Genomic DNA, 57671 nt, shown 5'->3' with positions numbered 1-57671 from the left:
TCTGGCCGGACGAGATCCGCCGGCCGGAGGGCGTCGCGCCGGAGGGCGACGTCAGGATCCGGGACCAGGAGCTGGACCTGGCGGACGCGCTGATGGACACGCTGGGCGAGGTCGACCTCGACGACCTGCACGACGAGTACCGGGAGGCCGTCGAGGAGATGGTCGCGGCCAAGGCGGCGGGCCAGGAGGCGCCGGCGATGCCGGAGGCGCCGGCCGGGGGCGGGAAGGTGCTGGACCTGATGGCGGCGCTGGAGAACAGCGTGCGGGCGGCGCAGCAGTCGCGAGGAGAGGGGGAGGGGGCGGGGGAGGGGGACGAGGGCGAGGGGTCCGGCGAGGTCCGTCCCATGGGCCGCTCCCGCACGAACCCGAAGGACACCTCCGGCAAGAAGTCCACCTCCACGGCGAAGAAGACCGCCGGGAAGAAGACGGCGTCCTCCGGCGGCGGCTCGGGCTCCCGCGGAGGCTCCGGATCGGGGTCCGGCTCGGGCTCCGGTTCCGGCTCGGGCTCCGCGAAGAAGTCCACGACGGCGAAGAAGACCGCCGCGAAGAAGTCCCCCGCCAAGAAGACCACCTCGCGCAAACGCTCCGCCTGAGGCGCCTTCCGCCGGGCGTCGTGCGCCGGCCGCCGGGTCAGAGCTCCTGGGCGGGCCAGTTGAGGAGCCGGGCCCCGATGGCGGCGGTCTGGAGCATGTACCGCTGCGCGGGGTCGGCCGGGTCCGCGCCGGTCAGCTTCCGTATCCGCTCCAGCCGGTACGTCAGCGCCCGCACGCTCAGCGAGAGCCGCCGCGCCGCCTCGGCCGCCACGCACCCGGAGTCGAAGTACGCCGTCAGCGTGTCCAGCAGCGGCCGGGCCCCGCCCCGCGCGCCCCGCAGCGGCCCCAGCGCGCTCACCACCAGGTCCGCCAGCGCCTGCCGGTCGCGTGCCAGCACCGGGTAGACCAGCAGGTCCGCCGCCTTCAGCACCGGCCCGGCGAAGCCCAGCCGCTCCGCCATCTCCAGCGTGCTCAGCGCCTCCTCGTAGGACTGGACGACGCCGCCCGGACCCGGATGGGCCCGCCCCACCGCGACCCGCCCGCCGTCCGTCGCCGCGTACGCCTGCTTGGCGAACCAGGTGAGGACCTCCTCCTGGTCCCCGGGCGCGACGCACAGCAGGCGTCCGTCCTTGGTGGTGACCAGGATCCGCCGGCTGTCGAACCGCGCGGTCACCGCCCGCGCCACCTGCCGCGGCACCGGTTCGCCCTCGTCGTAGGCGACGGGCCCCTCGGCCACCGCCACCTGGTGCGCCCGGGCCAGTCGCAGCCCGAACCGTCCGGCGCGCTCGGCCAGCCGGCCCAGGTCGCTGCGGCCCAGCAGCAGGTCGTCGATGAACTCCCGCCGCGCCGCCTCCTCCTGGCGGATGGCCTGACGCTGCGCCCGCTCGTACCCCTCGGCGAACGCGTCGACCGCCTGCTGCACCGCCGAAAGCGCGCAGTCCGCCGAACTCCTGCCGCGAGCACCGGCGTTGGGGCCGGCGGGCCAGGCGTCGCGGGCCGCGGCGAGGTGCGCGCTGATCATCCGGCGCAGCCCCAGCCCGGCCTCCGCCGCCCGCTCGCCCAGATCACGGCGGGACTCCAACTCCTGGCGCGTCAGGCGGCGTCCGGTGGCGGCCACCTCGGTGAGGATGCCGTCGAAGCCGTCCAGGAAACCCGCGGGCTCCGCGCTCGCTGACGACATCTGCGACCCCCGCATCTTGACGTGTTCTTGACGCCGCTCCGGCAGGCAGACCCTAACCAACACTGCCGGAAACCGGCAATGCGCCGCCAAGGGCGGGGAGTTCATGATGGGGCCGGAGGGAGCCCGGCGGACGGCTCCGGTTCCGGACACCGGCAGTGCGTCCCGCGTCCGGGCCGGAGCCCACGGGCGCCGCCCCGGAGCCGCCGGACTGTCGGAGGCGCGTGCCAGGCTGCACCCCGAGCGTCTCCGCCCCGCGTGGTGAGCCGCGGGACACACCTGTCGTCCGCGGGTCCCGCACCCCGCCCGCGTACGACCGCGACCGAAAGGAGCACCGGATGGCCCCCTACCTGATCCCCGTCGCCCCCGCCCTGCTGCTGATCGCCGTCTCCACGGCCTACCAGGTCCGCCGGGACCGCCGGGTCCTCGAGGCGTTCCTGCCGTGCGAGGAGAGCGAACCGACGGGCTGACGGGCGCGCCCGGCCCGGTGGCGGGGGCGCACCGGGGGTTCCCGCGGTGGCGGTCCCCCGGTCAGTAGTCCGGGAACTGGATCAGCCGGTCCCTCGCCCCGGCGATGTCCGGCCGGTACACCTCCGCGTCCCACTCCTCCCGTTCCACCGGCTCCAGCCCGATGGACACGGCCCCCTCCCGCACCCCGAACGCCTCCCGCACGGCCTCCGAGACCCGGGCCGCGAGCCGCGCCCGGGCCTCCTCGTCGAGGTCCTTGGGGAAGTGCTTGATGATCACGTGCGGCATCGGCCGGCCCTCCGTCCACGTCGGCCGGGCACGCGACCCCCGCGCGCCCACCCCCCGATGGTGTCAGCGGCGCCCCACCCGGACGACGGCGGCCCCACCCGGGCGGCGCCGGCCCGGCCCGGGTGGGGGCGGCCCCACCGCGGCGGCCGTCGGCCCGCCCGGGCGCCGTCAGTCGTCCAGGTAGTCCTCGTCGATGTCCTCCTCGTCCAGGTCGTGGGCGGTCATGACCTTCGCGGCTTCCTCGGCGGCGCCCCGGGAGCGCAGGAGGAGGACCAGGGCCACGGCCACCTCCCAGTCGTCCTCGGAGCCGAGGGAGAGCGACGTGCGGGCGGCCTCCTCCGCGGCCGCGCGCTCGCCGAGCCGGTACCGCGCCTTGGCGAGGAGTGCCAGGGCGCGGGCGTGGCGGACCCGGTCCTCCGGGTCGGCGTCGGCGTACGCCTCGGGCACCGCCTCGGCGTACGCCGCGGCCTGCTCGTACCTCCCGGTGCGGTAGAGGACGTGGGCGATCCGGAGGCGCGCGACGGCGGCCCGCGCGGCGTCGACGCCGGGCTCGGCGAGGGCCGTCGTGACCTCCGCGGTCAGGGCGGCCAGCGCCTCCGGGCCGTCGGCGGCGTGCGCGGCCATGACCAGGGTCCGGAGCCGCTGGTCGGTGTCGCCCTCGGCGGCGTACCGGCGGGAGGCGGACAGGAACCAGCGGTGGCGCGCGGCGGGGGTCGTCTCCTCGCGGGCCAGCTCCTCCTCCAGCCGGGGCCGGGGCGGCAGGCCGGGGAACCCGCCGTCGGTGCCCTCCAGCAGGCCGCGCAGGGCGGCGGCCGCGCGGGCGGGGTCGCCGTCCGCCCGGTGGGCGCGGAACAGCAGCCAGGCGGCGCGCGGGGCGTGGCCGGCCAGACCGAGCCGGCCGACCTCGCGGGCCGCCTCCTCGGCGGCCTCCGCCGCCTCGGTGTACCGGTCGGCCTCCAGCAGCTCCTCGGTGGCCTCCAGGCGGGCCACGGCCGCGGCCGGGCCGTCGCCGGCGGCGGTCAGCGCGGCGACGTCCTCCACCAGCTTCCTGATCCGCCGTGCCCGCGGATCGGTGGCCCGGTGCGTGGCGGTGTGGAACACGTCGAGCGGCAGCGGCTCGCCGAGCGGCCCCGCCGCCATCCGCTCCCGGAGGCGTTCGCCCTGGTAGCCGTTGCCGTTGCGGGCGTCGAAGCGGTCGGCCAGCCGCAGCACCCGCTCCCGCAGCCCGGCGGCGAGCGAGGCCACCGTGACCGGCCCATGGCCCTGGCCTCGGCCCTGGTCCTGGCCCTGCGCCCAGGCGGTGCGCGAGCGCACCGGACGGTCGCCCTCGCCGCGCTCCTCCAGCGTGCGCAGCACCGCCACCGAGGCCGCCGCGAAGTCGGCCTCGGCGAGCGGCGTGCGCGGCCGGTCCAGCCAGTGCAGGTGGCGTTCGACCAGGTCGAAGCCGCGCTCGGGGTTCCCGGTGTGCACGCAGAACATCAGGTGCAGCCCCAGCTCGGCCAGGTGGTACGGCTTCTCCCGCAGCAGCCGGTAGGCGGTGCGGTGCGCCTCCAGCGCCTTGTGGGGCTGCCCGGTCCGCAGGTACGGCAGCAGCAGCTCGGAGTTGATCCACTGCGGCTGGTCGGTGCACCAGGAGGTACGGGCCGGCTCCCCGACCGCGATGGCCTCCTCGTCGCGGCCCAGCGCCACCAGGGTGCGGGTCTGGCTGCTCGGCACGCAGCCCGAGCAGTCGGAGAGGTGGTCGCGCGGGGTCCGGGCCATCCGCTCGTAGTGCGCCCGGGCCGCCTCCAGTTCGCCCACGCTCTCGGCGATCAGCCCCCGGTGCTGGAGGACGGCGTGCAGGCTGTGCCCGCCGAGCCGGTAGCGGCGCTCCATGTCCTCCAGCAGGTCGTGGGCCCGCTCCAGGGGGATCTCCGGGAACTGGTGGACGTTGTAGATCATCCACTTCATGTTCCAGAGGAGGCTCCGCTCGTGCCCGCCGCCGAAGCGCTGTGGCTCGCGGTCGTAGGCCGCCCGGCACCAGGAGAAGGCCACCAGTGCCTTCTGCGCCGCCCCGTTGTTGTGGAACACGGAGGTCGAGTGCATCCGGACGTCGAAGGCGAACTCGACCAGCCCCAGGGCGTCTGCGTGCCGCGCCACCTGCTCCAGCGCCGCGAACTTCGCGGGACCGGCGGGCATCCGGTGCGTGTCGGCGTAGAGCTGCCGGACCTCCTGCTCGGTACGGCTCATCGGTCCTCCCCGGAAGACGTGGCGGACGCGGACACGGCACGGCCGATCAGACCGAGGAAGGACTGGTTGAGCACGGCGGTGTCGGCCGGCCGCAGCGGGTGGTGGCCGAGCAGCAGGGCCTGCACGTACAGCCCCTCCAGGCAGGTGGCCCGCAGTTCGGGGTCGACGAGGGTGAGCACCTGCCGGGCCAGCGGGTTGCGGTGGTTGAGCACCAGCCGCGGCCGGGGCTCGGCGGCGTCCTCCAGGCTGCCCAGGATCGACGCCCACACGTCGTCGACCTGGCTCTTCGTCTCCCGCAGGTCCATCTGGAACGCGGTGTCGTCGTCCAGGAGGTAGAGGGCGGGCAGGCCGGCGGGCTGGAACGACCGGACCAGCAGGTCGCAGCCGAGCTTCGCCAGGACCTGTTCGGACGCCGCCAGCGCGGGCGCCAGCGCCTTCTCCTCCGCGGCCTCCAGCCGCTCCAGGTGCGTGGTGAGGTCGCCGGCCCGCAGCACCTCGGTCTCCAGCGCGGGCTCCAGGGCGGCGAGCCGCTCGAGGATCTGCGCGTCGTACACGTAGCCCGCGTTGACGACGGCCAGCCCCTGGGCCGCGGCGACCGGGGCGAGCTGGCGGAACTCGTCCACCAGCGGCGTCCAGCGGACCAGTCCGTACCGCTCGCGGAACTCGGTGAGGGTGTGCGGGCCGACGTTGGTCTCCATCGGCCAGAAGTCGGCGACCAGGCGCAGCATGTCGTCGTCGTGCAGCGCCAGTGCCTTCACCCCGAGGTGGTGCACCCGCAGGAACTCCCGCAGCCGCGCCGGGTCCTGGCGGCCGAGCCGCACCAGCCAGGCGCGCAGCACGTCGCCCAGGGCGTCGCGGGTGGACTCCAGCAGGGCGTCCTCGTACAGGGCCTCCCGGCTGGCGGTGGGCCGCAGTTCGGCGGTGTCCACCACGCAGCGCACGAAGAACGCCCACTCCGGCAGCAGCCGTTCCGCGCGCTCGGACAGCAGCATCTGCTTCAGGTACACCCGGTGCGCGGCCGGCACCGAGGGGTTGGCCGGCATCGGCAGCACGAACGCCACGCCGCGCAGGCCGGCCTCCGCGGTCTCCAGGTCCACCACGTCGAACGGGGTGAACCCGAAGACCTCCTGGCAGTACGCCTCCAGCCGGGCCCGGCGCCGCGCGGGCGGCTCGTCGGCGGGGCGGTCCCAGGGCGCGGGGCCGCCGGTGACCTCCTCGCCGTCCACGGTGACCGCGTGCGGCAGCCGCCCGCCGAAGCGGGTCACCAGCTCGGTCACCGAGGCCCGGGTCAGCAGGTGCTCGCTGCCGCGCCGGGGGCGCAGGGTGACCGTGGTGCCGGTCTCCGCGCGCTCCTCGCCGGGGCCGGCGGTGCGGACGGTGTAGCTGCCGTCGGACCTGCCGTGCCAGAGCACGGTCGGCTCGCCCTCGCGGCGGGTGGTGACCTCGATGGCGTCCGACACCATGAAGCAGGACAGCAGCCCGATGCCGAACTGGCCGAGGAACTCGTGGCGGGCGAAACCGAGTTCGTCCCGCTTGGAGCTGCGGCCGATGGTCGCCAGCAGCTCGTGCACCTGCGTCTCGGACAGGCCGACGCCGTTGTCCGTGACGGTCAGCGAACCGTCCCCCGCGCTGTCCGCCGACTCCAGCGCGATCCGGCCGACGCCCCGCTCCCCGGCGTCGGCGCCGTGCGCGGCCGTGATGGCGTCCACGGCGTTCTGCAGCAGCTCCCGCACGTACACCTGCGGGCTGGTGTACAGGTGGTGGCTCAGCAGATCGACGATCCCCCGCAGATCCACGCGGAAACTCTGACTCACCTGGTCTTCCCCCCATCCGCCCTTCCGGGCTCCCGAACTGGGGGAACACTAGACCGAGTCGCCGACAGCCGCGTCCGAATTCCGTCCGCCGGGTCACCAGTACACGGCGTTCTCCATACAGCCGAAGACCTCGTGCCACTCGCTGTGCTCGTCCGTGAAGGGCAGTGGGTCGACGTCCCGGACGCGGGCCCTTCCGGCCTCGACGAGGGAGGTGAGCTGTTCCTCCTCGTCGGGTTGCCCGACGACCGGTTCGCAGGCGCGGGCGGTCTCGACGGCGACGACGATGGTCCGGACGAAGGACGACAGGTCGGCGTGGAGGAGCAGGGGCCGCAGCGGGCCCTCGGTGAACTGGTAGACCTTGCCGGAACGCGGGTCGGCCCACACCGTGTTGACGGAGAAGTGCCCCAACGGCACCCAGTCGTCGACCTCGGGCCCGACCTCCCAGCCGGCCGCCGCCAGTTCTTCGTAGCCGCCGACGAGTTCCGGATCGTAGGCGTCGGGGACCCGGAACTCCAGGCCGTACTCCTCGACCCCGGGCACTCCCACGGTGGCGAGGAACTCCGCGGCCTGACCCCGGAACCCGTACCGCTCGGCCACCCCCGGCGGGCATCCGGTGCACCGTCCCGTCGACCCCGGCCGCCCACTCGACCTCCGCCCGGGTCACGGTGAACAACACGGTGGTTTCGCCTCCGGCGACGACGGTCTCACCAGTAAACGACGTTCTCCATGTTGCCGAAGACCTCGTGCCACTCGCTGTGCTCGTCGGCGAAGGGCAGCGGGTCGACATCGCGGATGCGGGCCTTTCCGGCTTCGACGAGGGCGGTGAGCTGTTCCTCCTCGTCGGGCTGCCCGATGACGGGTTCGCAGGCGCGGGCGGTCTCGACGGCGACCACGATGGTTTTGACGAAGGACGACAGGTCCGCGTGGATCAGCAGAGGCAGTCCCGGATCTTCGGTGAACTGGTACACCTTGCCGGAGCGCGGGTCGACCATCACCGTGTTGATGAAGAAGTTGCCGAGCGAGACCCATCCGTCGATCTCTGGACCGACCTTCCAGCCGAACTCGACCAGTTTCTTGTGGTCGGCCAGCCAGTACGGGTCGTACGTCTCGGGCGGACGGAATTCGAGGCCGTATCTGGCGACCTCCGGAACGCCCACTGAGGAGAGCATCTCGGCGTTCTCGCTGTGGAAGCCGTATCGTTCGGCCACTTCTGAGGGCATCCGGTGTACTGTTCCGTCGATCTCGGTCGCCCGCTCGACCTCTTCGCGGGTCACGGTGAACAGCATGGTGGGGTCATACCTCCGACGGGACGCCTGGTCGTTCGGCTCTTCGGACGTGGATCACCGCCTGGTCATCTGCTGCCCAGGGCCGTGCTCCTTGTGGAAGTTTTCGAGCGCGGTCCGATACTCGCGGTGCTCCTTGTCCTGGTTCTTCTGCTGCTGATCGTAGTCCGCGGTGTGGGTGACCTGGAGGTCGGAAGGGAAGTGCTGGTAGAGCCACTGGTCACATTTCGGCATCTTCTGGCATGGCTCGCGCTCGGTGTACAACTCACTCACCCGCCCCCCTTGCTCGTGTCTCAGTAGGGGGTAGCCCAGTACGCGTTCCGAGTGTCGGCCTTCGCTGTGACCGACAATGATCACCGAGCTCTTGCCGTCCTCGCTGAGGTATCGCGCCGCCGCGTAGTTGCGGCCCTTGTAGTAGGACTGCGCGTGCCGAGCGAGCTGGGTGGCGTGTGCGAGGTCGTTCTTCTCGCCGGGCGCCAGCTTGCGGGACCGCACCCGGCCGGGTTCCGGCCCCGCGTCGGCCACGCGGTACCGCTGGCGCTCCTGCGCGTTCGGGCGCCAGTAGGTGCCGTCCGGCTCCAGGAGATCACCGACGATCGCTTCGTTCCTCGACACCGGCGTCTTCGAGACCGTGCCGTCACGGTAGATCTCCACGACCGTGCCGTCCGAATTGAGGAGGTACATCCTCTCCTCGTCCGGAGTGTCGACGTCGTCCATCTTCTTCTTGGCGTCGAGGTCGCGTTCCTTCTGGTCCTTCTTGGCGCGCTTGATGTCGCTCTGGTGCCGGTCGACCACCTCGATCACGTCGTCGATCTTCTTGTCGACGACGTCCTCGCACTTGTCGATCACCGTGGCCAGCTTGTGGAAGCGGCTGTCCTTCTTGACCGAGGATCGCCGCTTGCCGCCGCTGGTGCGGTGCGTCTTCTTCTTGTCGTCGAAATTCTTGCGGGCCTTGTCCAGGTCGCTCGCCGTCTGCTCGAACTCTTCCTCGACGACGACGAGTTCGTCGTCGGAGTCGGCTCCGGAGCTCGGCCCGGCCCCCGGTTCGAGGCCGTTGACCCGCATGCCGCCGCCGTCCTGGTGGCCGCCTCCGCCGACGTGCTCGGTCAGGATGCGTTCCAGCTCGGCCAGGACCATCGCCTCGATCTTCTCTGTGACGATGTCAGTGATCATGCCGACCGCGTAGCTGATCGCCTCTTTCACGGCCAGCCGGCAGGCCGCAACGGCGGCGGCACTGAGGGCGGTGCTGGCGCCCAGGGTGAAGATGGCGCCGACGATGCCGGCGGTGGCAGTGGCGGCGGTCGCGGTCAGTTCGGCGATGCATATGTACTTGCAGCCTTCGATCAGCCCCGCGCACTCGTCGAGGGCACCGGCCAGCGTGTCCAGGGCGTCCGCGAAGGGGCCCAGATCCTTCTGGGCGAGCTTGGTCCACCGGGCGTCGACCGCAGCGACGGTCTTGCCTTTGCTGCGGCCGCCCACCAGGTGGGAGTGCGCGGTGTTGCCGTCCTTGACGGCGTCCCGCAGCCCTGAGGCGAGAGCGCGGTAGTCGTCGGCGGAGGAGCGGATCTCGTCCTCGTCGATGTCCGGCCAGGCGACACCGATGATGTCCAGGACCTTCACCAGTTCGTCGGGCAGCATGATCCCCACGTGGCGCGCCCTCCCCCGTACGGCGGCGTGTCAACTCTCCCCTTCACGCTGCGCCATCGCGTGAGTGTTCGTCAACTGAATGAGCAGAGCTGACGCGTGTGTGACGAACCTGATGAAGTCCCCGCGCTGTGAACGGTGTTCGCGGTACGGGCCACCACTGCCGCCTCGGTGCCGGGCCGACGGACTATGGTCGTCTGCGAAACACCGCCGACCCGTGTGAGGTTCCTCCATGTCCCGCGCCGAACCGGACCCGGTCATCGCCCACTTCGGACCGGAAGGACTGCGCCGCTACCGGACGACCGGGGCGTACGGGCTGCGGCTTCCGGAACCAGCACGGCAGGCGCTGGAAGAGACCGGGCTGCCGCGCCAGGTGTCCCGTTACTTCACCGCGTCCGGCGAGGAGGACGCACTCCTGCTGGGCGCCTGGCTCGCCCATCACGGCATCCCCCGGCCGGGGGACGACCGTGAGAACTGGCTCCGTCTCGGCGGCGACGGCTTGGGGCATCTCTGTGTCCGTCCCGACGGGGTGGTGCAGGCGGTCTTCCCGGGCGGGGAGCAGGGGGACCTGATGATCGCCTCCGACGTGACGGCATTCGCTGCCGCCCTCACCGCCCTGGACCGGCGCCTCCCGGTGATCGCCGTGTCCGGGAATCTCTCCGTCGCGGCCGCTGCCTTCCGAGAACTCAATGCCGAGCTGCGGAAGATCGACGGCGAGGCGTTCGCCGAAAGGGAGCATTGGTGGCCGCGCGTCCTGGACGACGTGCGCCACACCCTGAACTTCCCGTTCTCGGCGGCCTTCGAGTACGTGGACGCGCAGGGCGCCAAGCAGGTGGTGACCGAGGCCACCGGTCCCGCCAAGGCGCACCCCGAGGAACTGATCTGGCAGCGGTTGTCCGCCGCGGGAGTCGCCCCCGGCAGCGTCCGCCGGGTCTACTGCGAGCTCGAGCCCTGCATGATGCCTGGCCACTACTGCGCCGTCTGGATGCAACAGCTCTTCCCCGAAGCCGAGTTCACGCACAGCTACGACTACGGCGAGGACGCGGAATCCCGGGAGGCCGGCATGAAGGAGATGATCACCGAGGCGGCACGTCGGGCGGGCGGGCGGTGACCGCCGAGGTGAGGTGGCCGCGCCCGGCAGCGGGGCTCGAACCGGCCGCCACCGCACTGCTGAGCTGGCTGACCGACCCTGCCGCGCCCCGCCTCTGCGTGGTGACGGGCGGCCCTGACAGCGGGAAGTCGCTGCTGCTCGCCTGGCTGGCCGCCAACGGTACCCGGCCCGAGGCTCCGCCCGACCGGGCCGTTCACGCTTTCGTCCCGCTCCAGGGACTTGGTACGCACGCCACGGTGTGGACCCTCGCCGAGCAGTTGCACACCGCGGCCCGCACCCCCGCGCAGCTCACTGCCGCCGTCACCGCGGACGGGCGTCGCACGGTTGTGGTCCTTCCCTCCCTCCACGAGGCTCAGGACCCGGCCGAGGTGGCCGCGCTGGTTCTCGCCCTGGCCGAGTCGGACGGCGTCCGGGTCGTGGCCGAGGCTCGCAGCGGGACGCCTCTGCTCGACGCCGTGCGTGAGGTTCCGGCCGCCGTGATGGACCTCGACGACCCTCGGTGGCGCGACGCCGTCCGCAATGCCCGGTGGCGTGAGCACGAGGCGTCCGCCCTCCCGCCCCGGAGGTCTTCGCGCCCCACTGCGCCGTTCCGCAGCGACGACCCCGAAGCCGTCTGCGCCGTCGACCCGTACGAGGTGACCGCCGTCTACGAGGCCGACCCGGACCCGCGTGGCGGCCTCCGCACCGCCTGGCTCCGCGCGGGCCGGGCGCTGCTGCGCGAGCAGAGCCCTGCCGAGCGAGCCCTGGTCCTCCTGTGCGCTTTGGGTGACGATGCCGACCCGCGGCACGCGCCCGCCCTGGAACGCCTGGCCGAGGGAGCTTCCTGGCGTCCGCTCTGGCGCCGGGTGACCGGCGACGCCCTGCCTCCCTGGCCCGGTCCGGCACTCGCCCTGACCGCCGGGAGCGGGCCGCTGGTCGGCCATGCCGTTGTCGGTGACCACGAGGGTGTGCTACGTGTCATTTCGCTCACCGACGGATCGCCCACCGGCCGCTTCGCCCGCCGTATCGCCTCGCAGCCCGCCTCCGTGGTGAGCCTGCGGGACGGCACCGTTTGGGCACTGGACGTCAACGGAGTGCTGCACGCTCAGCGTTGGGAACCCACCCGGCGGCGCGCCACTGGGCTCGCCGCCCTGTTGGAGGCCGACGCGACCCACCCGACCGACGCCGCGGCCGCACGACTGGAACGGCACCTCACCTCCGTGCCGGCCACCACCCTGGCCGCCGTCGGCGCTCTCGCCGGGGTCGGCCATGAGGATGGCACGGTCGGCCTGTCGCTCCTCGAGCCCGACAAGGACGAGGTGGCGCCCGAGCAGGTGGTTCTCCACACCGGACCTGTCACCGCCCTTGCTCTGCTGCCATTGGGCGACGACCGCCCCGCCGGATGCCCGCCTGCCCTGCTCTACAGCGGAGGAGCGGACGGCCAGGTGCGGGCCTGGGCGCCGGGGGCGGAGGTCCTGGCCACGCCGGTGGCCCGCCGCCCGTGCCCGGTCACCGCGTTGACCGTCATCCTTACCCCGTCCGGCCCGGCCCCGGTGATCGCCTGGGGCGACGGCAGGATCGACCTCCTCCACCCATCGTCCGACGGCGACCGCTCACTGCACCTTGGCGCCGAGGTGAACGCCATGGCGAGCACGCCCGACGGAGCCCTCCTGGTCGGTACGGACCAGGCTTTGCTGTGCCTCGTCCCGCGGTGAACGCGCGCGTCCGAAGCCTCCCGCCCGCGGCAGCCGCCGCAACCGCTGCGAGGGAAAGAGACAGGGCAGAGGAAGGACCCGTCACCATGTTGTTCCCGGTCACCCGCGAGGACGTCGAGCAGGCAGCCGACACCCGTGTCCACCGCCTCTCCCCGGACGTGGCGCGCCGCTACGGCTTCTCCGGGGAGACGGCCCGGCTCCTCACCGAGGTCGGCATCCCGGAACTCCACCGCTACGGGCTGCGGTTCGAGCTCCCCGAGGAGTTCGACCCCGAGTGGGTCAACAAGGCGGAGGAACTGCGGGAGGACGGGTGGGAGGTGGGCCCGGAGGCCGACACGTGGGTCTCCGTCGGCTACTTCCCGACCGACCACGTCGTCGTCGACCCCCGTACCGGCGAGGTGTACCAGCTCGCCGAGGCCGAGCCGGTCCCGTTGCGCATCCACGCCGACCTGTCCTCGTTCCTGCGGACCATCGTCGTCGCCGCGGAGACGGGCCGGGCATGCGCGGCGGTCTCCCGCCTGCCCGACGAGGTCGAGCGCTGGAACGCCCTGTCGGACCAGGGCCGGGCCACCGTCGAGGCCGTCGACCCGCTGCCCTTCGCCCACGAGGAGAGCGAATGGGTCCGCCTCTTCGACAGCATGGCCGCGGGCATGTACTGGTAGCGCCGGGGCGACGGCCCTAGCGCTCCACGGACCGCTGGGGCGTGGCCCAGGCCTCCGGCGTGAAGATCTGCGCGTCCTCGTCCCACGCCGTCTCGTCCTCCCCGAAGTCCGGGGCCTGGAACGGCTGGGTCGCCGGGCGGGGCGAGGGCGAGGCGGTGTGGCGCCGGTCCGCCCCGTCCGGGGCGGAGAACAGCGAGGACGGTTCGATGAGGGGACTCCCGTTCGTGGGCGGGCGCGCACGAACGCGGGCCCGGGTGCCGTGGCCGGGCACTGCGGCGGTGCAGAGGACAAGGGTGGCGTCGCCAGGGGCGAGCCGAAAGCTCTCAGGGCTTCAGGGGCTCCAGGAGCTCCAGGGCTTCAGAGCTTGCTCATCTTGAAGTAGGGGCTCAGGATCCGCTCCTGCGTGGGACCGAAGTCCACGAGCGCGGCGATCCCGTCCTCGATCCCGACGACCCGGCCCAGACCGTACAGGTCATGGGTGACGCGGTCGCCGACGGCGAAGTGTTTGAGGGGTGGCGCGGCCGGAGCCTTGAAGGGGCTGGTCGGCAGATGGCGCTTGGGTGCAGCTGACTTTGTCATTGCCGCCAGTATGCGCCTGTCACGGCCCGCCCGGCAGCCCCTGTGGACTGTGAGATGCGAGAAGCCCTCCGGCGTGGTGCCGGAGGGCCTCTCGTTCACGTGCCGCGGGGCGTCCCGCCGCCCGACCGTCCGTGGTCGTTCCGTCGCCGGTCCGCGGTCGTCAGAGCTTGACGCCCTTGGAGGCGAGGAACTTCGCCGGGTCGATGGCCGAGCCGTAGTTGGCGGTGGTGCGGATCTCGAAGTGCAGGTGAGGACCGCTGGAGTTGCCGGTGTTGCCGGACAGCGCGATCTGCTCGCCCGTCTTCACGGTGTCGCCCACGTTCACCTGGACCTTGGACAGGTGGGCGTACTGCGAGTAGGTGCCGTTGCCGTGCTTGATGACGATGGCGTTGCCGTAGGCGGGGCCGTCACCGGCGCCCCAGCCACCCGCCTTGACGACGGTGCCGGCGTGGGCGGCGAAGACCTTGGTGCCGGTCGGGACGGCGAAGTCCTGGCCGGAGTGCTTCGACGCCCACATGCCACCGTTCTGGGCGAAGCTGGCGGACAGCTTGTAGTGCTTGACCGGGTCGACCCAGGTCGGCTTCACGTCCTTCTTGGCCGTGGCCACCGCGTGGGTGCCGGCCGCGGGGGCGGCCGCCTCGGGGGCGCCGGCCGCCGTCGCGACTCCGGCGCCGAGTACGACCGAGGCTCCCAGGCCGGCCGCGACGACCGCGGCGCGGGTGCGGAGGGCGGAGGTACCGGTGGAGCGGAGCGAGACGCGCTGGAACATGCAGAACCCTTTGGCTCGGAGATCGGGACCGCCGCCGGTGGACCAGGACGGTGCCCGGCGACGGGTTCATTGGTAACCGGGGGGCCGGCGGCTTGACAAAGGTGTGATCTACTACGTTCCTTCGTCAATGAGCACCTACGTGCCGGAAAGGGTGCATAAGCAAGCAAAAGAGGAGCAAACGGAAACCCGCAGGTCGGGCCCCGGAAATCGCGGGTGCCCCCGCCCGGCTCCGGCCCGCTCCGGCCAGCCGAGCCGTCCCCTAAGCCGCTTAGTACGTGACGTGGACCCTATGGGCCACCTCACCGGAAACGGCGTTTCCGAGCGGCCCCGAGCGGCTCCGCCGGACCGGTCGGCGCACCCGCCGCCGCCGTTTGCCGCACGTTCCGGAGGGGACCCGCCGGTCCATGACGACCACCCCCCGTCGCCGCAGGCTGCGGCAGAACCGAGTCCTGTGGCTGCTGGACCGCGTGGAGCGCGACCCCAGGGCGGACCGGCTGATCGAGAAGATCCGCAGGAACGTCAAGGCACTCCCGCTGGGCAGCGGCCGGGACGCCCTGCACGGCAGGTGGCTGGGCCACCCGGTGCACCCGCTGATGGTGCAGCTGCCGATCGGCAGCTGGACGTCCGCCGCGGTCCTGGACCTCTTCCCCGGCCGCTCACGCGACGCGCGCCTCCTGATCGGCGTCGGCCTGGCCACGGCCGTCCCCGCCGCCCTCGCCGGCGCCGTCGACTGGGCCGAGCTGCACCGCCAGCAGCAGCGCGTCGGCCTGGTCCACGCCTGGGCCAACAACACGGCCGTCGCCCTGTACGCCGCCTCCTACGCCTGCCGCGCCAAGGACGGCGCCGGGCGGCGGAGCACCGCGGGACGCGTCCTCGGCTTCCTGGGCCTGACCGCCGTCGGGATCGGCGGCATGCTGGGCGGCCACCTCGCCTACCGCCAGGCCTCCGGCGCCAACCACGCGGAAGAGGTCCCGCACCTGATCGGCGCTGGCTGGCACCGCGTCGGCGCGGTGGCGGACCTTCCCGTCGGCCGTGCGGTGCGGCGGATGGTCGACGACGTGCCGGTCCTGGTCGTCCGCGAGACGGGCGGGGAGATCCACGCCCTGTCCGACCGGTGCAGCCACCTCGCCGGCCCCCTCTCCAGCGGCACGATCGCCGACGGCTGCGTGGAGTGCCCCTGGCACGGCAGCGTCTTCCGCCTCTCCGACGGCTGGAACGTCCGCGGCCCGGCCACCGCCCCGCAGCCCGCCTTCGACACCCGCGTCGTCGACGGCCACGTCGAGATCGCCCTGCGGCAGCAGGACGACGCACCGGGAGCCACCGCGGGCGGGATCCCGGCGGGCACCGGGGCCGAGGACTGACGCGGGGCGTCCACCGGCGCCGTCGCCCTCGCCGCCCGCGACGGCCTCGGCCCCGGTCAACGCCACGCCGTGGCGCGCCCGGGCCGGCGCTCCGACGTCGGCCCGGTCCAGCCCGGGCCGACGTGACCAGTCCGGGCGTGGTACGGCCTCAGCTCTCCCGCTCCTCCCGTTCCGCCGGGGTGGAGGTCATGCCCGGGTACCGGTCCCCGGAGACCTGCCCCGCCACCGGCTCCAGCAGCTTCAGCTCCTCCGCGTCCAGCCATACCGAGGCCGCCGCCGTGTTCTCCTCCACCCGCGACGGCCGGCGCGTCCCCGGGATCGGGACGGCGGTCACCCCGTGCGCCTCCGCCTGCGTGTGCACCCAGGCCAGCGCCACCTGCCCGAGGGTGAGCGAGCGGGCCTCCGCGATCTCCCGCAAGGGGGCGAGCAGTGCGGCGTTGCGTGCCGCGTTCTCCGCGGTGAAGCGGGGGAGCGTGCGCCGGAAGTCGTCCGCGGCCAGCTCCCGCGCGGAGGTGAACGCGCCGGTGAGGAAGCCGCGCCCCAGCGGCGAGTACGGCACGAGCGTCACGCCGAGCTCGGCCGCCGCCGGCACCGCGGACCGCTCCACGTCCCGGCTGAACACCGACCACTCCGACTGCAGCGCCGCGATCGGGTGCACCGCGTGCGCCGCCCGCAGCTCCGGCCCGGTGACCTCACTGAGGCCGAGCTGCCTGACCTTGCCCTCCCGCACGAGCTCCGCCATCGCCCCGACCGACTCCTCGATCGGCACGGCCGGGTCCCGCCGGTGCATGTAGTACAGGTCGATCACCTCGACCCCGAGCCTGCGCAGGCTGCCCTCCACCGCCTCGCGGATGTACGGCGGGTCGTTGCGGATCCCGCGCCAGGAGGGCCGTTCCGGGTCGAGCCGGATCGCGAACTTCGTCGCCACGGTGACCTCGTCACGGTGCGCGGCGACGAACGGCGCGATGAACCGCTCGTTCTCCCCCATCCCGTACATGTCCGCGGTGTCGTAGAGCGTCACGCCCAGTTCCAGCGCCCGCTCCAGCGTCGCCCGGGCCTCGCCGACGTCGGTCGGCCCGTACGCGAAGCTCATGCCCATGCACCCCAGCCCCTGGACACCGACCTCCGGGCCGTTGCCGTCCTGGCCGAGGCGCACCTTGTCGAGAGTCACCGTGCCGTACCTCCGTGGCGCTCGTCCGATCGGGACGCCGCGCACCGCGAACGCCCCGTTCCCGTCCTGGCGTCCACGCTAGAGAGAGGGCGCGCCCTCCGGGCGAGAACGCCGGGACCGCCGCGCCGGGACCGCCGCGCCGGGGCGCGTCCTGACGGCGGCTCGGACCTGAAAGCCGTTCGTCCGTCCGGTGAAGGTCCTGAGGTGGCGCCGATTTCGTCCGGATATTCGACAGGACCCCGGGGTACCCGCTTCGCCACGGCGCAGAGCCGAGTCCGGTACGCGGCCACAGCAACGGAGATCCAGATGAAGGACCGCCGCCCAGCAGACCTGCCGCTCGCGCCGGTTCCGGCGGATCCGTGGGCCGACCACGTCCTCTCCCACCGGTACCGGCTGGGCGCGAAGATCGGTGCGGGAGGGATGGCCGACGTCTACGAAGGCGTCGACACCCGCCTGCAGCGGCCCGTCGCCGTCAAGGTCTTCCGGCCCGGCCCGCAGCCGCAGACGGAGGACCGGCTCGCCGAAGAGGCCGTCCTCCTCGCCCAGTTGCACGGCCCCGGTCTGGTCACCCTCTACGACATCGGTCGCCGCGACGACCGCACCTACCTGGTCATGGAGCTGGTCGACGGCCCCACCCTGGGCGGTCTGCTGGCCGGCGGCGCCCTGCCCCGGACACGCGTGGCGGCTCTCGGCGCGGCCCTGGCGCGGGCCCTCGCCCACGTGCACCGGGCCGGCATCGTCCACCGTGACGTCAAGCCGTCCAACGTGCTGCTCGACGCGGACGGCGCCCCGCACCTCGCCGACTTCGGCATCGCCCGCCTGGTGGACACCACCCGGCACACGGCCCCGGACGTGCTCACCGGCACCGCCGCCTACCTGGCGCCCGAGCAGGTCGCGGGGGGACGCATCGGTCCCGCCGCCGACGTGTACGCGCTGGGCCTGGTCCTGCTGGAGTGCCTCAAGGGCACGCCGGAGTACACGGGCACCCCGCTGGAGGCGGCCATCGCCCGCATCCACCGCCCGCCCGCGATCCCCGACGGGCTCCCGGCCGGCCTCGTCGCCCTCCTCCGGGCCATGACCGCCCAGGACCCCGCGGCCCGCCCCACCGCCGACGAGTGCGCCCGCACCCTCACGACCCTGACCGCCGCACCCGAACCGCACCCGGCACGGGCCGCGTCGCCCGCACCGGGCGGGGCGTCCGCACGGGCCGCGTCGCCCGCACGGGCCGGGGCGCCCACGCCGGCCGAGGCGATCACGTCGCCCGAGCCCGAGCCCGAGCCCGTGGCCGCGTCGCTCGCGTCGCCCGCACTCGCCCAGGCGCCCCGAGCCGCCGGCCCGGACGCCGAGCACCCGGTCGCGGTCACCCGGCGCGCCCGCCTCGGGGGCCCCCGCCACAACCGCCGCCTGGCCGTGGGCACCGTCCTCGCCGCGCTCACCGTGGCCCTGGGGACCACCGTCGCCGTCGCCCCCGGCACCAGTGGCACCGGCGCGGACCGCGCCTCGGCCGCCGCCCCGGGACACCGCTCCGCGCCCGGCGCCGACCCCGGGAACAGCCACGTGTCGGCCCCGCCGACCCCCCGGGTGCGCCCCGCCTCGGCCTCCGCACCCGCGGACGAGGCCACCGCCGACACAGCAGACCGGACCGCGCGAACCCACCGTGCCGCCCCCGCCGTGGCACGCGGCCCCGCCGCCCGCGCGGCGACCCCGGCGACCGGTGGCACGACCCCCACGACGCCCGAAGCCCACCGCCCTCCCGCCGCGCAGGACCAGCCCGCCCAGCCCGGCAACGGCGCCGACAACAGCGCAGGCAAGGGCGCAGGCAAGGGCACCGACAACGACAACGACACCGGCAAGGACACCGGCACCGGCAAGGACACCGGCACCGGCAAGGGCCGCGGCTGACCCGACACGAGGCCCAGCCGCCCGGTCGGTTCACAGCAACTGCGGGTAAGGGCACCGCTCCAGCGGCTCGTCCGGACGGTCCGACCACTTCCACCAGACATGCCGACGGGCGCACCCCCACACCGCACGGCACACCCGTCGACCGTCCTCCTTACGCAGACAGAGCGCCATGGCGCCGACCTTGAGCGGCTCACCGCACTCGGGGCAGGGAGGAACGGAACGGTCCGACATGCCGAGCAGGCTACCCGCGAGACCCGGACGGCCCGTACCCCCGATCCGGTGACCGAGCGCCCCCGCAGGCGTTGTGCTGCACAAGGAGGACATGTGGCGACCGAGACGTTCAGCATCGACAAGCGGCCCCTGCGGGACCTGCTCCAGCAGGTCGGAGCGGGGAAGATCCAGCTGCCGGAGTTCCAGAGGGGGTGGGTCTGGCCCTGGCCCAACATCGCGAGTCTGCTGGCGCCGGTCTCCCTCAACTACCCGATCGGGACGGTGATGCTGCTCGAGGGCGGCGGCGACGTCCGGTTCAAGTACCGGCCCATCGAAGGGGCCGACCCCGGTCAGCAGGCGCTGCCCGAGTCACTGGTCCTCGACGGGCAGCAGCGGCTGACCTCCCTCTTCCAGTCCATCGCCATGGACAGTCCCGTGGTGACCCAGGACGAACGCAAGCGCCGGGTGTCCGGCTGGTTCTACGTCGACATGGTCAAGGCGCTCGACGAGAACGAGGACCGTGAGGAGGCGATCCGGTTCGTCCCCGCCTCCCGCCAGGTGGTCAACTTCCGCGGCGAGGTGCTGGAGGACTTCTCCTCCAGGGAGTTGGAGTACCGGCACCGCGTCTTCCCGCTGCGCTGCCTCTTCGACAACTCCTGGGGCGACGGCTTCGCCCGCCACTGGGGCTTCGCGCAGGACGCGATGGAGCTGTGGTACGGCTTCCGCGACGGCTTCATCCGGTCGTTCGACCTCTACCACTTCCCGGTCATCGAGCTCGGCCAGGGAACCCCGCGCCAGGCCGTCTGCCAGGTCTTCGAGAAGGTCAACACCGGCGGAGTCACCCTGACCGTCTTCGAGTTGCTGACCGCGACCTACGCCGCGGACGAGTTCGACCTCCGCCGCCACTGGGAGGAGTGCCGCGCGGCCTGGGACGCTCCCGAGTACGCCATCCTCCGCGAAGTCTCCAACACCGACTTCCTCCAGGCGGTCACCCTGCTGGCCACGGCCGAGCGTCGGCGCCGTGAGCAGGAGGCGGGCACCGACGAGGAACGCCTGCCCCGTATCGGCTGCAAGCGCAAGGACATGCTCGCGCTCGGCCTCGAGGAGTACCGGCGGTACGCGCCGGACGTCGTCGCCGGCTTCAAGTCCGCCGCCAAGTTCCTGCGCCAGCAGTTCATCTTCGACACCCGCTTCCTCCCGTACGGCACCCAGCTCATCCCGCTGGCCGCGATCCTCGCCCTCGCCGGCCAGGACGCCGAGACCGCGGGCGCCCAGGAGAAGCTGGCCCGCTGGTACTGGTGCGGTGTGTTCGGCGAGCTCTACGGCACCACCACCGAGACCCGGTTCAACCTCGACCTGCCCGACGTCGTCGACTGGATCCGCGGCTCGACCACCGAGCCCCGCACGGTCACCCAGGCCCAGTTCGCCGCCAGCCGCCTCCTCACCCTGCGGACCCGGCAGAGCGCCGCCTACAAGGGCATCTACGCGCTTCTGCTCAAGGCGGGCGCCGTGGACTGGCGCACGGGGGAGAAGGCGGAGGTCAGCGTCTACTTCGACGAGGCGATGGACATCCATCACATCTTCCCGCAGGCATGGTGCAGGAAGAACGGCTACGAACGCTCCGTCTACAACTCCGTCGTCAACAAGACCCCGTTGACCGCACGTACCAACCGGATCATCGGCGGCCACGCGCCCTCCGAATACCTCCAGCGCCTCGCCAAGGCGGCGGAGACCAGTCCCGAGGGCGTCGAGCAGCGCATCCGGACCCACCTCGCCGACCCGGAACTGATCCGGTGCGACGACTTCGACGCCTTCTTCGAGGCCCGGCGGAAGGTGCTGCAGGACCACATCGCCGCGGCGATGGGCAAGCCGGTGGTGGACGACCACATCCCCGGTCAGCGCCCGGAGGCGGCGATCGCGGCGGCGGAGGCCGGGGTCGCCGCGGGCGTCTGACGCCCGCCCCGGCCGACGGGGAACCGGCCGGGGCAGTCCGAGTGGGTCCCGCCGGCCCGCAGGTCACCGGGCCCGCGGAACGATCCGCACCGCCCGGTACTCGTACCCGTCCTGCCGGAAACCGGGTGCCTCCCACTGGAGCAGCACCACCTGACCCGGCGACAGCGTGCGGAAGCCCGGCCGCTCGATGTGCGAGTAGTGGCCCCAGCAACCCCCCGGCGTCTCCGGCGAGTCGAGAACGCCCCATCCCTCTTCGTCACGCCACTCGCGGACCGTCGCGGTCACCATCGGTACTCCATGGCCCGATCCTAGGGCGACGGAGACGGAAGCCGGAGCGGCGGCGGCCGCCTCAGTCCGCCTTCCGCCAGACGGTCATGTCCGCCGTGAGGAAGGCGAGGTCCGGCATCGCGGTCGACTTGACCTGGATCACCATCAAGGCAATGTCCCCGTTGGAATTCTTGACGCAGATCTCGGAGCCGTTGGCCATCGCGGCCAGGAGGAGCGTGCGGGCCTTCGCGTGCTCCAGCATCATGCTGCACGTGTCGTAGCTGCCCTGGCCAGGATCGCCCGGCAGCCAGCTGAACACCGCGGAGTCGCTCTTCAGCTCACAGCCGGCGTTCGCGCAGCCGAACCGGATCTCGCCCTTGTCACCCGGCAGTTGCTCCTTCGGGTCCGCGAGGTCGACCGACTTCTTCGCATCCACCCACACCTGGGCGTACGGCGTGGCGACGGGCTTCTCCGGCGTCCTCGGCAAGGAGCCCGAGCCGTCGCCCGCGCCGTCCCCGCCCTTGTCGTCGGCCGCCTTCGAGCCCTCCTCCGCCGCGGAGTCGGCCGCCGAGCCCGCCGAACCGCCCGAACCCGCCGCATCCTCCGGCGACACCGACTCCCGCGCCTCGATACGACCGTCCCCCGAGTCCGCGGCCTCCCCGACGACCAGGCGACCCAGCCCGCCGCTGACGTCCACGACCTTCCACGCCAGGGCGGCCATCAGCAGCGCGCCCGCCGTCACACCGACGCCGGTGAGCAGCGCGGAGCGGCGCCGACGGGGCCGCTGCCACCCCGGCGGGGGCCCGGGCCACGCCACCGTCGGCTGCGGAAGGCCGTCCAGCCGCTGCGTGGCGACCAGCGGCGCCTGCTCGGACGCGGGCGCCGGCACGGTGACCTCGGGGCCGGCGATCTCCCGCCAGGCGAGGGGCGCCCCGGCCCCGGCCGTGCCGGCGCCGTCCGCGCCGACCGCACCGTCGGCCTCCTCGGCGTCCAGCCGTTCCCGGCACCACTCCACGACCTCCGCCGGGGTGGGCCGCTCCGCCGGGTCCATGGCCAGACAGCGTGCCAGCACCGGGCGCAGCGGCTCGGGCACCTGGGACAGGTCGGGTTCCGAGTGCACGATGCGGTACAGCAGGTTGACGGCCGACCCCTCGCCGTACAGCGGTCTGCCCAGCGCCGCGAAGGCCGCCGTCTGCCCCAGCGCGAAGACGTCCGTCGCCGCCGTGACCTCCTCGCCGACCGCCTGCTCCGGAGCCATGAAGGAGGGCGTGCCGATGGCGCCGCCCGTGGCCGTGTACGCGGTGCCGTCGGCGGCCATCGCGATGCCGAAGTCGATCACCCGGGGCCCGTCGGCGGCCAGCAGCACGTTCGACGGCTTCAGGTCGCGGTGCACGATGCCCGCACCGTGGATGGCCTGGAGCGCCTCGGCCACCCCCGCCATCAGCCACAGCACCGCCGTCACCGGCAGCGGCCCGCGCCGGGCGACCGCCTCCGTGAGCGAGGGCCCGGGCACGTACAGGGTGGCCAGCCAGGGCGGCGTGCCGTCGGCGTCCCCGTCGATCAGTTCCGCCGTGTACGCGCCCCGCACGCGGCGGGCCGCCTTGATCTCCCGGCCGAACCGGCGCCGGAAGTCCGGGTCGTCCGCCAGTTCGGGGCGTACGACCTTGATCGCCACCGGCCGCCCGCCCTGCGTGTGGGACAGGTAGACGACGCCCATGCCGCCCGCCCCGAGCCGCGCCGCCAGCCGGAAACCGGCCACCGCCGCCGGGTCCTCCGCCCTCAACGGCTGGAACACCTCCGCCGTCCGGCTCATACGGCCACCCCCAAGTCTGATGATCGTCCCCGCGCAGCAGCTTAGAAGAGGGCCGACGAGGCGCCCGTCGGACCCCTCGAAGGACCGCGGGTCCCGTCCTTGTCAGGACGGGACCCGCGGCCCCTGCGTGCGATCACCCGGCAGACGTCAGCCGCTGACGGTGATGGTGGAGCTGCCGCTGCTCTGGTAACCCTCGGTCGCCATGACCATGTAGTACTTGAACTGGCCGAGGCTCATGCCCGCGCGGGCCCAGGCGTCGAAGTGGTTCCCGGTGGTGATGGTGCCGGAGCCGCTGGTCACCTTCGACTGCCGGACGCTCCAGTACTGCTGGAACGTCTTGGTGCCCTCCACGGACGGGGCGTTGTACCGGGTCGTCTGGTAGATGTCGTACGTGCCGCCGTCGCTGTAGACCGTCCCCTTGTGGGTGCCGGTGGGCCGGTAGCTGCCCCAGTTGTCGACGATGTAGTACTCCACCAGCGGGTTCGAGGTCCAGCCGTAGAGGCAGCCGTAGCCGTTGCCCGACGGGTTGAAGTAGCCGGTGTAGCGGACCGTCCTGCGGCCACCGGTGTTCCAGCCCTTGCCGGCCACGAAGTTGCCGCAGTTGGTCCACCGGGTGCTGTAGCTGCCGCCGCCGTTGAGCGTCATGGAGACGGAGCCGCAGCCGTCGGTCCAGAACGTGTAGTACATGCCGTCGTAGCCGGTCTGGTTGGTGGTGATGGTGGTGGCGGCGTGAGCCGTGCCGGGCAGCAGGAGCCCCGAGGCGGTGGCGAGCGCGGCGGCGCCACCACCGAGGAAGCCCCGTCGGCTCAGGCCGGGGGGAAGGATGCTCTGCCGGCTCTGGTCCTGCTGCTGCGTGCCGTCGTCCTTGCGCATGCTGTCCTCCGGATGAAGGCAGGTGGGGGACCGGACGGCTGTTGCCGCCCGGCGGCCTTGCATGGAACGTGGCGGGGGCCCCCGCCGTCGTGCGGTACCGACCGACAGGCGTCCCGCACGCCCGAAGCGGCGAGCGGGACGACGGACCGCGGTCGTCGGCGGGCCACATTTTTTGTAGAGCCGCATGGACCTGTCAACGCTTTCGACATTCTTTCGGAAACGTATCCAGCGCGGCCGCGGCGCCCTGGATCGACATCACCCCAGCTCAGGCAGAGAATCGATCGCCCCCGCATCCCCGCGGCATGGCATTCCGTGCCACGCAAGGCGAGAATGTGTTCGGACCTTCCGAAAGTTTCGCCAACCTGCAAGCTCCTACTGCCGGACGAGGCCCTTTCCGACCGATCGGCCGGCCCAGCTCGGCGAAGCCGGAGTCATCCACCGCGACCGCAGGGGACTGGGGCGCGGTGGCGTCGGCACGAGACAACGGCGCTGGAAGTGCCGTCCGCGAGCCCGGCCCCGTTCACTGACCGCCGGCCCCCCGCACGGCCCCTTGCCTGGGAGGGGCAAGCGCGTCACCGAGACCTACGCCGTCATCTTCTTGCCACGCAATGCCTTGCGCCCTCATCGACGAAACCGCAGAGTTGGCCGATGAACTCACGGTAATGGCCGGGGGCGCCGTGGCTTTTGCTGGGAGGCCCGTCGATCCAGCCCTGCCAAAGGCCTTCCGGAGTGAGGAACTGGGCCGCCCGACCGGCACCGAGCCTGGCGTCGAGCAGCAGAAGTGCACCGATGGCGGGGAACCCTCCCCCCGCGGCCGGGGGCTTGCTGCCCTTGCCCCTGGCCACAGCTGCGCAAGAACTGAAGGGCATGGTGCACCAGCGTCACCCCTGGGAAGTGTGAGCCCACACTGCGAGGGATCCGCCGGGCTGGGAGAGGAAGCGCCATCCGTCAGGGCCGGTGACCTGCCAGGCCTCGAAGGACGGGTCAGCTACGCAGTAGAGGTGCGCCCCGTCGGCGAACACGATGCTGAGCGCTCCCGCCCGGAAGGCCACCGCGGACTGCACTTTGGAGCCGAACACGAAAACAGCCGCCGCGACCTCCCGACGCTCGGGAAGCAACGACGGAGCGGAGCCGTTGTGGAGGGGACGGCTCGAGAGATGTGCCGGCCCTTCCAGGGGAACCTCCCAGTCAGCCTCGAAGACCAACGCCAGCCGGAAAGCAATCGTGATGTGCGTGACGCTCACGCCTCGCAGGGGAAGGGTCCACGAGTCGTCGTGCGCGAATGGCTTCAGAGCGTTGGGCACCACCGCACCATTCGTGGGCTTGGGCAAGTCAGTCCCGCTGACCCGAACCCCGCACACGCAAAAGCCCCGCCTCAGCGACATCGCTGGTGGCGGGGCTCGGCACACTTACACAGTGTGCCCCCGGCAGGGGACCCCGAACATGGGAACGGGGGACGGGGATGAACGGGCAGCTCGTTTTGCGGGCGTGTGTTCGATTGGAGTAGGAGTACTTACCGCAGATTGGTGTCCCGGGCAGGAGCCGCAATGTAAGGACTGGTTGGGGCGGGCCACGCGGGACCGGGGCAGACGCGTTCACGGTGGCCACGTCGCTGCGCCTGCCGAAGACGCGCGTGGGTTGAACTACAGGTCGCGGGCGTCCGGCTGAGGCGGGCCGCCCGCGGCGCTGGCCAGGCGCAGAGCGGTTCTACGGTCGTCGGGGATCAGTTGCTGCGCGCGCCCTCACCGTCCACCTGTTGGCCACTACAATTATGCAGATTCTGGTGGAGGACACCCAGCGCGTGGACCGGCGCACGGAAGGTCACCGTGGACGGTGTGGTGACCATGGACCTCCATGAGAACCTGCAAGGCATCGAGCGGCAGATTGAACAGGTCCGCCAGGCGCTCGCCCCGGACGAGCCCGGCGACCAGGACGAGGGGGTCGAGGTGTCGCTGGCGGTGACGTGGCTGGTGCCGGGGCGTGGCGCTACTGGTAGCGCCGAACCACATTGGAGTGGACGGAGGTGTACCGCCAGTTCCATCACCTGCTTCCCATGACGAGGCGCAAGAGGGGCCTCGGCGGCATCGGATACGTTGGGGGTCGGCCGCTGTGGGAGTGAAGGAAGGACCAGGACGTGGATGATTTGGGGGAGCGCGCTAAGAACCGTCTGATCATGCTGGATGGTCACTTCACTCACCCCGTGAGGGTTGAGCACGTCGAATCCATCGGGCCGGGCGTGTTCCTAGTGCGAGTCCGTCACGCCGACGGTGCGCCAGACGAGACCCAAGTACTGGAGGAGGAGTTCCGGTCGGCGCTTGCCAACGTAACGCCGCAGCCAGAACTCGTGGACCCTCGAGATCTCTCTCTGTGGGTCGAGTCTCAGCGAATCCGCCACGCCTTTGCCCACGATCCCCTGTTCGCTGTCTCGATGAGCGGGGTAAGAGGCCTGCCGCACCAGATCGAAGCGGTGTATCGCCATATGCTGCCGCAGCCGAGGCTGCGCTTCGTGCTTGCGGATGACCCGGGCGCCGGTAAGACCGTCATGGCTGGTCTCCTGCTTAAAGAACTAAAATTGCGCGGTGCCGTCGAGCGAATCTTGATCCTTTGTCCTGCTCCGCTGACAACTCAGTGGCAGGACGAAATGCTAGACAAGTTTGATGAGCAGTTCGAAGTGGTTTCCAGCGAGCAAGTCCGGAACCAGGTCGGGCAAAACCCGTGGGAACGCTACTCGCTGGTCGTGAGTAGCATCGATTTCGCTAAGCGGGACGACGTTCGAGACGATCTTTTCCGTAGCCAATGGGACTTGGTGATTGTAGACGAGGCTCACAAGGCTTCTGCTTTCACAAAGCGGGGCAAGGATGAGAGGATCGTCAAGACGAAGCGGTATTCTCTCGTGGAAGGTGTCTCACAGCAGGCCGACCGCCTCCTGCTGCTGACCGCGACGCCTCACTCAGGAGACGAGGATAGGTTCACGCGCTTCCTTGGACTGCTGGACCCGGATCAATTTTCAACATCGGAACTTATCAAGAAGCAGATTTCCAACGACAACAATCCCTACTTCCTTCGCCGCCAGAAGGAAGACCTAGTTGATGAGCATGGCGGCGCTCTGTTTGTTGAGCGGCATGTCCGCACGCAGCCGTTCCAGCTCTCGCCGGCGGAATTCTCCCTCTATCTTGATGTCACGCAGTACGTAAACACGTACTTGGGTTCCAGTGGGGGATCCCGGGGTAACGCTGTGGCCCTGGCTCGTACTGTGCTGCAACGCCGACTTGCCTCAAGCCTTGGCGCAATTAGGTCGTCCTTGGCCAAGCGCGCCGATCGCCTGGAAGCACTGATTGAGCAGCTCGTCACGATGACGCCGGCCGAGGCGACCCGGCGACTAGCCACGCTGGGGCGCATTCCGGCTGACGCCGATGTCATGGACGACGTCGAAACCGGCAGCGAGGACATCGATGAGTCCGTCGATGATCTCCTGGCAACGGAAGTAAGTAGTGCCGGTCAAATCTCGCAGCTACGTGCCGAAGTAGTTGAACTACGAAAACTCGTTTCGCGTGCCGACAGGGTCAGATCGCAGGGCGAGGAGCGTAAACTTGCTGCCCTGCGTGACTGCTTGGAGAGGGCGGAGTTCGAAGAGCTGCGTGACGGCCGCGGCAAGCTGCTGATTTTCACGGAGCATCGTGACACTCTCGACTATCTGGAAAGGCACCTTCGCCAGTGGGGATACTCTGTCTGCACCATTCATGGAGGACATCCTCCTGCGGAGCGGAAGCGTATCCAGCACGATTTCAGGCAGGACAAGCAAATCTGCATCGCGACGGAGGCGGCTGGTGAAGGTATCAACCTTCAATTTTGCCATCTGATGATCAATTATGACCTGCCGTGGAATCCGGTCCGCCTTGAGCAAAGGATGGGGCGCGTACACCGCATCGGTCAGAGTGCGGACTGCTGGATCTTCAATTTCTGCGCGACAAACACGGTAGAAGGTGAACTCCTGGAGCGGCTTCACCAGCGGCTCGAAGCGATGCGTCAGGATTTGGACGGACGCGTCTACGATGTAATCGGAGAGATCCTTACAATTAACGGCGTCGACTTCGAGCGCCTCGTTAAGGAGACGCTGGCTAACCCGACACGAGCGAACCGTGATGCAGCAGTTGCCGAAATTAACCGACTCGACTCGGAGAAACTCGCCGAGTATGAAGAGGCCACCGGTATTGCCCTGGCGAAGAAGTACGTGGACATCGACTGGGTCCGTGGGCAGAACTTCCTCTCCGACGAGCGTCGCCTGATGCCCGAGTACGTAGAAGCGTTCTTCCTCCGAGCCGCTCATCGCCAGAGCTTGCGCGTGGAGCGTCGGGCCGACCAGCTGCTGCGTATCGAGCACGTACCCGTTGCGCTTCGCAGCGATGACCTGACCGCTGTCCGCTATCGAGGCCGTCCCGCATCCGAGTACCGCAAGCTCACCTTCCGGAAGGACGAGCGGGACCGCGTCGAGCACGAAGATGCAACGTTGTGCTCGCCAGGCCACCCTCTCTTCGCGGCGCTCGCTGAGTCACTAGAGCGCGATCTGGCAGCAGAAGGTGTCCCTCAAGGCGCGGCCGCCTTTGTGGATCCCGGCGCACGCGCCCCGTACTTCGTGCATCTTTTCGCCTACGAAGTGGTGGGAGAAGACGTACACGGCGCTCCGGAGGTCGCCTTCGCCGAGGTTGTTGCGGTTATAGAGGACGAGGACGGACTGCACCGCGGGCCGGCCGACGTGCTCCACACGCTTACGCCTGCCCCTAATCGCGCAGCGCGGACCCTGACTCCTGACCAGATCAAGGCGGCAACGGACTGGCTTCGCGTCGAGGTGCAGCTTGGCCGCACCACCGCCGAGCGAGCCAATCGACTTGAGCACGCACAGCTACGCTCCGCGTACCTGTCGGAGGCCATGGACGCCCAGAAGAAGCGGTTGCAGGACCGCTGGATGGCGCACGACGCCAAGGTGGCCGCGGGCGACGACTCGTACCGCCTGCTGCGTGATAACGCTGAGCGGCAGCTCAAGGAGCTCGCGCATCGGCGGGCAGCGAAGCTGGAGTCCCTCAACAGGCTCGGAGTGGTCCGCTCTGGGAAGGTCACACACCTCGGATCGGCTTCCGTGGTTCCCCCAGCGATGCCGGAGGACCCAGACATTGAGGTCATGCGGCCGAGCAAGGAGGTCGAGGAGGCGGCTGTTGCGGTGGCCATGGCGTACGAGGAGGAGCACGGCTGGCAGCCCGAGTATGTCGGGCACCTCCAGGACGGCAGCGGCTTCGACATCCGCTCGACACGGACGTTGCCCGATGGGGCCACCCAAGTGCGGCGGATCGAAGTGAAGGGGCGCGGCGCATCCTCCGGCGACGTCGGCCTCTATAGGACTGAGTGGTACGCCGCACAGAGGTGGTCGACCGGCTTCTGGCTTTATGTCGTCTACAGCGCGACGACGAGCCCGGTCCTCATGAGGGTCCAAGACCCCTTCCACACCCTGCCCAACGTGGCTGAAATCCGGCAGGTTACCGGCTACCGTGTGCCGGGCGCTAGCATCCGAACTTACGCGGTCACGGAAACGGACACCGCGCAGCGAGAGGATGACAGTGCAGGACAGCAGTGACAAGCGGCTCATCGAGGACGCGATCCCGATCGACGTCATCAGTCGCACGAGTGCGAGCGAGAAGGTGGGTGGCCGCGTCGGTCACCCTGCCTCCATGCACCTGTGGTGGGCCCGTCGCCCGTTGGCGGCGTCGCGAGCTGCTGTCTACGCGGCCCTTGCCCCAGCATCTGGCCGGTCGCGCACCTCCCAGGAGGAGTCCGACTTCTTCGAGGCCCTCTGTACCTGGGGCGCTCCAGACCACGCGATTCGTACAGCGCGTGAAGAGGTGCTCTCAGCCAGTGATGGGCCGCCGAAGGTCGTAGATCTGTTTTCCGGTGGAGGCGCGATCCCTCTGGAGGCTCTGCGCCTGGGGTGCGAAGTGACGGCGAATGAGCTGAACCCCGTTGCCCACCTTATTGAGCGGATGATCCTTGAATATCCGCAGAGCTATCCCGGGCTGGCTGACGATATCCGCCGGTGGGGAAAGGTATGGGTGGATTCGGCATGGGATCAGCTTTCTTCCTTCTACCCGACCGTAGAAAGCGGAACCGGCCAGCAGCCTTTTCTGGACGACGACGAGGTTGGCCGCCGTCGGCCCCTTGCCTATCTGTGGACACGCACAGTGCGGTGCCCGAATCCGGCCACGCCTGAGCACGATGCTCACCTGGTACGGCAGACATGGTTGGGCCGCAAGAAGAACCGCTACGTGGCGTTGAAGCCCGTGGCGGACCGTGACAACTGGGTACTCCGCTACGAGGTAGTTGGAGCCACGACGGAAGCTGACCTGGGCTTCGACCCAGCGGAAGGTTCCAGGGGCGGGGAGGTCGCCTGTCGCATCTGTGGTGCCCCGGTAACCGGACGCTACGTGAAGGAAGAGGCCCGCGCCGGCCGTATGGGTACCGCGCCGCTTGCTGCCATCGTTACCAAGCCCGTCGGGCAGGGGCGAGGCCGCGACTACCTCGCAGTCGGCGAGTACGAACTGCCCGACGATGCGGAGTGCGAGAAGCGACTGCAAGAACTGCCCGTGGAGCCTCTGGTGGAGTCGCTGCCTGGAACCATGCGGATCACTGGCGGCACCTGCATGGTTTATGGGTTCGCTCAGTATCGTGACTTGTTCACGCCACGCCAGCTGCTGGCCCTGAGTACCCTGGCTGCAGGCGTAAAGCAAGTTCACGATGATGCGCGCGCTCAAGGCATGGAGCTGGGGCGTGCGGCCGCGCTCTCCACTGCTTTGGCCATGGCCCTCAACCGGGTTGCCGACCGACTGTCCAGTCTGTGCCGCCTCGACACGAAGAACGAGGGTGGCACCAACACCTTCGCGCGACAGGCGCTTCCCATGGTGTGGGACTTCTACGAGGCGAACCCGTTCGCAGGCGCATCCGGTGACGTGCGCAAGTACCTCAAGGAGACAGCCGACCTGGTCGAACGGCTCGCTACCTTGCCCCGTCCTGCCAAGTGCGTACGTGGATCAGCGGCGTCTTTGCCGCTTCCGAGTGATTCGCAGGACGCGGTCATCACTGATCCGCCGTACTACGACAACATTTCCTACGCGGACCTCTCGGACTTCTTCTACGTCTGGTTGAAGCGTTCGGTCGGGTTCCTGTATCCCACGGATCTCGGTGGCGAGCTGACCCCCAAGAGGAACGAGGCAGTCGTCGCTTCCTACCGGCACTCGGGGAGTAAGGACGCTGCGCGCGAGCACTACGAGACGCTGATGGAGCGCGCGTTCAGCGAAGCTCACAGGGTGCTTAAGCCGGGTGCTCCCCTCGTCTGCGTGTATGCGCACAAGACCACTTCGGGGTGGTCGAGCCTCGTTGAGGCCCTTCGGAGCGCCGGCTTCACCATCACGGAGGCATGGCCACTCGATACAGAGATGCCGGAACGCGCAGTCGGACGAGGCACAGCAAGCCTCGCTTCTTCCATCTTCCTCGTTGCGCGCAAGCGCGCGAGCGACGTCGGTGTGGGCAGCGAAGCCGAGGTTATGACTGAACTGAACGACATCATCAAGGAACGACGGGAGCGGCTTGAACAACTGGGCATCACTGGCTCCGACCTGGTGATCGCTACCGTAGGCGCCGGTCTCCGTGCTCTCACGCGGTTCGAGCGGGTGGAGCAGGACAACGGCGAAATCTTGCCGGCCGAGACCTTCTTGGAGATGGTCCAGACACGGGTGCTTGACGCGATCTTCGGCTCGCTGGCCAGCACGGACCCGGTCACGCGCTACTACGTCGCTGCCCAATACTCCTACGGCTACGCGGCTGTGCCTTTCGATGAGGCCAACAACCTCGCCCGCATGACAGGAGCCAACTTGGACGGCGCCGGCGGACTGACGACTGGCCCGAACCCGCTCGTCTCAAAGGTCAAGTCCACTGTAGTACTCAGGGACTTCGAGGACCGCGGCGATGACGTCCGCCTGGGGCAACCGGAGACTGAAGGCAACGGCACCATCGCCCTCATTGACATGGAGCCGGCCGTCACGCCGCCGTTGATCGACGTGGCGCATGCTGTTCTGTGGCGCTTCGAGCATCGGCAGGCCGACATCCGGCCATACCTGATGTCCGTCAGTGTCGACATGGTGCGGTTGCGTGACCTGATCCAGACGCTGGCCGGGCGAGCTCTCCGGGCCAGCACGAGCGAGTCAAAACCCAGAGAAGCCAGCGCAGCGGAGCGACTGCTGGTCTCATGGAAGTCGATCATCGGTGAGCAAGGGCTGGTCTGAGGTGTCGACGGTGTGCAACGTTGAAGCACAGGGGGTTGGGACACTGTGAGTTTGAGTTATCGGCTTTTGCCCTGGACGCAGGTCGCGAGCCCGCACGATGATGTGCGGGAGGGCGTCCTGGACATGGGCACCTATGCCGCCAACCTCGCGGGCGTCTTCCGAGGACGGCCAGGGATCTCGCCCGTGTACACGGACGCTGGCAGGTTCTACCGCGCGACGTACCTCACCGTGAAGATGAGGGAGTTGCTCGAGGACGTTATGCACGTTCTCGCGGGTGGATCCGGTTCGCACGTCCTGCAGCTGCGTACTCCGTTCGGTGGAGGCAAGACTCACAGCCTTGTTGCGCTCCTCCATCTGGCGCGAGACCGAGCCGCGTCGGTCACTGCATGCCCTGACCTCAAGGACCTGGCTGATCCCGGCGACGTACAGATCGCTGTTCTGTCCGGCGAAGAACTCGACCCCTTGTCCCCGATGCGCGCCACGGGCATCGAAACCCACACTCTCTGGGGTGAGCTGGCGGCACAGTTGGGCCGCTTCGAGCTGGTCGCGGAGCACGATCGAACTGGCTCCGCACCCGGCGGTGATGTACTGCGGCAGGTTCTTGGAGACAAGCCGACCCTCATCCTCCTAGACGAGGTACTGGTCTTCGTCGAAAAGGCCCTGGCCGTCCAGCGGGGCGAATCCACCGCTGGTCGGCAGGCAATGCTGTTCGTACAGGCGCTTACGGAAGCAATCAGCGCACAGCCGCGGGCCGCGATGGTGTACAGCCTCCAGGCAAGCGTCGGAGAGGCTGTAGGCGCCGAAGGTCTGCTCAGCGACCTCGACAAGCTCGTTACCCGAGTCGACGCGAAGCGCGAACCCGTCGCGGACGACGAAGTACTGCGAGTTGTCCAACGCCGCTTGTTCGCCGAGTTGGGCGATGAGGCCGTCCACCAGGAGGTAGCGCGCGCGTACTCGCAGCTTCTGCGGAAGCAGCTACTGGCCGCAGCGGAGACCAGCGACGCCCGCAGGGAAGCGGACGTTGCGGCAGACACGCTTGAGCAGCGGATACTTGCTGCCTACCCGTTCCATCCCGATCTCCTCGATCTGATGTACCACCGCTGGGGGTCTCTCCCGTCCTACCAACGGACCCGAGGTGCGCTTCAGTTTCTGGCGGCAGTGGTCCACGCTCTGTGGCGCTCGGGCGCTAGCAGCCCCCTTATTGGCCCAGGAGACATCGACTTCACGGACGAGGCGTCGAGAGGAGCGTTCTTCTCCCAGGTCGGAGAACGAGAGCGATTCACTTCTGTTCTCTCCAGCGACATCACGTCAGCCGGTGCCGGCTCTGCGGCCGTGGATAGGCACCTAGGCGCGAACAGCCCGATGATCGAACAGCTGAGAGTCGGTACACGGGTTGCGACGGCCATCATGCTGTACAGCTTCGGCGCACGCGATGGCGAGGATCGCGGCGTCCTGGAGACTGACCTCGTACGCAGCGTTCTTGTGCCCGGCCTTGACCGCAACGTAGTCATCGCGGCCCTGCACGACCTGCGTGAGGAAGAGCTGTACCTGCACTACACCGGTCGTCGGTACCGCTTTGAGCCGACCCCCAACCTCACCAAGCTGGTTCGAGACGAAGCCAACAAGCTTGAGTCGAACGAGGTGCTGACCGAGGTGCGCTCCGCGTTGGAGCTACAGCTTCGGGGGAGCAAGGGGGTGGCATTGTGGCCGAGCGATCCGGGTGGGATCAGCGACGAGCAGCCATTGTTCACCGCCGTTTACCTGCACCCAGACTGGTCAGCCGACCGTGAGCCGCTGGCTACGTTCATCGAGAACTCAGGAAAGGGCGGTCCGCGGAGATACCGCAACGGGCTCGCCTTGGTGCTCCCCGATAAGGCGCAGTTCGACCAGGCCCGCCACGCCGTGAGGATGCGCCTGGCGGCCGACTCCCTTCTCAGCCAGGCTGGCAAGTACAACTTCAGCCCGGAACAGAGTGAGGAGCTTCGGGAGAAGTCAGGTAACGCACGACGCGATGCGGCCGCGGCTTTGGGTGGGGCGTACAGCGCAGTCGCCCTCCCCACGCGTTCTCGTGACGGTGAGATGCCGTACGTGCTTGAGACGTTCGACCTTCGCACCCTGCTTTCAGCGGGACGCGCGCTGCACGAGCGCGTCGTGGAGGCCTTGAGTCAGCGCGTCTTCAGCTCCGTCACTCCGGCGAAACTGATCGCCCTGTCAGGCCTTGGCTCGGACAAGAAGATCATCAACTGTGCCGAACTGGTCGACTGGTTCTATAGCTACTACGAGTTCACCAAGCTCTGGAACAAACAAGCCATCGCATCAACCATCGCGAAGGCCGTGGAGTCGTCCGAGTTGGGCTACGCGGTCGGCCTCGTGCGCGGTGATGGCTCCCTTTCCCCCCGCGATCCCCAACAAGTTCGATTCGGGGAGAGGCTCCTCGGAGAAGAGATCGACCTTTCCGAGGATGCCGCGATCCTCTGGCACGACTACGCGCGGGAATGCCTGCAATCCGTCACCGAGGCCGAGCCCGAGCCGGAGAACCAGCCGAAACCGCAGCCAGTACCCGGAAGCGGGCAGCAGCCGCCCTCGTCGCCATCGCCGACTCCTCCTTCACAAGGCCCCGCTCCGGCCAGTCCAACGTCGGCGCCTGGCACTGGGCCGGACGACAGCGTGCGAATCGCGGACATCGAAGCTGTGATCGGGAAGGCCGGTCTGTTCGACCTCGGCCGCGCACTCTCCTGGTTCCGTGACCAGCAGGGATCCGTACGAGTCGAAATTCGGATCCACGCGGAAGGCGAATTTGACCGAGTGTCGTTCCGGAACGGCTGTATCGAGCCACTCGAAGAGGCCGCCGCACAGGACCTCGACGTGCGCACTGAGTGAGGCCGAGCCGCAGCATAGCTGGGTGTAAACCGGCGGCCTGGATCTTGCTCTGGTGCGGATTGCGTTGCATTCAGGGCGGAGAGCGATACCCACCCGTGTCATAGGCGGAGCCCCGCGGAAGAAGGAGGCCGCGGGGCTCGATCCAAGGAGAGATGAGCCCAGTCCGCGTGCTCATGCGTATGGCTTGGGCCCGATGACTCCTTCGCAGTATGACAGCGGCCTGCCATGTCGGATCGGGAACGGCTGCAGGCTTGTGCCTGGGCATAGTTACTCTGGCGCTTCAATTCGGCGCCGGAGAGTCGCGCTGGGCGCAGCACAACATAAGGCGCACAGGGGGAGGGGCAGCGAATGCGATTCACCATGGTGGAGCAGGGCGCTCGGGAGCCGAAGGGGCTTCGTTCTCACGCGATCCTCAAGAGGGACGGGTGGGAGGATTCCGGCTTCGTCACCATGTTCCACCTCGTGGTTTATGACGACCGTGGTCTCCGGCACGAGATCGGTGAGGTGAAAATCGGCGAGTACGGCATGCCCTCCAACTCGTCTGTCCAAGTGCCGGAGAGCTTCGAGTTCCTTGATGAGACCTTCTTCTCACTCGGGCAGGACGACAGCTATTACGTACGTCTCCGCAGCCTGGGGGAACGGTTCCGCGAGGTGGTGCTCTCGTCACTGCGGGACTTGGCGTTCGACGAGCAGATCTTCCAACGTGCTCAGTACGAGCGAGTGACGCGCGAGTCACTCATGCGCTTCGTGAAACATGCTGCGGTCGAGGACCAATTCCGTCGTATCGCTCAGGGCGGCGAGCGTGTGGCCGGCTTCCAGGTGGCCTACGAGTCACCGGTCCCGGCTGGGGGAGGGGGAAGATCGGTGGTGCTGCCGTTCGAGGTGTCGCCGCAGTCGCTACCGCCGACGAATATCCACGTGCTGATCGGCAGCAACAGCGTCGGCAAGTCCTTCCTTCTCAATGGACTGACACGTTGCATCGCCGACGACGAGGCGGACGAAGGGAAGGTGGGCCGCATCATCGAGTACAACCGCGGTGACCGTCACACCTTCACAAACCTCGTAAGCGTCACCTTCAGCGCCTTTGATGAGTTCCCTCTCATTCACGCCAACGATGTGGCTATCGACCGCTACGCGTACGTGGGACTGAAGATCCCAACGCTCGGGGGCCGAGCCCCGCGCATCAAGACGCCTAATCAGCTCAAGCGAGACTTCGCCGAAAGCGTTGAGGCCTGTCTGACTGGAGAACGCGCCCAGCGATGGGCGACAGCCTTGAGAACCCTGCAGTTCGCTGGCAGCGGCTTCATCGAAGACACCTGGCTTGAGGAGTTCCAGGGCACCCAGAGTTCGAACAGCCGGCGCCGCAAGGCACGCCAGCTGTTCGCAGGTCTTAGCTCGGGTCACAAGGCCGTTCTCCTGTCCATGACGCGCCTCGTCGAGCATGTCACCGAGCGCACGCTCGTCGTCATCGACGAGCCCGAGTCCCATCTGCACCCACCGCTGCTGGCCGCCTTCGTCCGTGCCTTGTCTGACCTGCTCAGCGATCGCAACGGACTCGCGGTCATTGCTACCCACTCACCCGTCGTAGTCCAGGAAGTCCCTGCTTCCTGCGTGTGGAAGCTGCGGCGCTACGGAAACCAGTTGGTCGCTGAGCGTCCCACGATTGAGACCTTCGGCGAGAACGTTGGCGTGCTCACACACGAGGTCTTCGGCCTTGAAGTCACCGACTCCGGTTTCCATCGCGATCTCAAGGCCCTGGTGCGTCAGGGCTATGCCTACGAGCAAGTCCTCGCGCAATTCGATGGACAGCTCGGCGGCGAAGCAAAAGCGATCGTTCGGGCTCTCATCGCTGTTCGTGATACAGGCGGTCTGGACAGTGGTACGGAGGAACGCTACTGATGTGGCCCTTGCCAGCTCCCGACGTTCCTGCCCGGTCGCTCTACCTGACCTGCATCAGCAAGGCACGTCCGCAAGCAAAGGCGAGGCTGGAGGCCCTGGTAGAGGCAGTGGCTGACGCTGCTGACCGGTATGAAGCCGCAGCTGCCCAGGCGGCACTTCATACACTTGGGGACCTCGGGGACGAGCCGGGGGATGAGACGGCACGAGCGGAGCTCACTAAGACCTACACCGGGCGAATGGCGCGCCGGAATGCCCCGGGGCGGGAGGTCTACGACAAGATCAAAGCTGCAGTCCGATTTGGCCGCTGCCCATTGTGCGGTCAGCGGATTGTGGCAACAGTGGACCACCATTTGCCCAAGGCGGGCTTCCCGCTGTTGGCGGTAGTTCCGACCAATCTTGTCCCCGCCTGCCGCAGCTGCAACGTACTCAAAGGGGAAGCCGCGCCCGAAAGTGCTGAAGAGCAGACAATCCATCCCTACTTTGATGATCTCGGACAGCGGCAGTGGCTGTTCGCTCGTGTTATTGAAGTCGCCCCCGCCGCTGTCGAGTTCTTTGTGCAGCCGCCGAGTGAATGGGAGAGTGTTCTCGCGGCCCGGGTGCGTCGGCACTTCCGCACCTTTGGCCTGGCGGCTTTGTATGGCCCCCACGCTGCCCAGGAGATGAGTTCATTGCGGTACTTCCTGAGGGGCATGGATGGGGAGGCTATAGCCCTGCACCTCGGCAGAATGGCTGACAGCATCTTGATAGACGATCCAAACCAGTGGCGCGGGGTCATGTACCAAGCGTTGGCTGGCAGCCCTTGGTACATCAATGGCGGATTCGCCGAGGTGTAGGCCGTGAGCCATTTTGCCTATCGCTGCCATCTACGCTGCGTGACGCGCAGGATCTACCGTGTTTTAGCCGTTGGCTCCTCACGAGCACAGGTGTACACGCGCTCCCGTTCCAGGCCGTCGGGTGCGCGCTTCCCCCCGCGTCGACTTTGGAGTGCCCTGACGGTCTAGAGGGTGTCCCGTAACTGCTGGTCAGAGGTGAGATGATCTTGCCGTGGCTGGTGTGATCACGGCGTCGGAGCCCTCGTGGATAGGTGCGTTCACCGGGCTGAGCCCGCGGCAATCCAACAAGCTGATCACCGCGTTGCGGCGCGAGGGAGCCGATTCGGTCCGCAGGGGCCGGCCGTGGTCGCTGCCGCTGCAGGGCCGGGTGCTGCTGGTGGCCGCGTACTGGCGCACCAATCTCACCCTGCGCCAGCTCGCCCCGCTGTTCGGCGTCTCGAAGTCGGCGGCCGACCGGATCGTCGACCATCTTGGACCGGCTCTCGCGCTCCAGCCCAGACGGCGCTTCCGCAAGGACATCGTGCTCATCGTGGACGGCACGCTCGTTCCCACCCGGGACCGGACTGTGGCCGCCTCCAGCAAGAACTACCGCTACTCCAGCAACCACCAAGTCGTCATCGACGCTGACACCCGACTGGTTTTCGCCGTCGGCAAGCCGCTGCCCGGCAACCGCCAAGACTGCCGGGCCTGGGAGGAATCCGGGGCGGAGGCCGCCGTCGGCACCACCCCAGCGGTGATCGCCGACGGCGGCCACCGAGGCACCGGCCTGACCATCCCGCACTACCGCCGGCACAAGGGCGACGAACTGCCGACCTGGAAGGAGCAACACAACGCCTCCCACCGCAAGGGCCGCGCCCGCGTTGAGCACACCTTCGCCCGCATGAAGAGCTGGAAGATCCTCCGCGGCTGCCGCCTCAAAGGCGACGGCGTCCACCACGCCATGTTCGGCATCGCCCGCCTACACAACCTCACCCTCACCGGATGACGAGCAAGCCGCAGTTGGTCAGTCAGGTAGGGACGGTCTCACGTCCGTGCGGTCCGGGAGCGTGCCAGGAACCGGGCGGGCGGTGTGTTCGGGCCTCGCCCTCTCACGCCACAGCCTGCCAACCCCACGGCCGCGGCCCTCGTCGGCCCCGGACGCAATCGAGGCGGTGGTGCGCCTGCTCCGCAGTGCCCGGGTCGTGGCTGGCGGTCTGGAGGGCGAAGGTGACGAGGCGCAGTTCGCGGATGGCGCGGAGGGTGGGGTAGCCGGTCCAAGTGGTGACGTCGTGGCCGTAGTGGTCGCAGTAGGTCTGGTACTCGGCGCGGCTGAGTTTGCCGAAGGTCTCGTAGGCGACGGCGGTGGAGGTGAGGTCCCATTCGGGCGGACCCAGGGAGGTGCGCTCGAAGTCCAGGAGGAGGGCCTGGCGGTCGGGGGTATGGGTGACGACACAGTTGCCCTTCCAGGCGTCACCGTGGATGACGGCTTCGGGGCGGCCGTCGGCGGGGAGGTTCTGCCACTCGTCGCGGAGGTGTTCGAGGCGGTCGAGGAGCCAGGTGCGGTCCTCGTCGGAGACGACGGTTGCGGCGCGGAGGCGTTCTTCGAGGCGGACGAACGGGTCCAGGCGGCCGAGCTCGAAGTCGGGTGTGGGGAGGTCGTGCATCCGGCGGAGGAGTGTGGCGAGGTCGGCCTCGGTGCCCGGGTGGTGGGGCGGGAGGAGTTCCCAGAAGGTGGCGGCCCGGTCGTCGACGACGACGGGCTGGGGCATCGGCAGGGGGCGGACGGCGGGGACGCCGTGGTCGCCGAGCCATCGGGCCACGGCTACTTCGCGGCGGGCAGCTGCTGTCTGGCCGGGGCGGCTTATGCGTACGACGGTGTCGTCGGTGAGCCGCCAGAGGTCGTTCTCGGCGAGGCGTATCGGCTGGGCGTCGGCCGCGGGGAGGTCCGCGGCGGCGGTGATCTTCTGGAGGACGGCGAACGCCTCGGTGGCGCGGTGGTCGGTGGTCACGCGGCCACCGCCAGGGCGACGCGATCCTGAAGGGCCGCGACATCGGGGTCGCGGGAGTAGGGCCGGGCGGCGCGGGAGAGTGCCTTGAGGTCGTCGATGGCGCGGCGGGAGCGGAGGCGGCCGACGCCGTCGAGGGCGCGGTGGGCCATGTCGACGGCGTGGGCCGGGTCGCCGGTGGCCATGATCAGGGTGGCGAGCTTGGTGCTGGAGATGGCGCGGGAGCGGCGGTAGGCGTCGGTGTGCTGGTCGACGGCGGTCTGCAGCCGTTGCCGGGCTAGGTTGGACGACTGGCCGGGCAGGAGGGCGATGTCGAAGGCGGCGTGGCCGGTGTCGCCGTGGTGCTGGGCGTTGTCGTAATACGCCATCCACGGGACGTCTTCACCGGGGCGGGCCTCGCTGAAGATGGCGTCGGACTGGCCGATGGTGCGGAGGGTCTCCTTGGGCTTGCTCATCTTGGCGAGGGCTCGGGCACGGGCGTTGTGGAGCATGGCCTGTTCGCGGTGGGTGAGGCGGTCGGCGCGGACGAGGCCGTTCTCGGCGTGGGTGAGGCCGTCGTCGGGGCGGCCGCACCAGATGGCCTGGCGGGCGAGCCAGTTCAGGGCCGTGGCGCGCAGGTGCCAGTTGCCGGCGTGCTCGGCGCACTGCTGGCCGAAGTGGAGCAGCCGGACGGCGTCCTGGTGCTCGTAGGCGTCGAAGGCGCTGGCACCCATGACGACGGCCAGGCGGCCGACGGCGGTGAACAGGTCGTGCTCAAGGGCGGATGGGCAGTCGGCCTGCAGGAGTCCGCGTGCCCAGGAGAGCTGTCCGAGGAGGGAGCTTCGGACGAGTCCTCCGCCGCCGTAGACGTTGTCCCAGCCGGAGAGAGTGGTGGCAGCGGTGAGGACCTGCTCGATGTCCTCGGGCCGCACCTCCGCCGGAGCGGGGGCGTGGTTCGGCTGTGGCAGGAGGTCCAGGAGCGAGGTCGGCCGCAGTGCGGCAGCACCGCCCACGGCGAGAAGGGCGCGTCGGTCCACGGGGAGGTCGTTCCGTTCGGGGCGGGCGTCGTCTACGTGGTGGGAGGTCGGCGGGACGGTGTCCGGGGCGGGCTGTCGCTTGTCCGCATCGGCTTCGACGAGCCGCCACAGGCGGACCAGCGCTCCGCCGGCCTCCAGAGCCTTGTCCAGGCGGGCCGCCAGGGCGGTGTCGCAGGGGCGCTCGTTCTTCTCGATGCGCTCGATGGTGGTGCCGCTGACGTGCACCTTGTCCCCGAGTAAACGCGTCGACAGGCCGCGGACCTGCCGCCAATTGCGGAGCTCCTTGCCCCACCAGTCGCGCACCGACCGCGTCTCGTCGAGCGTCTTCGGCTTCTGCGGCATGCTGCTCCCTCTCACCTGTGATGCGGACAGTTGCGGACCGCAGCCGCTGTCCGCGTCACTGCTCCCGGGCGATCGACTTCAATCTCGTGGAACGGGCGAAAGCTGTCTGGCTGGTGTCCGCCGACGTCAGCTTCGGTCGGCGTGACCGGGGTCGAGCCGGCCCGTGTCGAGGGCCGTGATGAAGGAGCCCCACGCGGTTCCCGTGAAGCGGAGCGGCGAGGCGTTGGGAGCCTTCGAATCCCGCACGAACAGGGCATCCGGCACGACGGCGCACTCGACGCACTCGTTGTTGGGTGATCCGCTGTAGGAGCTCTTGAACCAGTGCAGGGGCTGCTGGGGCACGGGATGTTCCTCGCTACTTCCGATTGTTCACGTAGGACTGTCGCGCCTCGTCGATAAGTTCCGCCGAGGCGCCGGGGTCCAGGGCCTGCCGGCACAGGTGGGCGAAGCCCTGGGAGTACTCCGCGAGCACGGGGGCCTCTTCGAGGAAGAGGGAGCCCACCGGATGCTCGAGAAAGACCACGTCGAGGGCCGGGTCCGGGCCTCCGAAGCCGCCGAAGACGATGAAGCTGCTCAGCGCGACGCTGTAGGCGCCGGAGGAGAACGGCAGAACCTGCACCGTCACGTGAGGCTGCTCGGCCCGCTTGAGCAGGTGATGGAGTTGTGCCGCCATGACGGCCGCACCTCCGACCGGGCGGTGGATCACGGACTCGTCAAGGACGACGTGGTAGCTGGGCGGTGCGGGGCGGTCGAGGATCTGCTGGCGCTGCATGCGCGTCGACAGGTAGATGTCGAGTTCGGCCGGTGGCAGCGCTGCCTCGGGCGCGACCTTGATGGCCTGGGCGTAGTCGCGAGTCTGGAGGAGCCCGGGGATCACGCCGATGGTGTGCTGGCTGATGCTGGACGCCTCGTTCTCCAGAGCGAGCAGCATCCGTAGCTGACCCGGCAGTTTGCCGGCGAGTGGGAGCCACCAGGCCTCGGTGGCTTTGCTGTTCTTGGCCAGCTCGACGAGCTCCTGGCGTTCCGCGTCGCTCACGCCGTACGCGCGGCAGAGCTGGTCCACCTGGTTCCAGCGGACATTGCCCTTGGCGCGCTCGTAGCGGCTGACGGTCGCCTTGGACATCCCCGCTCGCTCGCCCGCCTCCTCGGCCGATAGACCGGCAGCCTCGCGCAAAGCCAAGAGGCGAAGGCCGAGTTGGCGACGGCGAGTGGTGGGCCCGCCCTCACCGGTCAGGCTGGTCCCGACGGTCTCCGAGACCGTCCCGTTCGTCATCTCGCCCTCCCTCGAACGCGTGCCGTGGTGGGCACCTTCGGGATTCGCCCTGGCAGTCAGGAAGTTACAGGGTCGGTCGACCCATGCGTTCCTCCCGGCATATGCCTGTATCGCCCATGCGGACACTTTCGGCGTGAGCGTTACACGGCGGGCGATCCAGCGGCAATAGTCCACAACCACGAAGGCCAGATCGGACGCGTTCCGGTGATGCGCCTTCCTGCTCAGCCCGGACCAAGACCAGAACTGGTGGCTCCCGTGACGTTTCCTGATCAGCACGCCTACCCGGACCGAAGTGAGCCTCGTCGTGCCGTGGAAGGCGCCGGCGGATTCCGGCACCTGGCCCCCGACTCGCCGTTCGGCCCGAGTCGTGCGCTCCAAGACCGCGCCTGGGCCGGGTGGCAGCGGTTCCTCCAGGGAATGACGGACGTCCGGACGGAGCCCGCTCTCGTGAGCCTGGCAGCCGTCGAACGCAGGGAGAGCGCGCGGGAGGACCACCCGCTCCTGCACCGGATGGTCCGTGACGTGGCCAGCGGGCCGAGGGCGAGCTGATCTCCGTCGTCCAGGAGAGGCACGGTGACCGGGTCGTCGGGGTCGCCCACATCCGCCCCGCGAACGGCACCCCCTGGTCCACGGCGGCCGACAACATCTCTCCCGCCTGATCCGGCCCGGGGATTGACCACAGCTCTCGGAGCCTGCCCCCGAAACGTGACCCGCACGGACTCCGACGTGCGCCCAAGACTTCTCCCCGCCCGGGGAGGGCCGCCCCTTGCGGGGCGGAGACCGTGCCCGGCAGTGAGCCTGGCACAGCAGCCATCCATCAGGAGGTAACCAGCAATGCTGAACACCCTCGTCAGCCCGCGGCCGGAGACCATGCCGGCGGACCCGTTCGAGACGGACATCGAGGTCTCGACTGAGACCGGCGCCGACCTGCTGCCGCAGGCGTGCGGCACCGGCGACGGCTGCGGCAGCACCTGCTCCTCGTCCTGCACCAGCGCTGTCTGAGGAGCACCCGGGACATGAGGAACGCTGTCGCCACCATCGAACCCAAGACGGACGCCGACCCGTTCGCGACCGCCGTCGAGGTCTTCACCGAGACCGGTGCCGGTCTGCTGCCGCGGCCCTGCGGCAGTGACGGAGGGTGCGGCTCGACCAGTAGCTCGTCCTGTACCAGCAACAGCTGATCAGCCCGTTCCCCAAGGGCCGGGGAGGCCGTCACCTCCCCGGCCCGGCCGCCTCTGGAGGTACATGATGAGCATCTACCGGAATGTCGGCACTGCCCTCCTCCGCGCAGCCACCAAGCCGCTGACCGAAGTTCCCGCGTGGTGGCCCGACTTGGGTGACGCCGACTCGTGCTCTGCTTGGCTGCGCGTGGTGTGGAGCGACGGGCAGTTCGCGGCCGGCGTTCGGCAGGCGAGCCCAGCTCTCGCTCAGACGCTGGACGCCGTGTGCGCGGGAGAGCAGGTGCGTTCCCGGGCGGTGAGGCGGGCAGCAGCCTCCGCCGTCCGCTACCTGCTGAGGGCTGTGGGACGACCGACCCCCTTCGGGCTGTTCGCCGGCGTGGCTCCGGCCGTCGTCGGCCACACCCTGAAGGTGCGTTGGGGAAGCGACCACCGGACGGTGATGCGGGCGGACGCCGACCTTGTCCACAACATCGTGCGGCGACTGGAAGAAATGCCCGCGATCCGGAAGCGGCTGACCGTCGTCCTGAACAACCTGACCACCCGCCGGGGCGATCACCTGCACGTCCAGTGGGGCGGCCCCATGGGCGCCACCGTGCGGCGCACTCCGGCCACCGACCTGGTGGAGCGGCTCGCGGCCCGGCCGGTCATCTTCGCCGATCTGTGCGACGCGTTGACCGAGGCGTTCCCCGGGTCCGAACCAGCGCGCGCCGAGCGCCTGCTGGAATCCCTCCTGGAGAAGAGGTTCCTGGTCAGCTCCCTGCGTGCGCCCATGACTGAACCCGACCCGCTCACCCACGTGATCCGTGAGCTGCGCGCCGCCGGCGCGACCGAGACGCCCGAGGCCGCCGACCTGCTGGTCTCCTTGGACGCTGCCCGGCAGGGCATCAGCAGGCACAACCAGGCTCCGCCTGCCGCCCAGCCGGTGCTCGCAGACGAGGTGGAGAGGGCGCTTCGTGCGGTTGCGGCCGATGCCCGGTGGACCACTGCCGTCGACCTGGTTCTCGATGTCGAGATGGAGGTTCCCGGCCGGGTGGTGCGGGACATGGAACGGGCCGCTGATGTGCTGCTCAGGCTCAGCCGCCATCCGGACGGCCAGGGGGCGTGGAACGACTTCCAGGTCGCCTTCTGGGAGCGATACGGCACGGGCACGCTCGTACCCCTCAAGGAAGTCGTCGGCCTGGTCGCAGGTCTCGGCTACCCGCACAGCTACCCGGGCTCCCGAAGGCCCGCCCCACGCTCCGGCGTGTCCGAACGAGACCAACGGCTGCTGCACCTCGCGTGGAAGGCGGCCGCGACCGGCCAGGAGGAGATCGTGCTGACCGGCGGCACGGTCGACCACCTGGCGGGCGGCACGGCGAAGACCGAGGCTCCCGCGCATGTGGAGATGTGCGCCCGCATCCACGCCACCGACGTGGACGCCCTGGAGCGAGGGGACTACGACCTCGTTGTCACCCCCGCGCGCAGTGCCGGAACCCTCACCTCCCGGTTCACCCCGGCCGCTACCGGAAGCGGTCTGGAGGGGGTCTACCGGACAATGCCCGCGGAGATCGACGGAGCCGTCCGCGCGCAGATGTCCTTCCCCGGCCTCTACCCGCACACCGAGAGCGTGGCCCGCATCCCCGCCTACCTCGACCACGTCATGCCGATGGGCGAGGTCCGCGCCTCGGACGACCCGGCGCAGATCATCGACGTGGACGACCTGGCCGTCACGGCGACCTCGTCCCGCCTCCACCTGGTCAGCGTCTCCCGCCGCCAGGTCATCGACCCGCAGGTGTTCCACGCGATGGCACTGGAGAAGCAGCCGCCGCTGCTCGCGCGGTTCATCGCCCACCTCGTGCGCGCCTTCGGCCCGCGCTGGAGCGGTTTCGACTGGGGGCCGGCCGCGGCATCTCTGCCCTTCCTGCCCCGCGTCCGCTACAGACGCACCGTGCTGTCCCCGGCCCGCTGGCTCCTCACCCGCGACAACGTGCCGACCGAAGGGGACTGGAGCGCCGCCCTCACCGACTGGCGGACCACCTGGTCCTGCCACAGGCCCGTGGACCTGCGGGACGACGACCGAACCCTGCGCCTGGATCTGGACGTGTCCGCGCACGCCGAGCTGCTGCGCCAGCACGTGGATCAGCGCGGTGAAGCAGTCCTCACCGAAGCGCCGCCGGCGGACGCCTTCGGCTGGATCGGCGGACACGCCCACGAGATCGCCATTCCCCTGGCCAGCACACTGCCGCCCCGCCCCAACCCGCTGACCGGGCCCCTGCCCCTTCTCACCAACCAGGCGTCCGCCCCCCTGCTGGACAGGCCGCACGGCAGGTGGGTGTGCACCCACCTGTACACGCACCCCGACCAGCACGAAGAGGTGATCCGGCTCCTGCCCTGCCTCGCCGAATCGCTTGGTCATCCACCGTGGTGGTTCATCCGCTACCTGACTCCCACCGACACCGATCACCTCCGGCTGCGCGTCCGGGCGGCCGACCCCGAGCAGCACGGCACGCTCGCGGACACGGTCTGGCAGTGGGCGGCACAACTCCGCGACCAGGGCCTGATCTCCGACGCGGTACTGACCTCCTACCGGCCGGAGATCGGACGCTACGGACCCGGAAGCGCGATGGAAGCCGCGGAGCGGGTGTTCGCCGCGGACTCCCGCTTCGTCGCCGCCCTCATCACCGCCGGTGGGAGCGGCCAGGCCGCGACCGCCGTCAGCATTGTCGACCTGGCTCTCGGGTTCCTCGGCAGGGATCAAGGGCTGCGTCACCTGGTCGCCCGCCGCGCACCGTCGCGGCCTGTAGACCGCTCTGTGGCTGCTGTGGTGCGGCACGAAGTCCGGGCCGGAGCCCCGGCAGGCAGGGGCTGGAGTCCGGTGGTGGCGGAGGCGTGGGACCGGCGTGCCGAGGCGCTCGCCGACTACCGGAAGTTCCTGCCGGAGGAACTGGATCCGGCCGCTGTCCTCGACTCCCTGCTGCACATGCACCACAACCGGATGCGGGGCGTGGACCGGGACGACGAAGCGGTCTGCCGCCAACTCGCCCGCCAGGCCGCCGTCGCCGCGCTCGCCCGTGAGGAGCACAGCGCATGACGCCGCCGGACCCGCGATGGGGACAGTCCCTCTACCGGGGCGCCGCCGGAATCGCCCTCGCCCAGCTCCACACCGACCCGCAGAAGCTGACGAAGTCCGCTGCCGCGATGCTCCGCGGCCCGCTCGGCGCGGGCGGCCTGTACGAGGGCGCGCCGTCCGTCGCCTACACCCTTCTCCACGCCGACACACCGGCCGCGCGGCGGGCGCTAACGCAGCTCGCCCCGCACGTCCGGGACATGACCCGCGCCCGTCTGGAACTCGCCCACCGCCGCATCGACGCGGGAGTGCCCCCGGTGAAGGACGAGTTCGACGTCATCACAGGCCTCACCGGCCTGGGCGTCTACCACCTCGCGGCAGGCGACCGGGACGAAGCGACGGCCATCGCCGCGTATCTGGTGCGGCTCACCGAACCCCTCACCCACTCAGGGGTCACGGTGCCCGGCTGGTGGTCCACCACCCCCGCCATGAACCAGGCCACGCCCGAAGACGCCGACGGCAACGGGATCTTCGGCATGGCCCACGGAATCGCCGGGCCGCTCGCCTACCTCGCCCTGTGCACCCTGCGCGGCATCACCACCGAGGGTCACGACACCGCGATCGCCCGGATCTGCGGCCACCTGGCCGAATGGCGGCTGGGCACCGGGCAAGACGCCCACTGGCCGTACTGGGTTACCCTCGCCGAACACGCCCGCGGCGTCCCCCATGCCGGTACCGGCCCGGCCCGGCCGTCCTGGTGCTACGGCACCCCCGGCATCGCCCGCGCCCTGCACCTCGCCGGACGCGCCATGAACGACACCCGCCTGCAGCACCAGGCGGAGCAGGCACTCACCGGATGCACGCGCCACACGCACCTGTTCACCGATCTGTCTCTCTGCCACGGCTGGGCCGGACTCCTACAGGCGGTCCGCCGAACCGCCGCAGACAGCGCCGGATCCAGCCTCCAGACCGTGCTCCTCCACCTCGAGGACAAGCTCGCAACCCCGAGCGGAGACAACGACCCGAGCTTGATGGAAGGCGCGGCCGGCATCGACCTGGTGCGCGCCAACCCGCCTACCGACTGGGACCTTTGTCTCCTCCTGCCCAGCTGACCCGCAACCGCCGAACCTGATGGAAGGACCCGTTGTGACCGACACCGACCTGCGCAACCGGCTCGTCGACCACTTGCACAGCACCACCGCGTTCCCCGACCCTCGCGTCGAGGAGGCGATGCGCACCGTGCCCCGGCACCTCTTCGTGCCCGGGGCCACGCTCGAAGAGGCGTACGCCAACCGCGCGGTGAACATCAAGGAGAACCCGGACCCGGACGCGCTCCCGCTCTCCTGCGCCTCGCAGCCGGACATCGTGTACGCCATGCTCGCGCAACTGAACATCCAGCCCGGTCAACGCGCCCTCGAAGTAGGAGCGGGGACCGGTTACAACGCGGCACTGATGCAGCACCTCACCGGGCTCGCCGGAGAAGTCACCGCCCTCGACGTCCACAGCGACGTCGTCGCCCACGCCCGGCAGCGTCTCGCCACCGCCGGGTACGGCAGTGTGCGAGTCCTGCAGCGTGACGGCGCGGCCGGCGCCCCCGAGCACGGTCCGTACGACCGCATCATCGCCACCGTCGGCGTGTGGGACTTCCCGGCGGCCTGGTGGGACCAGCTCGCGCCGGACGGCCGGATCGTGCTGCCGCTGCGGTGGCGTGGACTGACCCGCAGCGTCGCTCTCGTCCGCGGTGGCGACGGTGCCCTGAAGTCGGAGTCACTCGCCGTGTGCGGCTTCCTGCCGATGGTCGGGCAGAGCGGCGAGCTTGACGGCTTCGTGGACGAAGAGCGCACCTTCCGCCTCTACTGGGACGCGGACCAGCCCGTGCGCCCGGAGACCCTCCGCAAGACGATCGACGACCCGGCCGAGCACCTGATCTGGACCGGATTCGAGGTCGCCGGTGACGAGGACCTCTCCCCGATCTGGCTGCGGTTGAGCGCTGCCGACGCGGCGACCTGCCGCCTCACGGTGAAGCCAGAATTCCTGGCCGCGCACCGGATGCGGCGTCCGACAGTGCCCGCGCTGAGCCCCGCCCTGGTCGAGGGCGACTCCATCGCCTACGTCACCCTGCACCGCGTCGAAGGCAGCGAGCCGACCAGGTTCATGCTCGGCGCCGTCGGCTACGGCCCGGCCGGAGGAGACCTCGCGGCCCGCCTCACCGAACAGATCCGCGCCTGGGGCAGCGCCCGCACCGCCGACCCCGTCATCCGGATCTACCCGGTCGGAACGCCCGACGACGAACTGCCGCCTGGGCACGTCATCGACAAGCCGTCCGCCCGGATGGTCATCGCCTACACCTGAAGCGTCAACCTCCTTGAGCACCGCCGCTCAACAGCACCCAGAGGGCGGATGAGCAGCACCGGCCGGGCAGGCAATTCGCCTGCCCGGCCCCCTGAAACGCACGGCCCGAAAAGTTCTCGTAAGAGGGGTATTCCCCTCTTTATGTATTCGCGCTGTCGTCGTCGTGGACCCATCGCGATCAACGGGAGATGAACCATGACGGCGCTTCTCTTCACGGCGGCCCTCCTACTGTGTGCCGCGCCGACCACCACGTCCTACGCCCTGTCCGAAGCCCGCTTGTGCGCCGCCCCCGGCCGCGGTCGTCACCGCCGGGTGGTCCGGGGCCGCCACGCCGCCCGGGGAGGCCGTCGATGACCGTGACCCGCCGCCGCGAAACGGTTGCCAGTGTCCTGTGGTCCTGGACGACCGAGACCGCCTGCGCACCGGCTCAGGCGCGCAGAGCCCTGCGATGCGCCCTCGATCAGCTCGGCTTCCCGCAACCCGTCATCGACGACGCCGTACTCGCCGCCGGAGAGCTCGTCGCGAACGCCGTGGAGCACGGCGTCGGCCCGTACGAACTGAGGCTGCACAAGGAGAGCGGTGGCGAGCTGCTCTGCGAGGTGGAGGATCACGACCCGCACCTTCCGGAGATTCCGCAGCCGCGTCGGCCTGTCTCCTCGGACGTCTCTGACTTCCAAGACCTGGACGCCCTCTGCGCGGCGCTTGAGGAGCGGGGGCGCGGGCTGCAGATCGTGGACCGGCTCAGCCAGGGGCGGTGGGGGTTCCGGAGAGCACCCGGTCCGGCAAAGGTCGCGTGGATGGTCCTCCCGCGGTAGAGCCCGGCCCTCGGCGTCAACCCCGTGCACGTCATCGAGTGTCAGGGGTGTTCCTCCGAAGGAGGGAACCTCCAGAGCGTTCCGCTGCCCTTCCTGAGAGCCAACAGCAGCTCACGGAAAGCTAGTTGGTTGGGTCAATGCCCTCCATCTGATGCGAGTTGTGAAGTTCCCATGGCAAGACGGGGCCTCCCGATCGCTATACGTGGCGTCACGGGGAAATGGAGGGCAAAAGTGATCAAGCCCGGCATGTTTCACGTCGCCACGCTCGGCGTCGCGGCGTTGCTGTTCACCGGCGTGGCGTGCACGCCACGGGAAGGTGGAGCGGCAGCTTCAGGGGCAGGAGGAGCTCCGCCACCATCGCAGTCGCAGAGCACCGCGGCGGCCGACGGTTCGAAAGAGGCGGTTGCCGCCTACAAGGCCATGTGGAACGAGACGGTTGAGGCCTCCCACACGGCGAACGTCAAGCACCCTGGCCTCGATGACTACGCCACTGACGGGGCCTATCAGCTCCTCCTGCACATGATGCGGTCGTACGAGAAGGACGGGGTGGTCGCGCGAGGACGGCCCACGTTCTCGCCCGAGGTGAAGAGCGTTGCTGCCGACAAGGTGGTGATCAGCGACTGCTCGGATTCGCGCCGATGGCTCATGTACCGGAAGAGCGACGGGCAGCTCAAGAACGACGTCCCCGGAGGGCATCACCTGATCGACGCCACGGTCAGCAGGCACGGTGATCGTTGGCTCGTGGAGTCGCTGTACATCCACGAGGTGGGCACGTGCATCGGGTGAGCCCGGTGGTCCGGACTCGCTCAGCTCTTCTCGCAGTCGCCGTCGGCGTGGCGGCTGTTGGGACGAGCCTGTCGACCGCTCCTGGGGTCCTGGCCGACTCTGGGTTCGGCGGCAGCGTCGGCGTGCGCTGCGGGGGCGGTGGATGCGACCTGCGGGCGTCGCGGGGCGCGGGAAGGCAATCGCCCGGCCGGGCTGGCGCTGCAGCCCGCCGAGGTGGAGCAGTACGAGCGCAGGCGCCAGCAGTCAAAGTGGGAGGCGCTGCCCCGTACAGGGTGCCGTGGAAGTCCAACGGCAGGTTCGGTGTGACGTACGTGCCGATCCTGCCTCCGACCAAGGGGAAGAAGCGGCAGGACTCCGAGCCCGTGGTTCCGCAGGTGTCCCCGGCCGAGCTCGCGCAGCAGGCGGTGGCGCAGTTGACGCTGCCGACGCCGGTGATCCGGATGAACCCGGACGAGGACTTCGCCCAGGTGGTGCGTGTGCCGACCTGGATGTGGATGCCGGCGGCCAGCTGGCGGCCGGTGAGCGAGACGGTGACGGTGCCCGGGGTGTCGGTCACCGCGACGGCGCGGCCCCGGCGAGCCGTGTGGTCCATGGGCGACGGCTCGTCCGTCACCTGTGACGGGCCGGGAACGCCGTACTCGTCGCGGTTCCGGGCGGACGCGGAGTCGCCGGACTGCGGTCATGTGTACCGCCGTGCGTCACTGGCCGAGCCGGGAGGCAAGTACCACGTCACGGTCACGGTCGTGTGGGACGTGGAGTGGTCCAGCGGAGGGCAGAGCGGGACGGAGCGCGGCCTGTCGTTGACGGCCGAGCAACAGGTGCTGGTGGACGAGGTGCAGGCCGTCGTGGCGCGGTGACGCCTGCCGGCCGCTTCTCCTGGGTGCGGGCCGGCGGGCGGTCCGCGCTGCAATGACTTCTTCTTCAGCGGGGTGAGTTGTGAGTTCTTCCATGCGTTCACCGGCTACCGGCCGGAGCGGGGCCGCTGTGCCCGGTGCACGAGGTCGTCGAGCTGCCGGTACCGAAGGCCGGCCACCGGTCGTCGGGGGCGGTGCGCGTCGTCGGCCGGGCTGGGTGTGGGCCGGAGTGGGTGCGGTGCTGGTCTCGGCGGTCGGGTTCACGGCGATCGCGGCCGACCTCAGCGGCCGGACCGATGTGCTCGTCCTGGCGCGGGACGTGCCTGCCGGTCAGGCGTTGACCGCCCGGGACCTGCGCAGCGTGAAGGTGGCGGCGGAAGGGGGAGTGGTGCCCGTCGCGGACACGGCGAAGGTGCTGGGCATGCAGGCACGGGTGCCGCTGGTGGCGGGCTCGCTGCTGTCGGAGCGGCAGGTGGGGGAGGCCGCCGATTTCCCGCCTGTGGGCTGGTCACAGGTCCCGGTCGCGGTGGAGGCGGGAGGGTCGCCACCGGACCTGACTCAGGGGAAGAGGGTCGCCGTCGTGGCGGGGCCGGGTGGCTCGACGTCTTCGTCGGCGGCCGGCGCTGACGACCCGGAAGCGGCCGGTCCCGCACCGGTGCTGGGCACGGTCACCGGGATGCAGGCGCCGGAGTCCACGGGCGGCGTCCGGGTCGTGACCGTGCTGGTGGAGACGAGTGCTGCTCGCCGTGCCGCTGCGATGGAGCATCCGCGGATCGTCGTCATCTCCGCGAAGGGGCGTGAGGCCCTGTGAGACGCCTGATCGCCATGGGCTCCCTGACCGGTGCGCCCGGAGTCACCACGGCGGCGCTGGCGCTGGCCAGCTGCTGGCCGCACGTCGCGAGCGACGGCCGCCCGGTCGTCGTCGAAGCCAACGTGTGGGGCGGAGACCTGGCCACGCGGTGCGGCGTGCCGCACAGCCCGGGCCTGCTGGACGTCGCCGCCACCGCACGGCAGCCCCACCCCGGCTCGCTGCTGGGAGCGGTGGCCGAACTCCCCTGCGGAGTACGGGCCGTCGTCGCCCCGGCCGGGCGGCCGGCTTGCCGTGAGGCCGTCCGGGTGCTGGCGACCGAGCAGGGCCGGGCGGTGCTCACCGGCGGCGAGGGCGACCGGGGGACGGTACTCCTGGACCTCGGGCGACTCGGGGAGCACAGCGACGAGCTGCTCGCCGCGGCGGACCACATCCTCCTGGTGACGAGCGGAACCGCGGAGGCGCTGACCCACGTCCGCGCCCACCTCCTCGCCACGCGCGCCGCGCCCTCCTGGGCGACGCTCGTCGTGGTCGGGCCGTGCCCGTACTCCGGGCAGGAGATCGCGCAGGCGCTGGACGTCGAGCGCGTGTGGAACCTGCCGTGGGAGCCGAAGATCGTCGCCGCGTTCGCCGCCCGCCGCGCCGTCCCGCCGCCCAGTCGCTTCCGTACTCCGCCGCTGATGGCGCAGTCGCTGGAGCTGGCGCGCCGCATCGCCGCAAGCCTTCCCAGCGGCGAGCAACAACCGAAAGACCTGCCCGGCCAGCTCCGGTCGGCACTGGCGGAGGGGAAGACGGCATGACGATGCAGCAAGCCTTCGTGGGCGCCACGACCGACCCTGCAGGGCGACCCGAGGCGTACGAGCGGGAGCTCGCTGAGCAGGTCCGGCAGCGAGTGGTGGGCAGGCTGGCCGCCTACGCCAGTGAACGGGAGGCCGTCGGCCTGCCGCCCGAGGACGAGGCGGCGCGGCGCACGACGGTGAGACGGCTGCTGGGCGAGGAGATCGCCGCCCAGTGGCGGACGACCGTGACGACCGGCGGCCAGGCCCTCGATGCCTCGGCGGAGCACCGGATCGCGCAGGCCGTCGAGGACGCCCTCTTCGGCACCGGCGGCCTGGAGCGTCTGCTCGCCGACGCCGACCTGGAGAACATCTGCGTCAACGGCTGCGACAACGTCTGGGTCAAGGACACGACGGGCCGGTGGCAGCAGCGCCCGCCGGTGGCCGGATCCGATGCCGAACTCATCGAACTCGTCCGCGGGCTCGCGGCCAACGTCGACGGGGAGGAGCGACGCTTCGACCGGGGCATGCCGCGGCTGAACCTTCGGATGCCGGACGGCTCCCGCCTGTTCGCCGTGATGGCGGTGACCGGCCGAGTGTCGCTCACCATCCGCCGGCACCGCTTCCTCGCCGCCTCCATGGCCGAACTCGTCCGACTCGGAGTCTGCGACCAGAACATGGCGTCCTTCCTGTCCGCCTTGGTGCGGGCCCGGAAGAACATCGTGATCGGCGGCGGTACCAACGTCGGCAAGACCACCGTGCTGCGCGCCTTCGCCAGCGAGATTCCGCCCACGGAACGCCTCGTCACCATCGAGGACACCTTCGAGCTCGGCCTCGACATCGACCGGGCCGCGCACCCGAACGTCGTCGCCCTGCAGGCCCGCGAACCGAACCTGGAGGGCCAGGGCGGCATCGACCAGGCGGAGTTGGTCCGCTGGGGGCTGCGCATGTCGCCGGACCGGGTGATCGTCGGCGAGATTCGCGGGGCCGAGGTCATCCCGATGTGCAATGCCATGTCGCAGGGCAACGATGGCTCGCTCTCCACGATCCACGCCTCCACCTCGCGCGGCGTGTTCACCAAGCTCGCCACCTACGCGGCGCAGGCGCCGGAGCGGCTGTCGATGGAGGCGACCAACCTGCTCGTCGCCTCGGCCGTGCACTTCGTCGTCCACCTCGGCTGGGACGCCCAGCGCAGACGCGTCGTCGACTCCGTGCGCGAGGTCATCGACGCGGACGGCAGCCAGATCGTCTCCAACGAGATCTTCCGGCCCGGCCCGGACGGCCGCCCTCAGCCGGGCGCGCCGCTGCGCGCGGAGACGCTGCAGGACCTTATGGCCGTGGGGATGGACCCGCAGGTATTCGGCGCACCGCTGTGGGGTGCCTGATGAGCGTCGAGTTCGATGGCGGCGTGCTCACGGCCGTCACCATGCTGCTGGGAGCCGCGTTCGGGGCCGGGATCATCGCAGTGGTCCACGGACTGCGGAAGCAGCCCGACGCCCAGGACGAGGCGGGCGGCCTGGGGCTGGTGCGACGGTTGCGGGAACGCCTTCCGCAGGACTGGACGCGGCGACGTGTCACGGTCGCCGCCGTCTGCGGGGTGGTCGCGGGAGCGTTGACCGGGTGGCCGGTCGGCGCGCTGCTCACGGCGGCGGCGCTGCTCACTCTCCCGGGTCTGCTCGGGCCGGACCGGCAGGCCTCCTGCCGCACGGAACAGATGGAAGCGCTGGGGACGTGGACGGAGATGCTCCGGGACACCCTGTCCTCCGCCGCGGGGTTGGAGCAAGCGGTGCTAGCCACCGCCGACATCGCCCCCGCACCACTCGAGTCGGAACTGCGGGCACTGGCGGTGGAGGTGCGTGCCGGACGGCCGCTGCCTTCGGCGCTGCGCGCCTTCGCCGAGGCCGTCGACGACCCGCTGGCCGACGTGGTCGTTGCCGCGCTGCTGATGGCAGCGGAGCAACAGGCCCGCCAACTTGGGTCCGTGCTGGGCGAGCTGGCGGAGTCGGTGCGCGAGCAGGTGGCCATGCGGCAGCGGATTGACGCGGGCCGGGCCAGCGTCCGCACCGGAGTACGGGTGACGGTCGTAGTCACGCTGGGGATGACGGTCGGCCTGGTCGTCTTCAACCGCTCCTATCTGCAGCCGTTTGACACCGCAGCCGGTCAGGGAGTGCTCGCCGTGATCGGGGCGCTGTTCGCGGTGACCTTCGGCTGGCTGACCTCTATCGGCCGCATTGCCGAGCCCGGTCGCCTCGTCAGCACCGCCACGACCGTTGACGCGGGAGGTACGCGATGACGACCGTCCTGCTCCTTGGAGCACTGTTCGGCACCGGACTGACCGCCCTCGTCCACGGGCTACGACCGCCGCGCCCCGCCCTCGCCGACATCCTGGCCGCCCTCGATGCCCCCGCTCCAGCCGCAGCCGCGGCGGGGCAGCGCGAGAGCGGGGCGGACGAGGAGTGGGCGACTCGCCTCGGCCGGCGCTTCGTTCCCCTTGTGCGACTGCTCGGCTTGCCCACCCCTGGGCTTCAGGCGGACCTGGCTGTCTGCGGACAGGATGTCGAGCGGCACCTCGCCGGCAAGGCGACCTGCGCCCTGGCCGGACTGGTCATGCCCTGGCTCCTCACCACCCTGGTCCGCGTGGGCCTCGGCCTGGATCCCGGGTGGTGGATGCCGCTGAGCGGTTCCCTCGCGCTGGCCGCTCTGCTGTTCTTCGTCCCCGACCTCACGGTCCGCAAGCAGGCCGAGGAGCGGCGCCGGGAGATGCGGCACACCCTCAGCCTGGTCCTGGACCTCACTGTCATCGCCCTGGCCGGCGGAGCCGGAGTCCACCAGGCACTCACCCAGGCCGTCCGCGCGCCCACAGGCTGGGCGGCGGGGAAACTCGCCCACGCCCTCCACGTCGCCGAACTGACCCGCACCAGCCCGTGGGCCCACCTCGGCGCACTCGGACGCCAGCTGGCCGTCAACGACCTCACCGAACTCGCCGCCACCCTCGACCTCGCCGGAACCGAAGGCGCGAAGGTCCGCGGCTCACTCGCCGCCAAAGCCCGGGCCATGCGCCGCCGCCGTATCTCCGAAGCCGACGGAGCCGCCCAGGCCGCCACCGAGCAGATGTCCCTGCCCATGGTCATCCTCTTCGCGGCCTTCCTCCTCCTCATCGGTTACCCGGCCATCGCCCACGTCCTCAATGCCACCTGACCACGCCAGACGTACAGCCTCCACACGGGAGAAGAGCGACCATGTTCCACGCCCGCCGCGCCCTCGCCAAGCTCCGCACGATCACCCGCGACCGCCTCGCCCACATGCGGGACAACCCCGACGGCGGCTACACCACCGAGACCGTCATCGTCACCGCCCTGCTCGCGCTCCTCGCGATCGCCGTCGTCGGCATCATCGTCGCCAAGGTCACCGCCAAGGCCAACGGCATCGACCTCGGCTGACAGGACCCGACTGCACATGCTCGACCTCGCGCAGCGCCTCCAAGCCGACGACCGGGGTGCCGCCACGACCCAGTTGGTCCTGGTGGTCCCCGCCGTGCTGCTCATGATGCTGCTGACCGTCCAGTTCGCCCTCGCCTGGCATGGTCGGCACATCGCCCAGTACGCCGCCGAACGCGGACTCGCAGCGGCCAGGACCAAGGACTCCACTGCCGCCGCCGGGCAGGCCCAGGCCCGGCGCAGCCTCACCCAACTGGGCAGCCGCGTCCTCACCGGCCCCGCCGTCACCGCCGAACGTTCGCGGGAGCAGGCCACCGTGACCGTCCGCGGCAACGTCATGCCCGTCGTGCCAGGCCTGCACCTCAAGGTCAGCGGAACGGCGTCCGGAGCCGTGGAACGCCTCACCACGCCCGACGGAGGTACGCCATGACCGGCCCGCGGTTCCGTACCGGACGAGCCGAAGGCCGGGCTGCCGACGACCGGGGATCGGCCGCGCTCGAACTCGTCCTCCTCACACCACTGCTGATCGGCGTGCTGCTGGCCGTCGTCGCCCTCGGGCGGCTCGCGGACGCCCGCCTTGTCGTCACCGACGCCGCCCACCAGGCCGCCCGGGCCGCCTCCCTCGCCCGTACCGAGAGCACCGCTCGATCCGACGCCCGCCGCACGGCACGCGCCGCACTGGACGCCGCTTCCCGCTCCTGTACCCGGCCGCAGGTGACGCTGAGCGGCGACCTCACCCCGGGCACCGCCACCGCGGCCACGGTGTCCTGCACCGCCGACCTGGGGGACCTGACCGGCCTCGGCTTGCCCGGCAGCGTCACGGTGACCGGCAGCGCGCACTCGCCCGTCGACCAGTACCGGAGCGCGCCGTGAAAGGACCCATGGTGAGCCGGGGGAGCAGCACGCCGCTGGAAGGCGACCGAGGCCAGGTCACCGCGTTCGCCGTCGGCACGGTCCTCGCGCTCTGGCTCTTCGCCGGACTCGTCGTCGACGGCGGCCTCGCCCTCGCCGGCAAGACCCACGCCCTCGACGTCGCGCAGGAAGCCGCCCGCACCGGAGCCCAGGAACTCGACCTCGCCCGCCTCCGAGGCGCCCACGACATCCGCCTCCGCCCCGCCCAAGCCGCAGCCGCCGCCCGCACCTACGTCACCTCCGCCGGTGACACGGGCAGCGCGACCGTGCGCGGCAACACCATCACCGTGCGGGTCACCCACCAGCGGAAGGCGCAGATCCTCCGCCTCGTCGGCATCCATACCTTCACGC

Annotated in this window: 51 protein-coding genes and 1 pseudogene (2 of these 52 only partly in view); 32 read left to right on the top strand and 20 right to left on the bottom strand. The window is 70.1% G+C overall.

Going from position 1 to position 57671, the window contains the following annotated elements:
- A protein-coding gene (locus ABZ836_RS11305; protein ID WP_361141382.1) for a Ku protein crosses the window boundary here: on the top strand, positions 1–593 show its 3' portion. The gene continues 493 nt to the left of window position 1, outside the view; only the last 593 of its 1086 coding nucleotides appear in the window; its start codon lies beyond the left edge, outside the window; its stop codon occupies positions 591–593.
- A gap of 37 nt (positions 594–630) precedes the next feature.
- Here ABZ836_RS11305 and ABZ836_RS11300 read toward each other — a convergent pair whose 3' ends face one another.
- Positions 631–1713 (bottom strand): helix-turn-helix domain-containing protein, encoded by a 1083-nt coding sequence (locus ABZ836_RS11300; RefSeq protein ID WP_361141380.1) that lies wholly within the window; start codon positions 1711–1713, stop codon positions 631–633.
- A 335-nt stretch (positions 1714–2048) separates the two neighbouring features.
- On the opposite strand from ABZ836_RS11300, the gene ABZ836_RS11295 reads away from it, so the two are divergent.
- Positions 2049–2180 (top strand): hypothetical protein, encoded by a 132-nt coding sequence (locus ABZ836_RS11295; RefSeq protein ID WP_356130552.1) that lies wholly within the window; start codon positions 2049–2051, stop codon positions 2178–2180.
- 61 nt (positions 2181–2241) lie between these two features.
- Here the strand turns inward: ABZ836_RS11295 and ABZ836_RS11290 are convergent, their stop codons facing one another.
- The 6 genes and pseudogenes from ABZ836_RS11290 to ABZ836_RS11265 form a co-directional block, all read right to left on the bottom strand.
- Positions 2242–2466 carry a tautomerase family protein gene (locus tag ABZ836_RS11290; protein WP_356130553.1) on the bottom strand — a complete coding sequence of 75 codons (225 nt, stop codon included), beginning with the start codon at positions 2464–2466 and terminating at the stop codon, positions 2242–2244.
- 168 nt (positions 2467–2634) lie between these two features.
- A complete protein-coding gene (locus ABZ836_RS11285; protein WP_361141378.1) occupies positions 2635–4695 on the bottom strand; it encodes a hypothetical protein in 2061 nt (686 codons plus the stop codon).
- Positions 4692–6509 carry an HSP90 family protein gene (locus tag ABZ836_RS11280; protein WP_361141376.1) on the bottom strand — a complete coding sequence of 606 codons (1818 nt, stop codon included), beginning with the start codon at positions 6507–6509 and terminating at the stop codon, positions 4692–4694. The genes ABZ836_RS11285 and ABZ836_RS11280 overlap by 4 nt, the downstream gene beginning before the upstream one ends.
- Before the next feature lie 93 nt (positions 6510–6602).
- Positions 6603–7112, bottom strand: a pseudogene (locus ABZ836_RS11275) (SUKH-4 family immunity protein); the annotation flags it as partial.
- A gap of 101 nt (positions 7113–7213) precedes the next feature.
- Positions 7214–7795: an SUKH-4 family immunity protein gene (locus ABZ836_RS11270; protein WP_356130561.1), complete on the bottom strand. Its 582-nt coding sequence runs from the start codon at positions 7793–7795 to the stop codon at positions 7214–7216.
- 54 nt (positions 7796–7849) lie between these two features.
- Entirely contained in the window at positions 7850–9430 is a 1581-nt protein-coding gene (locus ABZ836_RS11265) for a nucleic acid/nucleotide deaminase domain-containing protein (protein WP_356130720.1), read from the bottom strand.
- 238 nt (positions 9431–9668) lie between these two features.
- Between ABZ836_RS11265 and ABZ836_RS11260 the strand changes: the two genes are divergently transcribed.
- The 3 genes from ABZ836_RS11260 to ABZ836_RS11250 all read left to right on the top strand — a co-directional run bounded on the left by ABZ836_RS11260 (position 9669) and on the right by ABZ836_RS11250 (position 12903).
- Positions 9669–10547, top strand: coding sequence for a nucleic acid/nucleotide deaminase domain-containing protein (locus ABZ836_RS11260; RefSeq protein WP_361141374.1), 879 nt, complete (start codon positions 9669–9671; stop codon positions 10545–10547).
- On the top strand, positions 10544–12241 hold the full coding sequence (locus ABZ836_RS11255) for a hypothetical protein (RefSeq protein ID WP_356130565.1): 1698 nt from the start codon (positions 10544–10546) through the stop codon (positions 12239–12241). Before ABZ836_RS11260 ends, ABZ836_RS11255 begins: the two co-directional genes overlap by 4 nt.
- Before the next feature lie 86 nt (positions 12242–12327).
- On the top strand, positions 12328–12903 hold the full coding sequence (locus ABZ836_RS11250; RefSeq protein ID WP_356130567.1) for an SUKH-4 family immunity protein: 576 nt from the start codon (positions 12328–12330) through the stop codon (positions 12901–12903).
- A 16-nt stretch (positions 12904–12919) separates the two neighbouring features.
- Here the strand turns inward: ABZ836_RS11250 and ABZ836_RS11245 are convergent, their stop codons facing one another.
- The 3 genes from ABZ836_RS11245 to ABZ836_RS11235 form a co-directional block, all read right to left on the bottom strand.
- Entirely contained in the window at positions 12920–13174 is a 255-nt protein-coding gene (locus ABZ836_RS11245; protein WP_356130569.1) for a hypothetical protein, read from the bottom strand.
- A gap of 86 nt (positions 13175–13260) precedes the next feature.
- Entirely contained in the window at positions 13261–13482 is a 222-nt protein-coding gene (locus ABZ836_RS11240) for a hypothetical protein (RefSeq protein WP_356130571.1), read from the bottom strand.
- Positions 13483–13642: 160 nt separating this feature from the next.
- Entirely contained in the window at positions 13643–14251 is a 609-nt protein-coding gene (locus ABZ836_RS11235) for a M23 family metallopeptidase (RefSeq protein WP_356130573.1), read from the bottom strand.
- Positions 14252–14655: 404 nt separating this feature from the next.
- On the opposite strand from ABZ836_RS11235, the gene ABZ836_RS11230 reads away from it, so the two are divergent.
- Positions 14656–15612 (top strand): Rieske 2Fe-2S domain-containing protein, encoded by a 957-nt coding sequence (locus ABZ836_RS11230; RefSeq protein WP_356130575.1) that lies wholly within the window; start codon positions 14656–14658, stop codon positions 15610–15612.
- Positions 15613–15760: 148 nt separating this feature from the next.
- On the opposite strand, the gene ABZ836_RS11225 is transcribed toward ABZ836_RS11230, so the two are convergent.
- Complete coding sequence (locus ABZ836_RS11225; protein ID WP_361141371.1) at positions 15761–16783, bottom strand: aldo/keto reductase; 1023 nt, start codon at positions 16781–16783, stop codon at positions 15761–15763.
- A 306-nt stretch (positions 16784–17089) separates the two neighbouring features.
- On the opposite strand from ABZ836_RS11225, the gene ABZ836_RS11220 reads away from it, so the two are divergent.
- Together ABZ836_RS11220 and ABZ836_RS11215 are read left to right on the top strand one after the other, a co-directional pair.
- Positions 17090–18685 carry a protein kinase gene (locus tag ABZ836_RS11220; protein ID WP_361141369.1) on the top strand — a complete coding sequence of 532 codons (1596 nt, stop codon included), beginning with the start codon at positions 17090–17092 and terminating at the stop codon, positions 18683–18685.
- 324 nt (positions 18686–19009) lie between these two features.
- Positions 19010–20848, top strand: a complete 1839-nt coding sequence (locus ABZ836_RS11215) for a DUF262 domain-containing protein (protein ID WP_361141367.1) — start codon at positions 19010–19012, stop codon at positions 20846–20848.
- 63 nt (positions 20849–20911) lie between these two features.
- Here ABZ836_RS11215 and ABZ836_RS11210 read toward each other — a convergent pair whose 3' ends face one another.
- From ABZ836_RS11210 to ABZ836_RS11190, 5 genes are all read right to left on the bottom strand, one after another.
- Complete coding sequence (locus ABZ836_RS11210) at positions 20912–21136, bottom strand: cold shock domain-containing protein (RefSeq protein WP_361141365.1); 225 nt, start codon at positions 21134–21136, stop codon at positions 20912–20914.
- A gap of 61 nt (positions 21137–21197) precedes the next feature.
- The gene (locus ABZ836_RS11205; protein ID WP_361141364.1) at positions 21198–22928 is read right to left on the bottom strand and encodes a serine/threonine-protein kinase; all 1731 of its coding nucleotides are present in this window, start codon (positions 22926–22928) and stop codon (positions 21198–21200) included.
- Positions 22929–23075: 147 nt separating this feature from the next.
- Positions 23076–23801, bottom strand: a complete 726-nt coding sequence (locus tag ABZ836_RS11200; protein WP_361141362.1) for a glycoside hydrolase family 11 protein — start codon at positions 23799–23801, stop codon at positions 23076–23078.
- A gap of 590 nt (positions 23802–24391) precedes the next feature.
- Positions 24392–24670, bottom strand: coding sequence for a DUF6000 family protein (locus ABZ836_RS11195; RefSeq protein ID WP_361141360.1), 279 nt, complete (start codon positions 24668–24670; stop codon positions 24392–24394).
- Between the two features lie 12 nt (positions 24671–24682).
- The gene (locus ABZ836_RS11190; RefSeq protein WP_361141359.1) at positions 24683–25186 is read right to left on the bottom strand and encodes a DUF6188 family protein; all 504 of its coding nucleotides are present in this window, start codon (positions 25184–25186) and stop codon (positions 24683–24685) included.
- 441 nt (positions 25187–25627) lie between these two features.
- Between ABZ836_RS11190 and ABZ836_RS11185 the strand changes: the two genes are divergently transcribed.
- From ABZ836_RS11185 to ABZ836_RS11155, 7 genes are all read left to right on the top strand, one after another.
- The gene (locus ABZ836_RS11185; RefSeq protein ID WP_361141357.1) at positions 25628–25858 is read left to right on the top strand and encodes a hypothetical protein; all 231 of its coding nucleotides are present in this window, start codon (positions 25628–25630) and stop codon (positions 25856–25858) included.
- 77 nt (positions 25859–25935) lie between these two features.
- Positions 25936–29427 (top strand): helicase-related protein, encoded by a 3492-nt coding sequence (locus tag ABZ836_RS11180; protein WP_361141355.1) that lies wholly within the window; start codon positions 25936–25938, stop codon positions 29425–29427.
- On the top strand, positions 29411–32125 hold the full coding sequence (locus tag ABZ836_RS11175; protein WP_361141353.1) for a DUF1156 domain-containing protein: 2715 nt from the start codon (positions 29411–29413) through the stop codon (positions 32123–32125). Before ABZ836_RS11180 ends, ABZ836_RS11175 begins: the two co-directional genes overlap by 17 nt.
- Before the next feature lie 183 nt (positions 32126–32308).
- Positions 32309–35005: a DUF499 domain-containing protein gene (locus tag ABZ836_RS11170; RefSeq protein WP_361141351.1), complete on the top strand. Its 2697-nt coding sequence runs from the start codon at positions 32309–32311 to the stop codon at positions 35003–35005.
- Positions 35006–35353: 348 nt separating this feature from the next.
- A complete protein-coding gene (locus ABZ836_RS11165) occupies positions 35354–36904 on the top strand; it encodes an AAA family ATPase (protein WP_361141349.1) in 1551 nt (516 codons plus the stop codon).
- 338 nt (positions 36905–37242) lie between these two features.
- On the top strand, positions 37243–37737 hold the full coding sequence (locus tag ABZ836_RS11160) for a hypothetical protein (protein WP_361141347.1): 495 nt from the start codon (positions 37243–37245) through the stop codon (positions 37735–37737).
- Between the two features lie 211 nt (positions 37738–37948).
- Positions 37949–38722, top strand: a complete 774-nt coding sequence (locus tag ABZ836_RS11155; protein ID WP_361141346.1) for a transposase — start codon at positions 37949–37951, stop codon at positions 38720–38722.
- 103 nt (positions 38723–38825) lie between these two features.
- On the opposite strand, the gene ABZ836_RS11150 is transcribed toward ABZ836_RS11155, so the two are convergent.
- From ABZ836_RS11150 to ABZ836_RS11135, 4 genes are all read right to left on the bottom strand, one after another.
- Entirely contained in the window at positions 38826–39725 is a 900-nt protein-coding gene (locus ABZ836_RS11150) for an aminoglycoside phosphotransferase family protein (RefSeq protein ID WP_361141344.1), read from the bottom strand.
- On the bottom strand, positions 39722–41080 hold the full coding sequence (locus tag ABZ836_RS11145; protein ID WP_361141342.1) for a helix-turn-helix transcriptional regulator: 1359 nt from the start codon (positions 41078–41080) through the stop codon (positions 39722–39724). Before ABZ836_RS11145 ends, ABZ836_RS11150 begins: the two co-directional genes overlap by 4 nt.
- A gap of 126 nt (positions 41081–41206) precedes the next feature.
- Entirely contained in the window at positions 41207–41422 is a 216-nt protein-coding gene (locus ABZ836_RS11140; RefSeq protein WP_361141340.1) for a DUF397 domain-containing protein, read from the bottom strand.
- Between the two features lie 13 nt (positions 41423–41435).
- The gene (locus tag ABZ836_RS11135) at positions 41436–42353 is read right to left on the bottom strand and encodes a helix-turn-helix transcriptional regulator (RefSeq protein ID WP_361141338.1); all 918 of its coding nucleotides are present in this window, start codon (positions 42351–42353) and stop codon (positions 41436–41438) included.
- 834 nt (positions 42354–43187) lie between these two features.
- On the opposite strand from ABZ836_RS11135, the gene fxlA reads away from it, so the two are divergent.
- The 17 genes from fxlA to ABZ836_RS11050 all read left to right on the top strand — a co-directional run.
- Positions 43188–43355, top strand: coding sequence for an FxLD family lanthipeptide (gene fxlA, locus ABZ836_RS11130; RefSeq protein WP_361141336.1), 168 nt, complete (start codon positions 43188–43190; stop codon positions 43353–43355).
- Between the two features lie 14 nt (positions 43356–43369).
- Entirely contained in the window at positions 43370–43534 is a 165-nt protein-coding gene (locus tag ABZ836_RS11125; protein WP_361141334.1) for an FxLD family lantipeptide, read from the top strand.
- A 64-nt stretch (positions 43535–43598) separates the two neighbouring features.
- Positions 43599–46604 (top strand): lantibiotic dehydratase, encoded by a 3006-nt coding sequence (locus ABZ836_RS11120; protein ID WP_361141332.1) that lies wholly within the window; start codon positions 43599–43601, stop codon positions 46602–46604.
- Positions 46601–47692, top strand: a complete 1092-nt coding sequence (locus ABZ836_RS11115; RefSeq protein ID WP_361141330.1) for a lanthionine synthetase C family protein — start codon at positions 46601–46603, stop codon at positions 47690–47692. The genes ABZ836_RS11120 and ABZ836_RS11115 overlap by 4 nt, the downstream gene beginning before the upstream one ends.
- A 34-nt stretch (positions 47693–47726) precedes the next feature.
- Positions 47727–48932: a methyltransferase, FxLD system gene (fxlM, locus tag ABZ836_RS11110; RefSeq protein ID WP_361141328.1), complete on the top strand. Its 1206-nt coding sequence runs from the start codon at positions 47727–47729 to the stop codon at positions 48930–48932.
- Between the two features lie 350 nt (positions 48933–49282).
- Positions 49283–49747 carry an ATP-binding protein gene (locus tag ABZ836_RS11105; RefSeq protein ID WP_361141326.1) on the top strand — a complete coding sequence of 155 codons (465 nt, stop codon included), beginning with the start codon at positions 49283–49285 and terminating at the stop codon, positions 49745–49747.
- A gap of 231 nt (positions 49748–49978) precedes the next feature.
- Entirely contained in the window at positions 49979–50533 is a 555-nt protein-coding gene (locus ABZ836_RS11100; protein WP_361141324.1) for a hypothetical protein, read from the top strand.
- Between the two features lie 302 nt (positions 50534–50835).
- A complete protein-coding gene (locus ABZ836_RS11095; protein ID WP_361141322.1) occupies positions 50836–51390 on the top strand; it encodes a hypothetical protein in 555 nt (184 codons plus the stop codon).
- A 235-nt stretch (positions 51391–51625) separates the two neighbouring features.
- Positions 51626–52198, top strand: coding sequence for an SAF domain-containing protein (locus ABZ836_RS11090; protein ID WP_361141320.1), 573 nt, complete (start codon positions 51626–51628; stop codon positions 52196–52198).
- The gene (locus tag ABZ836_RS11085; RefSeq protein ID WP_361141318.1) at positions 52195–52995 is read left to right on the top strand and encodes a hypothetical protein; all 801 of its coding nucleotides are present in this window, start codon (positions 52195–52197) and stop codon (positions 52993–52995) included. Before ABZ836_RS11090 ends, ABZ836_RS11085 begins: the two co-directional genes overlap by 4 nt.
- Positions 52996–52997: 2 nt before the next feature.
- Positions 52998–54356, top strand: a complete 1359-nt coding sequence (locus ABZ836_RS11080; protein WP_361141476.1) for an ATPase, T2SS/T4P/T4SS family — start codon at positions 52998–53000, stop codon at positions 54354–54356.
- Positions 54356–55264, top strand: coding sequence for a type II secretion system F family protein (locus ABZ836_RS11075; protein ID WP_361141316.1), 909 nt, complete (start codon positions 54356–54358; stop codon positions 55262–55264). Before ABZ836_RS11080 ends, ABZ836_RS11075 begins: the two co-directional genes overlap by 1 nt.
- Positions 55261–56169 (top strand): type II secretion system F family protein, encoded by a 909-nt coding sequence (locus ABZ836_RS11070; protein ID WP_361141314.1) that lies wholly within the window; start codon positions 55261–55263, stop codon positions 56167–56169. The genes ABZ836_RS11075 and ABZ836_RS11070 overlap by 4 nt, the downstream gene beginning before the upstream one ends.
- A 41-nt stretch (positions 56170–56210) precedes the next feature.
- On the top strand, positions 56211–56411 hold the full coding sequence (locus ABZ836_RS11065) for a hypothetical protein (RefSeq protein ID WP_361141312.1): 201 nt from the start codon (positions 56211–56213) through the stop codon (positions 56409–56411).
- A 16-nt stretch (positions 56412–56427) separates the two neighbouring features.
- The gene (locus tag ABZ836_RS11060; RefSeq protein WP_361141310.1) at positions 56428–56838 is read left to right on the top strand and encodes a TadE/TadG family type IV pilus assembly protein; all 411 of its coding nucleotides are present in this window, start codon (positions 56428–56430) and stop codon (positions 56836–56838) included.
- The gene (locus tag ABZ836_RS11055) at positions 56835–57281 is read left to right on the top strand and encodes a TadE/TadG family type IV pilus assembly protein (RefSeq protein WP_361141308.1); all 447 of its coding nucleotides are present in this window, start codon (positions 56835–56837) and stop codon (positions 57279–57281) included. Before ABZ836_RS11060 ends, ABZ836_RS11055 begins: the two co-directional genes overlap by 4 nt.
- Positions 57282–57289: 8 nt before the next feature.
- Positions 57290–57671, top strand: the 5' portion of a protein-coding gene (locus ABZ836_RS11050; RefSeq protein WP_361141306.1) for a Tad domain-containing protein. It continues 44 nt past the right edge of the window; 382 of the gene's 426 nt are visible here — the first part of the coding sequence; its start codon is at positions 57290–57292; its stop codon lies off the right edge, out of view.

Origin of the sequence: Streptomyces sp. NPDC047130 (assembly GCF_040643475.1) — a bacterium.
Lineage (GTDB): Bacteria > Actinomycetota > Actinomycetes > Streptomycetales > Streptomycetaceae > Streptomyces.
This window is presented reverse-complemented; position numbering and strand designations above follow the sequence as displayed.

Coding starts and splice junctions, on each gene's coding strand:
- ABZ836_RS11055 (WP_361141308.1), top strand. CDS start 56,835: ATGACCGGCCCGCGGTTCCGTACCGGACGAGCCGAAGGCCGGGCTGCC.
- ABZ836_RS11260 (WP_361141374.1), top strand. CDS start 9,669: ATGTCCCGCGCCGAACCGGACCCGGTCATCGCCCACTTCGGACCGGAA.
- ABZ836_RS11065 (WP_361141312.1), top strand. CDS start 56,211: ATGTTCCACGCCCGCCGCGCCCTCGCCAAGCTCCGCACGATCACCCGC.
- ABZ836_RS11300 (WP_361141380.1), bottom strand. CDS start 1,713: ATGTCGTCAGCGAGCGCGGAGCCCGCGGGTTTCCTGGACGGCTTCGAC.
- ABZ836_RS11250 (WP_356130567.1), top strand. CDS start 12,328: ATGTTGTTCCCGGTCACCCGCGAGGACGTCGAGCAGGCAGCCGACACC.
- ABZ836_RS11235 (WP_356130573.1), bottom strand. CDS start 14,251: ATGTTCCAGCGCGTCTCGCTCCGCTCCACCGGTACCTCCGCCCTCCGC.
- ABZ836_RS11205 (WP_361141364.1), bottom strand. CDS start 22,928: ATGAGCCGGACGGCGGAGGTGTTCCAGCCGTTGAGGGCGGAGGACCCG.
- ABZ836_RS11060 (WP_361141310.1), top strand. CDS start 56,428: ATGCTCGACCTCGCGCAGCGCCTCCAAGCCGACGACCGGGGTGCCGCC.
- ABZ836_RS11115 (WP_361141330.1), top strand. CDS start 46,601: ATGACGCCGCCGGACCCGCGATGGGGACAGTCCCTCTACCGGGGCGCC.
- ABZ836_RS11125 (WP_361141334.1), top strand. CDS start 43,370: ATGAGGAACGCTGTCGCCACCATCGAACCCAAGACGGACGCCGACCCG.
- ABZ836_RS11120 (WP_361141332.1), top strand. CDS start 43,599: ATGATGAGCATCTACCGGAATGTCGGCACTGCCCTCCTCCGCGCAGCC.
- fxlA (WP_361141336.1), top strand. CDS start 43,188: ATGCTGAACACCCTCGTCAGCCCGCGGCCGGAGACCATGCCGGCGGAC.
- ABZ836_RS11270 (WP_356130561.1), bottom strand. CDS start 7,795: ATGCTGTTCACCGTGACCCGCGAAGAGGTCGAGCGGGCGACCGAGATC.
- ABZ836_RS11285 (WP_361141378.1), bottom strand. CDS start 4,695: ATGAGCCGTACCGAGCAGGAGGTCCGGCAGCTCTACGCCGACACGCAC.
- ABZ836_RS11220 (WP_361141369.1), top strand. CDS start 17,090: ATGAAGGACCGCCGCCCAGCAGACCTGCCGCTCGCGCCGGTTCCGGCG.
- ABZ836_RS11230 (WP_356130575.1), top strand. CDS start 14,656: ATGACGACCACCCCCCGTCGCCGCAGGCTGCGGCAGAACCGAGTCCTG.
- ABZ836_RS11070 (WP_361141314.1), top strand. CDS start 55,261: ATGACGACCGTCCTGCTCCTTGGAGCACTGTTCGGCACCGGACTGACC.
- ABZ836_RS11200 (WP_361141362.1), bottom strand. CDS start 23,801: ATGCGCAAGGACGACGGCACGCAGCAGCAGGACCAGAGCCGGCAGAGC.
- ABZ836_RS11290 (WP_356130553.1), bottom strand. CDS start 2,466: ATGCCGCACGTGATCATCAAGCACTTCCCCAAGGACCTCGACGAGGAG.
- ABZ836_RS11210 (WP_361141365.1), bottom strand. CDS start 21,136: ATGGTGACCGCGACGGTCCGCGAGTGGCGTGACGAAGAGGGATGGGGC.
- ABZ836_RS11265 (WP_356130720.1), bottom strand. CDS start 9,430: ATGCTGCCCGACGAACTGGTGAAGGTCCTGGACATCATCGGTGTCGCC.
- ABZ836_RS11080 (WP_361141476.1), top strand. CDS start 52,998: ATGCAGCAAGCCTTCGTGGGCGCCACGACCGACCCTGCAGGGCGACCC.
- ABZ836_RS11240 (WP_356130571.1), bottom strand. CDS start 13,482: ATGACAAAGTCAGCTGCACCCAAGCGCCATCTGCCGACCAGCCCCTTC.
- ABZ836_RS11075 (WP_361141316.1), top strand. CDS start 54,356: ATGAGCGTCGAGTTCGATGGCGGCGTGCTCACGGCCGTCACCATGCTG.
- ABZ836_RS11165 (WP_361141349.1), top strand. CDS start 35,354: ATGCGATTCACCATGGTGGAGCAGGGCGCTCGGGAGCCGAAGGGGCTT.
- ABZ836_RS11190 (WP_361141359.1), bottom strand. CDS start 25,186: ATGTCGCTGAGGCGGGGCTTTTGCGTGTGCGGGGTTCGGGTCAGCGGG.
- ABZ836_RS11195 (WP_361141360.1), bottom strand. CDS start 24,670: ATGCCCTTCAGTTCTTGCGCAGCTGTGGCCAGGGGCAAGGGCAGCAAG.
- ABZ836_RS11105 (WP_361141326.1), top strand. CDS start 49,283: ATGACCGTGACCCGCCGCCGCGAAACGGTTGCCAGTGTCCTGTGGTCC.
- ABZ836_RS11135 (WP_361141338.1), bottom strand. CDS start 42,353: ATGACGAACGGGACGGTCTCGGAGACCGTCGGGACCAGCCTGACCGGT.
- ABZ836_RS11295 (WP_356130552.1), top strand. CDS start 2,049: ATGGCCCCCTACCTGATCCCCGTCGCCCCCGCCCTGCTGCTGATCGCC.
- ABZ836_RS11145 (WP_361141342.1), bottom strand. CDS start 41,080: ATGCCGCAGAAGCCGAAGACGCTCGACGAGACGCGGTCGGTGCGCGAC.